The sequence below is a fragment of the Bradyrhizobium altum genome, assembly GCF_020889705.1.
In the GTDB taxonomy this organism is placed as follows: domain Bacteria; phylum Pseudomonadota; class Alphaproteobacteria; order Rhizobiales; family Xanthobacteraceae; genus Bradyrhizobium; species Bradyrhizobium altum.
This window is the reverse complement of the sequence record NZ_JACMYP010000015.1, coordinates 1-57410: the sequence shown is the minus strand read 5'-3', so window position 1 is coordinate 57410 and position 57410 is coordinate 1. Positions and strand designations below refer to the sequence as shown.

Below are 57410 nucleotides of genomic sequence, written 5' to 3'. Positions count from 1 at the left end.
AACCGCTTCGCACTTTTCCGGATCATGCCTCGGATCGATGAGAACGGCCCGCTTCAGCTAACGTTCCTGCCTCAGGTCTCCAGCTGCTTGCCGATCGGAAGCGCCCGAATGCGCTTTCCGGTGGCGGCAAAGATCGCGTTGCTCAGGGCCGGTGCGAACGGCGGCACGCCGGGCTCGCCGACGCCGCTGGGCGGAGTGTCTGCCCCGGGCGGCACGATGTAGACGTTGGTGATCGCAGGCGACTCGTCGATCCGGATCACCGGGAAGTCGTCGAAATTGCTCTGCTGCACCTTGCCGTCCTTGAAGCTGATCTCGCCATATTTGGCGAGGCTGAGCCCCATGATCGCGGCGCCTTCGATCTGCGAGGCGATCCGCTCCGGGTTGACGTAGGTGCCGCAATCGATCGCGGTGTCGACCCGCGGCACCGTGAGCTTGCCCTTGTCGTCAACAGCCACCTCGACGATGGTCGCGATGTAGCTGACGAAGGAACGATGCACGGCGATGCCGAGACCATGGCCTTTCGGCACGGTACGGCCCCACTCGCCCTTCTCGGCGACCAGTTCGACCACCTTGCGCAGCCGCGCGGTGTCGATCGGGTAGCTGTCATAGGGCTCGCCGTAGTTCCAGGGATCCTTCACCGAGGACAGGTTGACGATCCGCGGGCTTCCGATCAGTTCCAGCAGCATGTCCTTCTGGTCGCGGCCCGTCGCATGCGCGATTTCCCCGACCATGGATTGCACCGCGAAGGCACGCGGGATGTTGGAGACCGAGCGGAACCAGCCGATGCGCGTGAACGCGGCCGCTTCCGGATTCTCGCATTGCAGATTGGCGATCTCGAACGGATTGTCGATCAGGCCCATACCGAGCTCGAACGGCGCTTCGTGGTTGGCGCCGGCGGCGAAGGTCGAGGCGATGGTCGGCGCCACGCTGCGGTGCCGCCACGCAATCACCTTGCCGCTCTTGTCGAGACCGGCCTCGATCCGTTCCACGGAGACGGTATGCAGGAAGTCGTGATGGACGTCGTCCTCACGGGTCCACTGCACCTTGACCGGCGCGCCGAGTTCCTTCGACAGCAACGCCGCCTCGAGCGCGAAATCGCATTTCGACTTGCGGCCGAAGCCGCCGCCGAGCAGCGTCACGTTGACGGTGACATTGTCCTCGGGGATGCCGAGGGTCTTGGCGACATCCTCGCGGGTGCCACCGGGACTCTGCACGGGCGCCCAGATCTCGGCCTTGTCGCCCTTGACGTCGGCCACCGCGACCGGCGGCTCCATGCTGACATGGGCGAGATGCGGCAGATAGTATTCGCCGACGATCACCTTGTCGGCACTCTTCAGGGCCGCATCGACGTCGCCTTCCTTGCGCACGATGAGGCCCGGCTTGCGCGCGGCTTCCTCGAGCGACGCACGATAGGTCACCGAGTCGTATTTGGCGTTGGCGCCGTCATCCCAGACGATTTTCAGCGCGTCGCGGCCCTTGATCGCAGCGCCGGTGTTGCGCGCGATCACGGCCACGCCGCCGAGCGGCTGGAACTTGGACGGCCACGGCCAGCCTTTGACCTCCATGACCTTCTCGACGCCGGGCACCTTCATCGCCGCGCTGTCATCGAACGACTTGACCTTGCCGCCGGTGACCGGCGGGCGGGCGATGACCGCATATTTCAGGCCGGGCAGGCGGGTATCGGCGCCGTAATGCGCCTTGCCGGTGGTGATGTCGTGCAGGTCGACGATCGAGACCTGGCCCTTGCCGAGATAGCGGAAGTCCTTCGGATCCTTCAGCTTGAGACCTTCAACGCTCGGCACCGACTCCTTGGCGGCATCGGCGGCGAGATCGCCGAAGCCGATCTTGCGGCCACTTGAGGTGTGCACAACCTCATGGTTCTGCGCCTTCACCTCGGTCACCGGCACGCCCCATTTCTTGGCGGCGGCGGCTTCCAACATCGAACGCGCGGAGGCGCCGATCTGGCGCATCGGGATCAGATAGTGCCGCGTGCTGCGCGAGCCGTCGGTGTCCTGGTTGCCGAACTTGACCTCGTCGCCATGCGCCTGCTGGACATGGACGCGCGACCAGTCGGCCTCCATTTCCTCGGCGACGATCAAGGGCAGGCTGGTGCGCACGCCGGTGCCCATCTCGGCGCGGTGCGCCAGGATGGTGACGACGCCGTCGGGGGCGATCGCGACGAACACGCGCGGATCGACCACGACGCCGTGCGGCATCTTGCCCGCGCCGGTCTCATAGGCGAACGCCTGCCGTGTCATCACGGGCGCGGCGAGCACGAAAGAGCCGGCGATGCCGAGACCCTTGAGGATGCTGCGGCGCGAAAGATTCTCGACCTTCACGTGCTTCTCGAAGCCGCGAAGTCTGTTCGGATTGGTGCGGATGTTCATGTCACACCCCCGTCGATGCGAGATGGACGGCATTCTCGATCCGCTGGTAGCAACCGCAGCGGCAGATGTTGCCCGACATGGCTTCGCGGATCTGGTCGTGGTTGGGCTTCGGGTTCTGGTCCAGCAGCGCCGCGGCCTGCATGATCTGGCCGGCCTGGCAGTAGCCGCACTGCGGAACATTGACCTGGCGCCACGCCTTCTGCACCGGATGGTCGCCGGTCGGGTGCAGCCCCTCGATGGTGGTGACCTCGCGGCCGGCGACGTCGGAGACCGAGGTGATGCAGGCGCGCACCGCCTCCTTGTCGATGACCACGGTGCAGGCGCCGCACAGCGCCTGGCCGCAGCCGTACTTGGTGCCGGTGAGGCCGGCTTCGTCACGCAGATACCACAGCAGCGAAAGATCCGGGTCGCCGTCCCAATTCTGTTCCTGGCCGTTGATTTTTAGTTTGATCATGGTCTGTCCTCGCTCTGCTTAAGCTATTGACCGGTGCGGGCAGGGCGGAACGTCTTCCATGGCCTGCGGCCGCGTTGATGTTTGTTTTTGCCAAGATATTTCGTGAGCCAAATTGTCGTGCCTGCGGGCTTGCGCTTTGTTCCAAGCACTCCTCTCGCGTCTCGAGCGCCTTGCCCGGCGCGGCATGGTGAAGAGCGGCGATGTTAGCAGAGGCAGGCCGTCGGGTGACTTCACAGCCAGGTGTTTTGCATTTCCGTTTGGCGAAAGCAGGGCCGTGCACGATGCAGACATGACATCCGGAGGTGGCCATCATGCGCGCGGCGCGGCCGCATCGCTGGTCTGTGCGGGTGCGGCGCGCTGAGGCCCGCAGGGCGCAGGGGGCGTTCCAGGGCTGCTCCGGTGCCGAAATCGCCGGCACGGCGCGGTAAGCATGGGTGACAAAATCCCCGCCGCAACGCACAAGCCATCTTGCGGCAGGCCGATTTCAAGGCTATTGCCTTCCCCCTCAACGCTCCCTTCGTCTAGCGGTTAGGACGCGGCCCTCTCAAGGCTGAAACAGGGGTTCGATTCCCCTAGGGAGCGCCATTTTGCCACCATTCAGAATAAAACTGCGAACTCTGCTGGATTCTCGCCTTTAAAAGTTGCTTCCGGGCAGAGGTTTTGCAGCTTCTCGGGGCCTCCGATGAGCCTTTTTGACCGCGTGGCTGCGGAGGGCCAACAGTTTATTGCGTCAACGTGGCGTCGTTGAGGCTATGCAAGGTCGACGATCTTGTCCCGCAGCGCGGCCACTGACTCGGATTAGACAGAGACGACAAATCCCCGAGATCGCTCCCTTCAAGCAAAGCACGCAGCACCCGGCGCATTACCTTCATCTTGCGCGTGCGCGGGAGGTCATTGAGGAACAGGATTCGACGCGGGCGGTAGGAAGCGCCCATTCGCTCAACCGCCGCCTGAGTCAGCTCAATTTCCAGGACTGCATTGCCCTCAATTCCCGGTATTGGATCGCAACCGCACACGATCGCTGATCCCTTCACTGGATCGGCAACACCAACGGCTGCGGCCTCAGACACCTTCCCGGTGGGCGTGAGCAATCCTTCAATCTGTGCAGGCCCCATGCGCTTTCCGGATATTTTGATCGTGTCGTCGGAGTGGCCGAGAATGTAAAACAAGCCGTCCTCTCCGCGTTTGGGCGAAATCGCCGTGGACCCACAGGTCCGGGAGAGTGCTCCAATAACTTTGAATGTATCGTTCGTCTTCCAGAGGCTTTTGATCATCCGATTGAGGCTTGCCGCAACGCAAGCTCACCGACCGTTCCGGGGGCGACCGGTGCTCCACTTGGGTCGACGATGTCGGCACCCATGGGATGGTGCGAGCAGGACGTTTGTTTCAGGTTACTGCAAGGCCATGCTCGAGCGCAGCTTCTTTCTTGCCGGAGACGAATGAGCCGATTGGGGCGCGTGAAGCAGTCTTGGTATCAGATACCGGCGCAGATTGACGGCCGGTTGAGGCGCACGCAGGCGGCCGCGCTTGCCCATCAGGCCGGCGCAATATGACTTGTGTCCGCCTTAGCCGCCGATTGCCCGCTCGAGGCAGCCGACCAGCGTCGCTGCGTCAAACGGCTTGCGCAGGAAGCAGGTGGTCCCGCTCGACTTGGCTTCTTCCTCGAGATCAGGTTCGGCGCGGGCGGTGATCATGATGACGGGAATGCTTTCACGGCGCAGAGCGAGCTCCCGCTTGAGCTCAAACCCGTTCATGCCCGGCATCTGGATGTCGGTGATCGTGCATGAGAATCGCCCGAGTTCGGCGGACGCCAGAAAGGCTTCGGCCGACGCGAAGACACGAACATCGTATCCCAGCGACCGGATCAGCCCTGCTAGTGCGTCGCGCATCGAGGGATCATCGTCGATAATCGAAATCAGATGCCCCGCAGCCATGTTTCAGCCCTCGCGAGCCCGGCCGCGGGCGACCCCTGCTGGCGCCGGATGAGTTGGCGCGATCAGTGTGTCCAGGTTTCCGCTCATCGCGTCCTGTCCTCCAAGGTATCCGCCATGCGAACTAGGTCGGCCAGTGAGCGGGCTTCCATCTTCCGCATTGCCGCGCCGCGATGGATCTTGACTGTGACCTCGCTCAAGCCGAGCTCGGCAGCGATCTGTTTGTTCATCTTGCCTTTGGTCACCAGAGCCATGACCTCACGTTCCCGCTGCGACAGGGTCGCATAGCGATCCACGACGGCGCCGGTCTGGGTCTCACTTGCCCGCCGCAGCCGATCGCGATTGATGGCAACCGTAACCGCATCGATCATATCCTGCTCGCGAAATGGCTTCGGCAGAAAGTCGACCGCGCCCGCCTTCATGGCGCGCACCGTCATCGGGATGTCGCCGTGCCCCGTCATCAGGACGACCGGCAAGCGAATCCCCAACGCCACGAGCTCCTCTTGGAAGTCGAGCCCGCTGGTGCCAGGAAGACGAACATCGAGCACGATGCAACCGGGGCCATCCAGGCGGTCTTCCTTAAGGAATTCATGGGTCGAGGCATAGGTTCGCGCGCTGAGACCGACCGAGCGAAGCAGGCTGTCGAGCCCAAAACGAAGCAAATCGTCGTCGTCGACGATATGCACGATGGGGGTCTCGTCCGACGCCTGGGTCATGTCACAATTCATCCAGCAGCTGGATCAGTATCCATTTCATCGTCCATACCACAGCTCGGACTTCTGCATCACCACACGAAGGTATGGCCGGCGAGCCGAGCTGTCGCTGCGAAAATTATCGGCGGCGGCCGGCAGCAACAATTGGCCCACGCCGCAATGCTTGATACGCCCGCCTGATCGCTCCTTTTGTACGAAGCGTGCGTGTTTTTCACAGATCGATCATCCTTGCTGCGCTTCGCCCATACCAACGTGTGCTGTAGCCAGACCCAGGCACGATTGGCACGACGGAGGGCATTTATCATCCTCACCTGCACGACGAAGTACCTTTGTGTACATCAAGTGATCGGACGCTCCCGTGCTCCGGGAGCGACGGCAAGCGATCTAACAGGAATCGAATCATGCTCAAATCGATGGACGAACGACAAATCGAGCCTTTGATGCTGTTGTTGCGGCCTTCAATCGCGGAAGGATATCCCGAGCGTTCCGTGCCACAGTTGCTTACAGCTGGCATTGGCGATCGCGCCGCTGCCATGCCAGCTCAGGGCTTTGTCCGAGGCGGATTGTCTCCGAGAGTCTTGCGGCGCCTTCGCGAATATATTGACGCCAACATCGAGCAGCGGATCAGCGTCGAAGCGCTGGCCAGGCTCGCGAACCTTTCGGTGTGCTACTTCGTCCGCGCATTCAAGCAGTCTGTGGGCCTCACGCCGCATGATTACCTGATCCGACGCCGGGTCGAGCGAACAATGGAAATGCTGTCGAGCACGGACCTGTCCCTTTCGGAAATCGCCCTGGCGGCCGGCTTTGCCGATCAGAGCCATTGTGCGCGACGTTTCCGTCAGCACGTCGGAATGTCGCCGCGCGACTATCGCTGGTCGATACCGTAGGCGCCTGCCGGTGGTGAGGAAGTACGGCTCTCCCGGTCGCAGCCTGCCATTGGCAGAACGCCGGCGATCCGATCTGGCCTGCGGCTGGTCCTCAATCACGGACGACAATCCGCAGCGTCTTTCTCCCGGATCCGCACGACGTCACGTCTGGCGTCGGGAGATGCGAAGTTCATCGTTCTGAGGCGGCTAGCTAGCCTGTGCATGTCACGAGCCGAGCGTGTCGCGCGCAAGCGTGGCAGCTGCAAAGCTCAAAGACCCAGCAGATGCGTCTTTCACCATCTGGTGGCGCCAGTTCATGGCCGGGCATCTATCATGAAATCTTGAAACCGTGCTGCGTGTATTGAGCCAGCTGGCTGCCGCTCCCTGATTCAAAGGGGGTAGGGGCATAGCGAGCGGTTGGCACGAGGCCACCGCCGCCGCTTACGCGGCGGCACCACTAGTCGTTCAGGCGGCGAACGGATGTACCCCAATAAGCCTCGTAGCCGGTCCAGCGCTCGTCGGCACCATCAAGCTTGATCCGGCCGATGCGATTGTTCTGAAGGCCACCAAGATAGAGATAACCCTTATGCTCGCGCATCGAGGTCAGCGTTGAATGCGAAATTCCGGTGGCGTCCCACCAGGATTCCAGCGTCTCGCCTTTCTCGGTGAACTTCAGCACGCAGCCGTGGTTGAGGGATGGCGCGAGCCACTCGTCGCTCGGCACCTGCTTGACCATGCGCAGCCGGAAGCCGGGTTTTCGCGCGGCGAGGTCAAAGGTTGGCGTGCGAATGCCGACGAGCGCCATCCAGTAGTTGCCGTCGGAGGCGCGATTGATGTTGTCTGGGTTGCCCGGCAATTTGTCGATCAGGACCTCGGTCCTGCCTTGCTTTGGGCCGACAAGCCAATGACGAAAGATCTTGCAGAGCGTGGTGCTGGCGATCAGGAGTGAACGCCCGTCGTGCGAGACGCAGATGCCGTTCGGGAAATAGAAATGGTTGACGATCGTACGCGTCGATTTTGTCGCCGGATCGTGGCAGACGATGCGACCATTCGGGCGTGCCTCGAGCATGTCAAGGATATGGGTTGCCATTTCATAGCGGGTGGTGCAGTCGCTGAAGTAGATCTTGCCGTCGGGCGCGATGTCGAGATCGTCGGCCATGCGCAAGCCAGAATCGTCGTTGAGCTTGTACCAGGTACGGTTGGTCTCGTCGGTGACCTTGAACACCTCTCCGTCCTGCCTGACGCCATATACGCCCATGCCTGCGACGGCCACGATCAGGTTTTCGTCCCGATCGAACTGCATGCCAAGCGGCCGGCGCCGATATGGGCAAACACCTCGCGGTTTTCAAAGTTCGGACCCGAGAAGCGGATGATGTTGCCGTCGCCCGTCGAGCCGTAGACGCGGTCCTGACGGTCGAGGATGACGTCCTCCGGACCCACAACCTGGTCGAGGCCAATGGCTTGCGCGTTGAGCAGGCGGTCATTCTGCGCGTACGGCGTCCTCGAGCCGGCTTGGACCGAGGGCGCAGGCGAGAGCGCAATGAATGCCGGATTGACGTAGATCTTCTGAAGCGCGCTGCCGCGATTCTTCGACCATTGGACATCGATGCCGACGGCCAGGAGGAGAATGACCCCGGTTACAGCGGAGGTGGTGTAGCCGGGGATTCCCGTGCGCACGAGACCATTGATGATGAGGAAAATGATCAATGCGCCAATCATCGCGCGCCAGACCGTGCCCTTGCCGCCGGCGAGCGATACGCCACCGAGCACAGCTGCGGTGAGTGCCTGAAACTCCCATCCGACGCCGGTGGTGGAATCCGTGCTCGATTGGCGCGCAGCGTAGAAGATGCCGGCCGCCGCGCAAAGCGCGCCGGAAAGAACATAGGTGAAGAACAGGATCATCCGGATGCGGATGCCGGCGTGCCGCGCCGCCTTGCGGCTGGCCCCGATGGCGGTGAGATGACGGCCATAGCGCGAGCGCGACAGGAAGACGTGACAGATCAAGAGAATGACGAACAGGGTTGCCGCGTTGAGCGGAATACCCATTACGCTGCCGGCACCAAGGAAGTCCCAGACGTCATTGTCGACCGAGCTGGTGGCGAAGACCTGCGCGTAGCTGGTATTGAGGAGATTGACCGAGGCGCGCAGGATGGTCAGCGTCACCAGCGTTGTCAGAAACGGGCGGGTTTTCAGGACGCCGATCAGAAAGCCGTTGATGCTGCCGAGCGCGGCGCCGACGGCCAATGTGGCGGGGATCACGAGCCACAGCGGCAGTTCGAGCGCCACTAGAAAGTAGAGTGCCGAAAAATTGCAGAATGCGAAGATCGCGCCCACGCTCAGATCGATGCCGCCGCCAATGAGGCAAAATCCCATCGCGAGCGCCACCAGGCCGAATTCCGAAAACCGCCGCAGCAGCGAGAACGTGTTTTGCAGCGTGGCGTAGTCGGGAATCGTCAGCGCGAAATAGAGCCATAACCCGATCATCACCGTAAAGGGAATCACGGGCTCGAACCACTGCTTCGCGAGCAGGCCGGACAATAGCAGTCGCGGCGAGAAGTGCCTGACGGATACTGAAAGTTGACTCATCGATGTCGACATCGTGAACTATTCGAAGGACAGCAGTGGTTGGCGGCCCACTCGGTGGCGCCGAAAAAGGACGAGCGGCTACTTCTTGGAAATTGCGAAGCAGTTGGCGCCGTTGGCGTTGGTTTTGTCGAGCCAGACCGGGCGCGTGAAGTATGTGAGATGTCTGGTCCCGGGCTTTTCCCCCGATTGCAACAGCGTTTCGGCGGCGAGCATCAGGTCGTGGCCCTGCTCGGTCGCCTTGTAGCTCAGGAATTTGTAGAAATTGCCCTGATTGACCTGGTCGCAGTCAAGCTGCGAGCCTTCGCCTGAGGCATAGACGCTGACGTCGTTGATCTTGCCGGCATTGCGGATCGCCTGCGCGGCGCCGGCTTCCATAATGCCCCAGAAGCCGATGCTGGCACAAAGGTCGGGGTGCTGCTGGAGGACGGTGACGGTGGTGCTGAGCGCGGTGTTGGCGTCCCAGTTCGCTGCCTGATTGGAAACCACCTTGATGGCCGGATCCTTGTTGAACACCTCCATGATGCCGCCCATCTGATCGACGCTGGCGGCTGCCCCAAGTTCGCCCTGGACGATCTGTACCTTGCCGGATTTGCCCGAGCTGCTGCCGCATTGCGTGACGACATCGGTTGCGATTATCTTTCCGACCTCGCGCCAGTCAGCGCCGACAAAAGCGCTGGACTTGTAGTTTGAGGACATGTTGATCTGAATGACGTGGGTGCCCTGGCTCTCCGCCCGCTTCAAATCCTTTATCAGCAGCGTGACACTCGGGTTCTGCACGATCAGCACGTCTGGCTTCTGATCGATCAGCGCCGTCAGAGCCTGCTGCATCGCCGACGGGTTGTTATTGGGATCCCGCACCACGTATTTCATGCCGCGCCATTCCGCCTCCTCCCGCACCGTGCGGCCCCATTCGTCCTGGAGGGGTATGCCTAGCGCAATCGGCAGATAGGCGACGGTCTTGTCCCGTAGCGACTTGTCGTAGCCGACGCGCAGTTCGCGGGAGGTCTTGGTGCCCCCATCCTCCTGCGCCTTCACCAACAGCGGCAATGTGGCCAGCGCAAGGGCAGGTATGACGATCGTCCACTTGGGAAACATGAGCTTCATTTGAATAGCCTCCGGCCGTTATGTGACACAAATTCTTTCGACGAGTCCCCGATAGAGTTGCCTATAAATCCCCTTGGCGCGCGGTCTCCTCGTCGCGTGGGTGCAGCCAGTTATCGAGCACGATAGCCACCAGCAGCACGATTCCCTTGATGATGTTCTGGACCTCGTTGTTGATGTCCATGATGGTGAAGGCGTTCAGCAATGTGCCGATCAGGACGCAACCCACCACCACGCTGAACATCCCACCGCGGCCGCCGACAAGGCTGATACCGCCGATCACCACGACCAGCACCACATCGACGATCAGGGTGCCCTGCGTGATCACCATCTGCATGCTGCCGGTGGTGCCGATCCAGACCAGGCCCGCGATCCAGGCGAGCAGGCCCACCAGCATATGCTCGATCACGATCAGCGACCGGATGGCTATGCCCGACAGCCGCGTCGCTTCGGGATTGTCGCCTTGCGCATAGATGAAGCGTCCAATCGAGGTCCGCGAAAGGAAGAGGTGCATGACGATGGCACAGCCCGCGAACACGAAGATGGGCATGGGAACGCCAGCAACTCGGCCGGCCCCGAGAAACAGCAGTGTGGGCAGATCCTTCGGGGCATAGACGACGTAAGCTGGTGCGAACCCGAGGGTCAACCCATAGACCGAGAAGCCGGTGGCGAGCGTGACGAACAGAGCCGGGACGTCGGCACAGGCCACGATGATCCCGTTCACGACGCCGGTCGTCAATGCGAGTGCGAGCGCAATGCTGCAGGCCCAGCCAGCCGGCATGCCCCGCTGCATCTCGATCAGTGCAATCGACCAGGACGCCGCCATGATCGCGACCTCGCTGAGATCGATGCCGCGGCCGATCACGACCAGCCCCATGCCGATGCCGAGAATTCCGAGGATCGAAATGCTGCGCATCAGGTCGAGCAGGTTGTTCAGCGTCGCGAAGCCGTTCAGCATCAGACCGAAGGCGATCAGCAGCGCGATGGTGATCAGCAGGACAATCTGTTCATGGCTCGGCCTCGCCAGGGCGAGGGGACTCTGCAGGGCGCGCAAGCGGCCAATCATGTCTTGTTCACGACGCAGGCGGGCAGCGTGAATTGAAAAGCCGCGCCGCGCGGCAGGTTCTGGCTCGCCCACAATCGCCCACCATGGGCTTCGACGATCGAACGGCAAATCGAGAGCCCCATTCCCAAACCGCTCGCCTTGGTCGTGTGGAAGGCGTCAAAAACGTGCTCGAATGTTCCCGGCGCTAGTCCGGGACCAGAATCCCGCACCGCGACGAGCACGCCACCGGATTCGGCTTTCTCGGTGCTGATCAGCAATTGGCGCGGTTCGTCGTTGGCGGTGCTCATGGCCTGGACGGCGTTGATGATCAGGTTCAGGACCACCTGTTGCAGCTGCACCTGATCTCCAGTGATGGACGGCAACGCCTCGGCCAGTTGCATCTGCACCGACACGCTGTTCTTCATCACTTCGCCGCGGGTGAGTTCAATCACCTCGAGGATAGCTTCGTTGATCGCCAGGCTATCCTTCCGCGGAGGCGCCTTCTTGACCAGGTTACGAATCCGGTCAAGGACCTCGCCGGCCCGATTGCCGCTGGAGACGGCGCGCGCGAGCGCCTCGCGCACTTCTTTCATGTCGGGCGGTTGACGGTCCAGCCAGCGCAACGCCGCGCTTACATTGGTGACGCTGGCGGCGATCGGCTGTTTCACTTCATGGGCGATCGAGGCTGTGAGCTGTCCCATGGTGGCGACGCGGTTGGCGTGCGCCAGCTCGGTTTGGACTTCGCGATAGCGCCGTTCGCTGTCGCGGGCGTCGGCTTCCGCCCGCTTGCGCTCGGTCAAATCGAGCACAAAGCCGACCCCTTCATCCCGCTTCTCGTCGAACGCGGTGACGCCGATGAGGACGGGGACGCGGCTGCCGTCCTTGCGGTAGTATTCCTTCTCAAAGGGCTGCGCCGTGCCGGTCGTCTTCACCTCCGCCACCGTCTGTTCGTCGCGCTCGCGCCATTCCGGCGGCGTCAGGTCTGTCCTGTTCAGGGACCCGGAGGTGAAGTCCTCACGGTCATATCCCATCATGTGTAGGAACGCGTCATTGGCCTCGATCATCCGACCTTCGATGTCCGAGACGAAGATACCAATGATGTTGGCCTCGACGAGACGCCGGATTTTCGCTTCGCGCTCCGCGAGATCGCGGTACAGGCGGGTGTTTTCCAGCGAGATCGTGGCTTGCGACGCAAGCAGCTTCAATACAGAAATCCGGGCCGGGGAAAAGACGCGAGGGACCAGATTGTTCTCAAGGTATAGCACGCCAATCAGCTCGGCCCGATTGAGAAGCGGCAGGCAGAGGATTGAACGGGCCTGGCGCTGACGGATGTATGGATCTACCGCGAACAGGGGGTGGGCCACGGCATCGTCGAGAATGATGTTCTCCCGGGTGCGCATGGCGTAGCGGAGCACTGACTCCGAGAGTGTGGTCGCGGTCACGGCCTCGTCGCGCAGATGCACCGTCACCGAATCGCCACCTGTTGTGGCTTCCGCGGCGATCCGCGGCTCTGCCCCCAAAGCCAGAATCAGCGCAGCCCGCTCCGCACCGGCCTGCGCCATCGCGGTGCGCATGATCGTGTCGAGCAATTTCTCGAGGACAATCTCTCCCGATATTGCCTGCGACACCTTGATCACGGTCGCGAGATCGAGATTTTCGACCTTGGTTCCGATCGCACCGGTCGGAGCGGGCTCGGGATCTGCCTCCCGCACGTGCGGATACATCTCGTCGAGTTGCCGCACCTTGCCGTCCGCGCCCCAGCGGAGATAGCAATACCGTGCATCGCGCAGATAGGTATGCGCGATTTTCTCGAATCCACGCGCCGCGTAGAAGTGCGAGGCCAGCTCGTTGGCGAGCGCCTCGTTGTGGACGAGGCCGTTTGCGGCGGCCGAACGAATTGCCCGTTCGAAAAGCCGCATCGCGTCGACTTCGCGGCCTTCGATGCGAGCAATCTCGGCCCCGATCAGCGACTCCCGGTCATCGAAGTTCTCGTGGCAGTTCTCTGCCCAGACCGCCAGCCGATCGTGATGGACGCGCAACAGTGCCAGGTGTGGCTCTCGCTCGGCATCGGATACCTCGTCACAGCGTCCGGCACGAGCAAGAGCTGCGTAGAAGTGGAATTCGGCGACCTCCAAGTGCGCTGGCGATGTCCAAAGGAGCACCTGCGCCTTCTCGGCGGTTGCGAGCGCGGCAGCGAAATCGCGCGAAAGAACCTGCGCTTGCAACTTGCGGATCAGGTAAAAGCACAGGGCGATGGCCCGGCCACCGAGGTCATCTTCCATCCTGGTTCGCAATGACTGCTCGTCGAGCTCGGCGTCGCTGAACGAGGACAGGCCGGTCGTCATCCCTCGCAGGGCCCGAACGAGCTGCACATGGATGGTCACGACGTCGATCATGAGTACGAATTTCGACTTGCTCACGAATGCCAGCGCGCGCTCGGCCTCCCGCTGCACCGTGGCCAGCGGAACGCCGGCGGGGAGCTGGCCCGAGATTACGCTTTTCCAGGCGTAGACAGCGTAGGTCAGGTCACCAACTTCCTGGCCGATGGCGAACGCGCGCCGGTGCAAATCCACAACCTCGTGGAAAGGCCGCGACCAAGGGAGAATGAAATTCGCGAAGCCAAAATAGACCTGTGTCTTGAAGCTGGTCAGCTCACGCCTCTCGACGAGATCGAAACCAAGCTTTCCGAGCTGGAATCCCGATCGGTAGTCGTCAAAAACGAACCCCGCATACGCCCCCACCCAGACATAGGCGAATGGGGAAGCGTCGCTGTTTCCGTGCTCGAGGCTGAGGTTCGCGATGCGGCTCACCATCAACCGGTGAAGGTTCTGGTCCGTGAAGAATGCCGGCGACAGCGCCCAGATGAGAACGTCGCTCGTCGCGCGCCATTCCGGGTCCGCCATCCGTGGTAGGTCGATGAGTTCCTCGATGGAGCGCGTCCCGAGCCGTTGCCAGAAGGCGTCGTATTCGTCCTTCACTTCCTCGTCGGTCGGATGTGGCGACCAGTGGATGTTTCTGCGCGCGAGGAACTCGAGACAGACGGACACGCCGATGTCCAGGCGGCCCATGGTCGTGCAAAGCGTCATCTGTGCTGCCGCGACCGCGGCCAGATCCATGACCGTCTTGACGCGAGCGGAGAGGGCCGTGAGCCGCTGCTCGGCCGTTGGCAGGTCGCCGGTCAGATGCTCGCATTCCGCCCGGTTCAACTCCAGCTCGAACATCAACTCGCGCCGGTGCTCCCACGAGCATTCCGGCAGCAGCGCCGCGCCGGCGACCAGATAGGTCAGCGCTGAGGCGTATGCGGTAGAAGCCTTGGCGCGCTTGGCCGCAAGAAGATTGAATTCGGCCAGCTGGTCGCGCTCGTCTTGCGAGGTGATCAAGGCCGCGCCGCGGTTGAGCTGGTTGACGATATCGAAGATCGCCTCTTCCTGCTTCTCGGGAAGGATGTTCGCGACAAGCAATCTCCCAATGCGAAGGTGAACCTCGCCGCGTTGTTTCTCTGGGATCAGCGAATAGGCTGCTTCCTGAATGCGATCGTGGACGAAGCGGTAGGCGTCCGGCAGCCGCTCGACCAACTCCTGGCGGGCGGAGGGCCATAGGGCTGCATGGACCTGCTCTTCCGTGGTTCCGAAGATAATCGACGCGGTCGCGATCTCGGCGCTGTTTCCGAAACAGGCCAGCAGCTGCAAGGCCTTTTGCGTCTCGGTCGGCAAGCGGGCGAGCTTGCCGACCATTAGGTTCACAACGTTGTCGGTATATCCCTGCGCGTGAATGCGCTCGATATCCCAAGACCAGCGCGCAGCGTCGTAGTCGAAAGAGAGCATCCTCTCATCGGCGAGGGCCGAGATAAACTGAATGGCGAAGAACGGATTGCCGCCTGTCTTTTCGTGCGCCAGCCGGGCGAGCGGCGCTGCCGGCGTCAGTTCGCAGCGAAGGGCGTCTGCGATCAGCCGCGCGAGATGTTCGCGGGCGAGTGGCGCAAGCGTTATTTCTTCGACCTTTCCACCGGCGGTCCTGATGCCATCCAGTTTGAGCCGGAGTGGATGGCCGGCATCGACCTCGTTGTCCCGGTAGGCGCCGATCAGCATAAGGTGCGCCAAATCCGAGCCAGTCAACAGATCTTCAAGCAGTTCGATGGTCGCCGCATCGAGCCATTGCAGGTCGTCGAGAAAAAGCGCCAACGGATGCTCGGGCCGGGCGAAAACGCCGATAAACCGCCGAAACACCCGTTGGAAACGCCGTTGCGCGTCCTGCGGCGGAAGTTCAGGGACGGGTGGCTGGTCGCCGATGATGAGGCTCAATTCGGGGACGAGATCGACCATGAGCTGAGCGTGGAGGCCCAGGGCAGCCAGAAGCGCCTCGCGCCAGCGAACGAGTTCAGCATCACTCTTGCTAAGCAGCGGGCGCACCAGGCTCTGAAAAGCTTGCGCGAGCGTCGAATAAGGGATGTCGCGCTTCAACTGGTCGAACTTGCCGGCCGCGAACAGCCCGCGCGGCGGCACCAGCGCCTTGTGCAGCTCGTTAACCACCGAAGATTTTCCGATACCGGAGTATCCGGAGACCAGCACGAGCTCAGGCGCGCCGCTCTTGACGATGCGATCAAAGGCGGTGAGCAGGGTCTCGATCTCTCGCTCGCGCCCATAGAGTTTTTCAGGAATAACCAGTCGGTCTGGCACGTCGTGCGCTGCCAGCGGGAATTCTTCGATCCGGCGTTGAGCCGCCCATGCAGTGAGGCATCGTTGCAGGTCCCTCTCCAGGCCGGGTGCGGTCTGATAGCGATCCTCGGCCGTCTTCGCGAGCAGCTTCATAACGATCTTTGAGACGGCGCCGGGTACATCGTTCAGTCGCTCAGCAGGCGCGATCGCTCGCCGCGCGATGTGGCAGTGCACCCAGTCCATAGGATCGGACGCGGAGAACGGCAGTTGACCGGTGAGCATCTGGTAAAAGGTAGCGCCAAGCGCGTAGAGATCGCTGCGCGAGTCGATTGACCGGTTCATACGCCCGGTCTGTTCCGGCGCCATGTAGGCAAGCGTTCCAGCGATCGTCTCGGGCGGTTCGGGGGCTTGACGTTCGCGCGGAAGGCGCGACGCAATTCCGAAACCCGTCAGCTTGACTTCGCTGGTCTCGCGATTCATCAGGATGTTGTGGGGCTTGATATCCTTGTGTACGATGCCGCGCTGATGGACCTTGCCGAGAGCCGCTGTGATGCGGACAGCGTGCAGCAAGAAGCTGCCGACCTCCATGGGCTCGCCAAGCAAGTGACTGAGTGGTTCTCCGCCGGGATCCTCCAACATCAGGGTCGGTTGCCCGTCATCAGTGACAAGCTCGAGCGGCCGAAGCGCCCACGCACTGTCCAACTCGTCCCTTAGCCCATATTCGTGGGCGAAACGATCGAGGACCGCTGGGTGCGGTCGCTCCTCATTGAGTCTCACCGCCAGCACGGCTCTTCGGTTGCCGTCGGTGCTCTGGCGCCATCCTCGGGAGAAGACGAGATCATCGTTCTCCCACAGGACCCGAGACCCGCTATCCCCTTCAATGTCGAAGCGAGAAAAACCTGGCTTCAAGTGCAACACTCCGCCATCAAGCCGGGATAGCCAGTCGAACTGACAGCGGATTGCCTCCGTCTCGTGAACCGGAGCTCGGACGGTAACATCGCAACACGCGGGACCGTCTGACGATGCTCAGTGCGGGGAGGTCGCTGCCGCGGACGATCAGAAGACGATCGACGGTCTTGACGAGTGCTCCCCGTCCTACGCAAGCGCAATAGACCGCGGGGCGGAGACGCCATCCAACTCGGCGTGGAGCGCCAGTTCGTACTCCAGACGTTTGCGCAATTTGGCCGCTTCTGGGGCCGAGACACGAAGCAGGATGCGGGCCTATGACTCGCGCTGAAGCCGGCAGGGCGCGCGATCACCTCACCGCAACACATTTGGCTCGAGAAATTCACCCCAGCCGTTCGCTCGTCGTCCAGTTGCCCCACAACTTGCACTGACCATGGGCCCGCGTTGTTCGTTGATCAGAAGCGTACGTCGTCATGATATCGGCGATCGGCAGCAGCAGGCCTTGTACAAAAGCGTCAAAAATGGTCAGAAATGATCAAGAAAGCGACCCAGCGACCGTACCTTCGCGAGAGCATCCAAGGCGCCGCCGTCGTGGAGCCTGCGATTCAGGTCTAGTTTCCCAATGGGGCGGCAGCTTACCGCCGCTTGCGCCTAGGTTTCCTCGTCGATCCAGGATGTCCTCGATTGCCGCGCCGATAGGCGGCCGCTCGGTGCCTGGGTTGACCCGTCACCCAGGCCAATGCGCGGTCCGAGACTGTGATCCTGTCCTCGGCGGTCTAGCGGCGCCGTCGGCAGATTATGGGCGGTCTGGCGGCGGTCCGCCCCTTCAACGCAGCGCTTCATTCTCTCGCGAGGAGTTGACTGATCTCTCGCGTCGCCGTCGCCCTATCGGTGCTTCGCGAGCGGCACGCCCTCGGCCCGATGGGCCTGCCAGCCCACGCTCAAGCCAAGTTGTCCTGCCGTCATCACCGCAGCCCGAGCCAGGATGCCTCCGTAGGTCGGATAGGCCAGCGGGAGCTGCGCCAGATCGTCGACGCGCATACCGGCAGCGATAGCGATCGCCGCCACCTCCGCGATGTCTACTGCCCGCTCGCCGATGACGTGGCACCCGATCACCCTGCAGGTCTTGCGATCGGCGATCAACTTGCAGAAACCAAATGTACGCCCGTCGATGATTGTCCGCGTGGTCACATCGAAATGAACGATCGACGTGACGACATCATACGCCTCACGCGCCTTCGCTTCGGTAAGACCGGCCTGCGCATATTCGGGCTCCGTAAAGCTCCCCATCGGGCTCACCTGATCGACGAGCGGCATCGTCGGCCCTTGAACGGCATTGGTCGCCGCTGCCCAGCCGGCCTGAATAGCCTGGGGAACGAGCATGAAATGCCCTGTAATGTCGCCGGCCGCAAAAACATGGGGAGCCGAGGTGCGCAAATACTCATCGACCTTCAGAAACTTGCGTTCATTGAGTTCAATTCCTGCAGCCGCGACATCCAGGCTGCTCGTTTCGGCCACCCACCCGACTGCCACGACCACCAACGTGGCCTCGGCATCGAATCGGTGCCCGCCCTTTGTGAAGGTCATCCGCACGCCGGCGCTCGTCTTCTCGAACGAATCGATGGCACCGAAATTCTCGTGCACGGCAATTCCGGAATGCTGCAGGGCGAGCGCGGCTGCAGAGGAAATGTCGGCGTCCTCCGTCACCAGAATGCGCGGGCCCGCCTCGAATAACTGAACGCGTGAACCGAACGCGTTGAAGATCGAGGCAACCTGCACACCCGTCGCGCCTGCTCCAACGACGATCATCGAAGGCGGGATCGAAGTCAAAGCCCATGCATCGCTATGGGTACTTGTCAGCTCGAAGCCCGGGATGGGCAGTCGCCGGCTCGCGCCGCCGGTACAGATGATGATCCTGTCGGCCGAGAGTCGAAGTCCAGCGCTTGTCTCGATTGTGTTGGAGTCGACGAAGCGTGCTGTCCCGGCATTCTCGTGGACGGTCACACCAGAAGAATCAATCTGCTGGCGCAGGGAGGATTTCGTGCGCACTTCTGTAACGACCTCGCGAACACGCCCGAGCAGCGTCGAATAGTTCAAAACGGGTTCGTTGACGGTGATGCCGTATTGGCTGAGTTGCCGAGCGTCGCGCAACAGCCTTCCAGCATGGGCCAAGGTGCGGACTGGAACGGGGCCATCGTTGGCGGCCATGCCGCCAAATTCGCCGCTGGTGACCAACGTAGTCCGCACACCCAGGTCCGCGGCACGAAGCGTCGCAGCCACGCCGGCTGGTCCGGCGCCAACAACAAGCACGTCAGTCATCTGATCCGCTCCAGGACAGGAAAAGAGCGGCTACCTCTTACGTGCAGGTGCCCACACTTTGCTTGCATCGGCTTGCTGCCGCCGGAACGGTCTTGCGTCCTCGCGTGAACGGGAGCGGAAAACGGCGCGTTTTCACGCAGCGGTCCCCGCATCACGAAAGGCGGCTTTCGTGCAAACCTGCTCAAATCCGGGCAAGCTTGTTCGGGAGAACCAGCCGGACAGTGCGATAATAATCGTCGCAACACTTAACTTGAGATGCGGAGATCGCAGCAACTTCGCTGTTTTGATGCCGGTTGTTAATCGGCGCGGGGTCGCGACGCCGATCGGCACGATGAGTCTCTAATCCGCATGACATTGGAGGGGGCATGGCTTCGGCGCCGTTCTACAAACAGGCGGCGGCCGCCTGCGCATCCGCGCTCTCCCGCTTCGGTCGCATCGACGCCCTGGTCAATAATGCCGGCTACGGCCAAATTAGCGTCAATCCCGCTACGCATCTACTGCGAACGCGCTTATGCGCAGCTCAACATTAGCAGCCATAACGAACTTATGCGGCTTGCCATCGGCGGTATTTGCTGACGAGCTTTTCGTCGCTCTTCGGCCCCGTCTACTCTGTGTCCAAGACGGCTCTCGACGCGATGACGCTCGCCATGGCAATCGATGCACCTCGGGCGCGACTGGCGCCTCCGAGCGATCCAGGGCCTCCAGACATTCGGACATGTCGAGCAGCTCAGCACGGCGGCGGCCATAAAGCGGGTTGGTCGCGAATGTGGTCTATTTCGTCCAAGTCCGGTGTATTCGAGACAAGATCGACCTCTGTCGATATGCGACCGGAATATGGCCATGAAGCCGATCCCGGCGACTACTCGCGCCGAACGGTAGCAGCGGATCGCACAGGAAACGTTAGGCATGAGCCTAGAGCGCGTTCAAAGGCGGCTCGCAGCAGTTCTGTCAGCTGATGTGGTCGGGTACTCGCGCCTCATGGGGATCGACGAGGCCGGGACCCTGGCGCGCCTCAAGGCATTGCGGCGCGAAATTATCGATCCAAAGATCGCGACCCATGCGGGCCGGATGGTCAAGCTCATGGGCGACGGTGCGTTGGTGGAGTTCGCCAGCGCAGTGGACGCCGTGACCTGCGCGATCGAGATTCAAAAGGGGATTCGCGAGCACGACCCCGGCAGCCTGGAAGGCAATCGGATTGCGCTCCGGATCGGAATCAACGTCGGTGACATAATTGTTGACGGTGACGACATCTATGGTGACGGCGTCAACGTTGCAGCGCGAATCCAGACGCTCGCGGATCCCGGCGGCATTTACATCTCCCGGAGTGCGGCAGAGCAGGTGCGCGATAAGGTTCCAATCAAGATCGAGACGCGCGGCGAGCAGACGGTCAAGAACATTGCACGCCCGATTGAAGTGTTTTGCATCATCGTCGAGGAACGCGACGCGGTCACAGTCGCTTGCCCGAGCCATGCAATCCGTACGCCGCTAACGGTCATCACCGATCAGCCGTCCATCGCTGTTCTCCCGTTTCGCAACATGAGCGGGGACCACGACCAGGAATATTTCTCCGACGGGATTAGCGAGGACGTCATCACCAACCTGTCGCGCAATCGCGTCTTCTTCGTCATCTCTCGCAGCACATCATTCACCTACAAGGGTGCGGCCGTCGATGTCGTCCGGGTCGCGCGCGAATTGGGCGTCCGCTATGTCCTGGACGGTAGCGTCCGCCGGGCCGGCAATAGGGTGCGCATCACGGCTCAACTGGTCGATGCGGCGAGCGGTCATCACCTGTGGGCGGATCGCTACGACCGGGAATTGGCCGATGTGTTTGTCGTCCAGGACGAGATCGCGAGAAACATCACCGGTGCGACTGCGCCCGGCATCATCTCGGCGGAGATGCAGCACTCGCGGCGTAAGGATCAAAGCCAGCTCGATGCGTGGGACCGCATCATGCGTGCACACTGGCGCATCCGCCGCTTCACACGGGACGATATGGCGCATGCGCGCCAGCTCCTCGCCCAGGCTATCGCGCTCGATCCGGCCAACTCGACAGCACTCAGTGACCTCGCTTTCGCCTGCCACTTCGAGGCTGTCTTTGGATGGGGCGACGGACCCGGTCAGTCGCACGCACTCCTCGGGGAGGCGGCGCGCAAACCGGTCCATCAGGCGCCTTGCAGTCCGGCTGAGTGCGAGAGCGACGAATTCCACGCGGCTGCCGTGCTGGCTGGTTGTGCCGATACATTGTTGCACGAGCACGGCGGCTATCGCGCGGACTTCGTCGCCATGCCAAAGAACTTGCCGCTCATGAGGAGAGCGATCTCGGTGGCGGGCAGCGGCTTCTGACATTCGGATAACGGATTGAGCCAGAAATTGGAGTCGGGCAACATTTCGAACAGATTGCGCGCAGCGGCGCCAAGGCACACCTCAGGCTGCTTTATGTAGTCGTAGATGCGCTTCTTCGAGGTGAAGGTGGGGTGCCATCTCATGTTCTGGAAATCGACGGTTGCGACGTTGATCTCTTCCTGAAATTTTAGCGAGCGACGGCGTCCGGGTTTCATCGGCGCTTCCGGCGTCAGAATGTAAAGCTCCGTCTCGAGCAACGCGCGATAGAATGCGGGAACGATGTTGGCGTCCCTTGCGGCGGCCTGCATCAGGGCTTCGAGACTGTTTTCCGGTTCGAACATGGCGTCATTCCCGATTGAATCCGACGAGGGCTTGGACGTCGGCGTTTCCAGTTTTCAGCCGGGACGCGTCGTCGTCGCGGAGCCTTCGTCGCGATTGTGCTAGTCCTTGTTGCCGCGCAGGGCGCGATAGATCGTATTGCGTGACACGCCAAGGCGGCGCGCGGTCTTGCTGATGTTGTTGCCGGTTTCGGCGTACGCGGTCAGGACATGCGAACGCTGAATCTCATGTAGATTGGCCGTGAGCCCGCCACCCGCCACCTTGCCGGTCAGGCGCTCGCCGCCCGAATGTGCAAGGACGGACCCGACCGATGTCTCGTCGATCAGATCTCCAGGCTCGGCCAGCGACAATCGGGACAGCACGTTGCGCAGTTCGCGGATATTTCCATCCCAATCGAGTTCGGCCAAACGATCGATCGCCCCTTCGGTCAATTCCATCAACGGATCGATCTTGTGGATCAGATGGCGCGCGATCTCGGCGAAATCGCAACGCTCGCGCAAAGGCGGCAGCGTCACCTCCAGCGTGTTGAGGCGAAACAGCAGATCGGATCGGAATCGGCCCCTCGCAATCGAGTCGTCGAGATTGGCATTGGTGGCCGACACCAGGAGAACGTCCACCTGGCGTTTGGTGCCACCGACAGGCCGGACAGTCCAATCGTCGAGAAAGCGCAGCAGCACGGCCTGCAGCGTCACCGGCATGTCGCCGATCTCGTCCAGGAACAGCGTTCCGCCGTCCGCTTCCTTGAACAGTCCCGCAGCCCCGCCCTTCTTGGCTCCGGTGAAAGCGCCCTCGGCATAGCCGAACAGCTCCGCCTCGATCAGGCTGTCCGGGAGCGCTGCGCAATTCACCGGGACGAAAGCGCCGGCCCGTCCACTGGCGGTATGAGCATGGCGGGCGAGTTGCTCCTTGCCGGTGCCGGTTTCGCCGCGGATCAGGATCGGCATCTTGCGGACCGCCGCGACTCCCACCCGTTGGACGACGGAAGCGATCGCCGGATCGGCGGAGACGAACTGGGTGGAGACGTCCTTGGGCGTCGGCAGCCGAGGCCGCGAGATGGCTTGCATCATCGAGAACTGGCGCGCGTTCTCGATTGTTGCGACGAACTGGCTGCCGACCTCGTCCTCGAGGCGTTGGCGTTCCTTGCGCCGGCCCTCATCGACAAAGGCGCTGAATTTCGTACGAAACACGTCGGCGAAGCGACGACCCGGCGAGGCTGGCAGGCCATGCAGCAGGACGCTTGCGGCCCTGTTGGCTGCAAGTATCCTGGCCTCGTTATCGACGGCGAGCAGGCCCGCGCTCAACGTATGCAGATACTCGCCGCGGTTATGGAAAGCGATCAGGATGTTTCCGCGGTGGTGTTCGCGGAACAGACCATTCTCGATCTGGGTTGCGGCCATCGCGACGAGCGCCTGGGTATGCGCCTGCCGCGACATGCAATCCGATGACGCGTCCAGTATTCCAGCCAGCTCGCCATCGGGCGCGAAAATCGGCGCCGCGATGCAGGTAAGATTGTTGTAGCGCGCGAAAAAGTGCTCGCCGCCGTGAACGACGATGGCCCGCTTGAGATACGCGGCGGTACCGAGGCCGTTGGTGCCGCAAATCGCCTCGGTCCAGATGGTGCCGGGCCGAATGCTCGCTGCGTTCGAGGCATCGCTGAAGCTCGAGTCCGAGATGATGTCGAGCAGCAGGCCGTCGGCATTTGCAAAAGCAATCATGAAGTTCGAGCCGGCAATCTGCTGATGCAGCGTGTGCATCTCCGCGAGCGCGAGGCCGCGAATCAACGAACAGCGCTGTTGCTCCTGTCGCAGAACTGCGCTGCTCACGAACTCGGGCGATGGAGGGCGCAACGTATCGAGACCAAGCGAAATGCAGCGCATCCAGCTGTCGTAGATATCGGCTGACAGAAGTTCTGCCGGCGGCGCGCCCCGCTGATCGAGCGTCATCCAAGCATTGTCCATGCGTCGGCTGGCGGTCAGCATGATAACTCCTCCGGGAGTCGCTGCGTGGCGAATGCCTCTTGGTCGTCGCCCGGTTCGGGTCCTTCTCGCGCGTGGCGCGGCTCCCACGATCATAGATCAAACAATCAAGAATCCAAATTTCTGCTAACCCGCTGTTGCAGTCGCCGAACTGTTCCGTCTCGGAACAGTCGCGCGCAAAGTTTGCTCCGAGGCGGATCGGCGCGCGGACTCCTGGGATCGCAAGAACAATAGAAAGATCAGGTCGTTGTGCGCTTGGCACAGCCCTTGCTCAACTCTTCAGCGGGATGGCGATCGCGTCAGATCGACAGAATAAAAAAATTTGCCGGGGAGGCTGTTCAATGAAAGCGGCGGTGCTTCATGAGTTCGACGAGAAGCTGACGGCGAAGGAGTTCGTCAAATTCGAGGACGTGACTGACCCGAAGATCTCGCGACCGATGGACGTGATCGTGCGCATCGGTGGTGCCGGCGTCTGTCGCACCGACCTGCACATCGTCGAGGGTATCTGGCGCAGCAAGGTCGACGTCAAGCTTCCATACATCATGGGCCACGAGAACGCCGGTTGGGTCGAAGCGATCGGCCCGGGTGTCGAAGGGGTCAAGGTTGGCGACAGCGTCATTTGCCATCCGCTGGTGACCAGCGGGCATTGCCTCGCGTGCCGTCGCGGCGACGACATGCATGCGCTGGATAGCTCGTTTCCCGGCATCAATGCCAATGGCGGCTATGCGCAGTATCTGCTGACAGGGCAGCGCTCCCTGATCAGGCTGCCGAAGTCGCTCGCGCCGAAGGATGTTGCCCCCTACACCGATGCCGGGCTGACGGCCTATCGCGCCGCGAAGAAGGCATCCCGTCATCTGTTGCCCGGCGAATATGTCGCGGTGATCGGCGCCGGTGGTCTGGGTCATATCGGCATCCAGGTTCTCGCAGCGCTCTGCGCCGCAGAAATCATCGTGGTCGATCGCGCCGAGCAGTCTCGCGAGCTCGCGAAGAAGTGCGGTGCGCATCATGTCGTGAAGGCAGACGGCAACGAAGTCGAAGCCGTGCTGGCGCTGACCGGCGGGCGCGGCGCGGAAGCCGTGATCGATTTTGTCGGCGAGGGCGACGCCATTGCCAAGGGCCTCTCGATGACGGCGAACGGCGGCTACTACTACATCGTTGGCTATGGCGGGAAGATCGATATCCCGACCATCGACATGATCACGTCGGAAAAGACCATCGTCGGCAATCTGGTCGGCACATATGCCGAATTGGTCGAACTGATGGCGCTCGCGGATCGCGGTCTCGTCGAACTCCACACCAGGGAATACAGGCTGAGCCAGGCCAATGATGCGCTCCACGATCTGCATCATGGACGCATTCATGGCCGTGCGGTCCTGATCCCGTAGGGCATGTGCCGCGACATGCAAAGCTTCGGTCCGGATCATCGAACGAGAGTGGCACGAGTGACAGAGGACAGCCGACGTCGGCCACCGATCACCGCCGAGAAGGCCGCTGAATTGCAGCGCGCCCGCGATCGGATGATTGCCCGGGACGGGCTGATCGACGAGATGGTCGATAACAACGAGTTACTGATCAGGAATGAGCATGCGCGTGGCGGAGCCGAAATCGAACTCGCTTGCGCCGTGCGTGGCGCGGCGCGCGCCGAGGCGGGAGGCGATACGCAGGCCGAACTGGAGCGCGCAATCGCGCGGCTGGAGCTGCTCCAGGACGAGCATCGGCGCCTGGTGGCCGAGCGTGACTGGCTCAACACCTCCTTGCGCGAGATCGACAACGATCCGTCACCTGGCGACGCCCAACGTTCGGGGCACGCTGATGAGCACCGGCACCGCAACCATTATTGCACCGAAGGAACAGCCACAAATGCCGTCTCCGCAACCGGACATGAGCGAGGAAGCCAGGTCGAAAGACGCTTTCTTCATTCAGCTGGCCGAGCTCACGGAGGCCATGATAGCCGCGCACGGCAAGGATTTCGCCGTTGGCGCGCTGGTTCTGTCGGCGAAATTCGTCGCCGAAGGCAAACCTCTCATCAAACGAGCCAACGGAGGTGACGAGACCGTCAGCGTCGAGAAACCGGGCTGACGTCAACAGATCAATCAATCCATTTAACGGAATCAAAGTGAGTTGTGCAGCCGAGAATTTCGACAACGCGAGCCAGGGTTTTGACCTGGGATCAAGGCGAGAGTGCCGGAGAAAACGCAACGTTCAAAGGAGCTGAAGATGACTGCAAGTCTGACACTGAACAAGATAACTGCGCAGAAGGGGATCAGCATCGCTGAGGCGGCCAACCGTGTCGCGGACCTTGGCTGGACGCCAAGCTACGTGCAGGAGGCGATGACCTTTCCGACCGACTACAAGATCTCGAAGACGCCGCGCGACCCGATGAAGCAGGTCCTGCGGTCGTATTTCCCGATGCAGGAAGAGAAGGACAACCGCGTCTATGGCGCGCTGGACGCGGCGTTGCGCGGCGACATGTTCCGCAATGTCGAGCCGCGATGGGTCGAGTGGATGAAGCTGTTCCTGGCGATCATCCCGTTCCCGGAGATCTCGGCGGCGCGTTCGATGGCGATGGTCGGGCGGCTCGCCCCCGGCGAGGAGTTGCGCACCGGCTTCACCATGCAGATGGTCGACGAGTTCCGTCATTCGACGATCCAGATGAACCTCAAGAAGTGGTACATGGAGAACTACATCGACCCGGCAGGGTTCGATATCACCGAAGCTGCATTCGGCAAATGCTATGCGACCACGATCGGCCGCCAGTTCGCCGAGGGGTTCCTGACCGGTGACGCGATCACCGCCGCCAACGTCTACCTGACGGTCGTCGCGGAGACGGCCTTCACCAATACGCTGTTCGTGGCGATGCCGTCGGAAGCCGCCCGCAACGGCGACTATGCCCTGCCGACGGTGTTCCTGTCGGTTCAGTCGGACGAGTCCCGCCACATCGGCAACGGTCACTCGATGCTGATGGCGATGATCAATGATCCGTCGAACCACCAGTTGCTGGAACGCGACCTGAAATACGCGTTCTGGCAGAACCACGCGATCGTCGACGCTGCGATCGGGACGTTCATCGAGTACGGAACGACCAACCGCGACAAGAACAAGGAGTCCTACGCGGAGCTCTGGCACCGCTGGATCTACGAAGACTACTACCGGACCTACATGCTGCCGCTCGAGAAATACGGCATCAAGATCCATCACGATGACGTCGCCGCCGCCTGGGATCGGATCGTCAAGAAGAACTACGTCCACAAGACCGCGCAGTTCTTCACGGTCGGCTGGTCGGTGAACTTCTGGCGCATCGAGGCCCAGACCGAGCGGGACTTCGAGTGGTTCGAGCACAAATATCCGGGCTGGTACGCCGAATTCGGCGACTTCTGGAAGTGGCACGCAAAGCTCAGCGTGCCCGGCGAGACCAACATCCTGTTCAACAGTGAAGTCGGCTACTCGTACCCGCATCGGTGCTGGAGCTGCATGGTTCCGTGTCTGATCCGTGAAGACTTCGTATGCGACGAGGTCGACGGCAAGATCTACACCTATTGTTCGGAGGGGTGCCGCTGGACCCACAAGGTGGCGTTCGCCGCCGAGTACGAGGGGCGGGCGACGCCGGCAATGGGCCGCTTCAGCGGTCGCCGGGAATGGGAGGATTGCTATCACGGCTGGGATGTTGCCGACGCAATCAAGGATCTCGGCTTCGTCCGGCCTGACGGCAAGACCATGATCGCGCAACCGCATCTGCGGTTCGACGCCAAGGACATGTGGACGCTCGATCACGTGCGCGGACACACACTTGGCAGCCCGCTGCGCGGCTTCAGGGCACTCTCACCCATCGAACGCGAGGTCGCGACGGCCGAATATCGCAAGGGCTTCAAGATCAATCCCTGCCACTAGAAATGACGACGGGAGGGGCCGCTCACGGCGGCCCCTCTCGCCGGGTCGGCGAGCGCTTTGCCGATTGTTCTGTTCAACTGCGATGACAAGGCCCTGATGATGACGGACGCGCGGATTCACAAGGTTCGCTTCGAGCCAGTGGGTATCGAGATGGAAGTGGAGGAAGGCGAGACGGTCCTTGACGCCGCGTTTCGTCAGGGCATCTCGCTGATGCATGGTTGCAAGGAAGGCCAGTGCGGCAGCTGCAAATCGAAGCTCCTCGACGGCGACTTCGAACTGCTGAAGTACTCGACCTTCGCCTTGCCGGACTACGAGAGCGAGACCGGACATGTGCTGTTGTGCCGGACGTATGTCTACAGCGATATCAGTGTCGAGCTGCTCAACTATGACGAAGACCTGCTGAGCCGTTCGATCGCGGTGAAGGCATTTGCCGGGCGTGTCGCTGCGATCCGCGCGCTGACATCGGACATCAGGTTGCTCGAGATCGAAATCGAGCGGCCGATGAAGTTCTGGGCCGGCCAGTATGTCGATCTGACGCTTCAGGATGGCACCATCACCCGCGCCTTTTCGATGGCGAACCCGCCCAGCGAGAGCAATCGTCTCCGCTTCATTATCAAGAAATATCCGAACGGGGCGTTTTCGTCCCAGCTTGACGGGAAATTGGCCGTCGATGACGCCGTGACCGCAAAGGGGCCGTACGGCACCTGCTTCCGGCGTGAAGAGCGACCCGGTCCGATGCTGCTGATCGGCGGCGGCTCGGGGATGTCGCCACTGTGGTCGATCCTGGCCGATCACATCGAGAGCGGGGAGCAGAGGCCGGTGCGGCTGTTCTACGGAGCCCGCACGCGCGCCGATCTGTTCTACCTCGAAGAGCTGGCTGCCATTGCGGCGCGGCTCGACGACTTCAAATTCGTGCCGGCGCTGTCGCACGCGGAGGCGGATGACGGCTGGGACGGCGAGACCGGGCTGATCCACGAGGTGGTGCGGCGCCATCTGAGCGAGGAGAAATTCAGCGGCGCCATCGACGCGTATGCGTGTGGACCGACGCCGATGATCGATGCCGTACTGCCGGTCCTGCAAATGAACGGGGTCGAGCCCGACCGCATCTACTTCGACAAGTTTACGCTGGCGGTGCGATGACGGCGTTCAAAGGTTCGTCGCAGAACAGAATGGCAAAAGGGAGTGAGCAATGAGCGCGCAAACAAGTCGAGCAGCAGCGACCAAGCCGGCCGCAATCGTCAAATCCGGGGCGGCAGGGGCCGCGGTGTTCCCGGGCTCCGACAGCCGCAAGTACAACTATTTCGAACCCAAGGGCCGCAAGGCGACCCACTACGAGGACATGACGGTCGACGTTCAACCGGATCCGGAGCGCTATCTGCTGCAGGACTGGATCATCTCCTTCCCGGACGGAACGCCGACCTATTCCAAGGACTGGACGGCTGCAAGAAGTTCGAACTGGCACAAGTTCCGCGCCGTCGACCAGGAATGGGAGCGCACGCACTATCAGCGCCAGTCGACGATCTGCGGCATGGTGCAGAACACCATCGAGAATGGCCGGAAATCGGGAGCGCCGACCCGCTTCGATCCCGCCTGGGCGAAGATCCTGCAGAACCATCTCGGCGCCTACAAGCATGCCGAGTTCGGTCTCGGCACCTCCACGATGCAGGCGCAGCGTTACGGCTACACGCAGATGGTCAACAATGCGATCCTGACCAATTCGTCCTATAAGCTTCGTTTCGCGCAAGACGTCACACTCTATCTGAGCGAAATCGGCCTCGACCTTCCGGGCTTCGACATTGCCGCCGGCAAGAAGCACTGGCTGGAGGACCCGATCTGGCAAGGCGTGCGAAAGTCGGTTGAATCGGTGATGGGTTCAAACGACTATCTGGAGCAGTATTTTGCGACCAACGTGGTGTTCGAGCCGCTGATTGGCGAACTCTTCCGATCCGGCTTCCTGATGCAGGCGGCTTCTGCGCAGAACGATTTCATCACCCCGGCCGTCGTCTCCGCCGCGGAGGCCGACTATGAGCGCAATCTCGCCAATACCGTCGAGCTGTTCCACATCCTCGGCACCGACCCCACCTACGGGGCGCAGAACATTGCGTTGTTCAACAAATGGTTGGCGAAGCATGCCGATCTCGCGCTCGATGCCGCCAATCATCTGCAGCCGATCTGGTCGCAGCCGCGTGTCAAGGTCGTGGCTTTCGCCGACGCGCTAGCGCACGCGAAGAATCGCATCAAGGGCATCGCTGCCGAGCTTGGCCTGACGGTTCCGGCGAATCTCGCGTCGTAGCCAATACTGCTTCACATTTTCACTCAATCCTTCAGGAGATCGACATGCTGCACGAACCCGACAACATCTTCAAATCGATGAAAGACATCACGTTCGAGGACACGGTGTCACATCAATGCGGAGTCACCATGAACGATAGCGTCGAGGCGCGCGCCATCGCCGAGGTCATGAGCCGTCACGACCATATCAAGGTGACGTACATGCCGGCGATGATCCGCATCGACGGCGACGGCAAGATGGAATTCAAGATGGACGAGATTTCGGAAGAGCTCGGCCGGGTCATGACCCCGCATCTCTTCGAGATCTCGACCTCGACGCATTACGGCCGCATGGTGATGACGGATGACAACACCGTCATGCTGTTCGGCGACATGAACGAGATGATGAAATACATCGTCTGACGGCCGCTTGCGAACAGGCCCTGGCCGGCGACGCCGGCCGGGCTCATTCGACGACATCAATCGCGCGCCTCATAACAACGTGCAATCCAGCGGGATCGGGAGAAACGCCATGTACAGGACAGCCAAGGGTGAAGAGATTTTTGTCATCGATGGGCATACGCATTTCTGGGATGGGAGTCCGGCAAACCAGAAAAACATCCATGGCAAGCAGTTCATCGACTGCTTCTACGCCTACCACTCGAACCTGAGCCCGCCCTCAGAGAAATGGGAGAAGGAGAAGTTCGAGAAATACGATGCCAAGACGATGTTCGACGACCTGTTCGTCACCGGCTATGACGACATGGCGATCCTGCAACCCACCTATCTCACCGATTTCTACAAGAACGGTTTCAACACCACCGAACGAAATTCGGCGATGAAGAAGAGTCATCCGGATCGCTTCATTCTGAATGGTGCGTTCGATCCGCGTGACGGCACCAGGGGCCTGGAAGATCTTCATGCGCTGTCCGAGAAGCACAAGCTCAAGGGCGTCAAGCTCTACACCGCGGAATGGCGCGGCGATTCGAAGGGCTACAAGCTGACGGACAAGGCGTCCTACCAGTATCTCGAGGCCGCGCAAAAGCTTGGTATCAAGAACATCCACGTCCACAAGGGGCCGACGATCATCCCGCTCAACCGGGATGCGTTCGATGTGGCCGACATCGATGATGTCGCGACCTCGTTCCAGGACCTGAATTTCATCGTCGAGCATTGCGGCTTGCCGCGGCTCGACGATTTCTGCTGGATCGCGACCCAGGAGACCAACGTCTATGCGGGCCTCGCGGTGGCGCTGCCCTTCATCCATTCGCGGCCGGGGTATTTCGCCCATGTGATTTCCGAACTGTTGTTCTGGGTTGGACCGGACAAGATCCTTTACGGCAGCGATTACGGCATCTGGACGCCGAAATGGCTGATCGACAAGTTCATGGCTTTTGAAATTCCGGCCGACGTCACCAAGGAGACGGGTTCTGTGTTGTCGATGGAGGCCAAGACCAAGATTCTCGGCCTCAACGCCGCGCGCATCTACGGCATCGACGTCGAGGCGCAGAAGAAGAAGATCCGGGCCGGCGGCGGTTATGCCCACTTGCCCGAAGCCGTTCACGCGCCGAGGTGATAGCCATGAAGAGTAGCGATGAGAGGAGGGAGCGGCCGAGAGGCCGCTCGTCAGACGATAAGCGGGCCCAGATATGGGCCTGCTTGCAGGACGTGATGGACCCCGAACTCGACGAGTCCGTCACCGAGTTGAATTTCGTGACCAAGGCCGCTGTCGACTCGAGGGATCACGTCCACATCGAGTTTCGCTTGCCGACCTATTGGTGCGCCGCCAATTTCTCGTTCCTGATGGCAGACGACATGCGCCGGGCCGTCAGCGCGTTGGATTGGGTCAAGGGTGTCAGCGTGGTCTTGGGTGAACACATGTATGCCGACAAGATCAATGCAGGCCTCGCCCAGGGGCGTTCGTTCCAGGAAACGTTTGGCGCCGAGGCCGATGGCAGTCTCGATGATCTGCGTCAGACATTCCTCGTCAAGGCGTTCCAGCGCCGGCAGGTTGCGCTGCTCAGCCACCTGGCTGCGCTGGGGAAATCGCCAGCGCAGATCGTGAGTTGGACGTTGACGGAGCTGGGTAGCCTGCCGCTCGACGATGCCGGTGAGAAGCTGATTCAGCGCTATCTCGAGCGGCGTTCCGTCGTAGGCCCGGCAAGCGGCGACGGGCCCGCCTTTGTCGACGCGAACGGAGCGCGGCTAACAGCCGAGGGCCTTGCCGGATACGTATCGAGCCTGCGGCGCGTCGGCATCAATGCCGAATTCAACGGTGCGCTGTGCCGTGGCCTGCTTGCCGCGCGGTTCGACCTCGATACACCGTTCGTGCCGAAATCGAAAATGATGCCCGCGTCGTCGGGTACGTGACAGGAGCCGTGATGCCGGCGCGCAGCATCGATCGCCAGTCCAGACCAGACGACCTCAAGGCAAAGTCGGGGATATACAATGCCGAAGATCATGTTGCACGATGAAGCCGCACGGGCCGCGCTGGGCCGGGGCGTCGCCAAGCTCGCCAAGGCGGTACGCGGGACGCTGGGTCCGAAGGGCATGAACGCGATCATGGACCGACCGATCGGCACGCCGATCGTGTCGCGCGATGGCGTCAGCATTGCCAGCGAAATCGAACTTGAATGCCCGTTCGAGAATATGGGCGCGCAGGTGTTGCGCGAGGTTTCAGCGCAGACCAATGAGGTGGCGGGAGACGGTACCACCACGGCCACCGTGCTGGCCGATGTTCTGGTGCAGCAAGGCCTGAAATGCCTGGCGGACGGCGCCAATCCGGTTGAGCTGGTTGAGGGGCTGGAGTTGGCGGTGACCGAGACCATCGCGGCGTTACGAAAGTCGGCGAGACCGCTGCAGGGCTCCGCCGGCGTGCGGGCTGTTGCGAGCATTGCCGCCAACGACACGGCGCTTGGCGACATGGTGGGCGAGGCCTTCGAGCGCGCGGGCAATCACGGAATCGTCGCGGTGGAATTCGGTAACACGGTCGAGACGACGCTGGAAATCGTTGAAGGCATGGCCTTCGATCGCGGCTACCTTTCACATCACATGGTCACCGATGTCGAGAAAATGCAGGTGGTTCTCGACAATCCCTTCATCATGATGACCGATCTCAAGATCCAGACCGGGGAGCAACTGGCTGGCGTGATCTCGCTCATCGAGAAGAGTGGGCAGCCTTTGCTGATCATCGCCGAGGAAGTGGCGCCGTCGGTCATCATGCAATTGCTGGCGCGTCGGGAGAAATCCAATTTCAAGGTCGCCGCGATTCATCCGCCGGAGTTCGGCCATTGGCGCAAGGCGATGCTCGAGGATATCGCGATCACGACCGGAGGACGGGTCATTTCGGCCGATCTGGGCGGAAGGCTCGAGAAGGCGGAGCTGCACGACCTCGGGTCTGCGCGCCAGGTGCGCATTTCCGCCTCGAAGACCTTGATCACGGCGGGCGGTGGCGATCAGAAGGCCATCGCGGCGCGACGCGAGCAGGTGTTGCGCCAATACGATGCCGCTCCCGAAAATATCGAGCGGGACAAGTTCCAGGAGCGCATCGCAAAGCTGTCGGGCGGCACCGCGATGATTCTTGCCGGCGGCGCGACGCCGGTCGAGCAAAAGCGCCGGACCCAGTTGATCGAGGATGCGATCAACGCGAGCCGCGCCGCGATCGAAGAGGGAATTGTGCCGGGCGGCGGAGTGGCCTTGCTCAGGATCGCTGCAAGGCTCGACGAATTGATCAATCGCCTCGATGGAAGCGCCAGGCAGGGCGCCGAGCTGCTGCAACGCGCGCTCAGCCGGCCGCTGTTCTACATTGCTGCCAATGCCGGCCTGAACGGAGAGGCGGAAGTTGCGAAAATTGCCAAGGCCAGCAATGGCCACGGGCTCGATGTACGCAATGGCTCGGCGGTCGATCTTGTCGAAGCTGGCATCATCGACCCGGTCAAGGTTTGCTACAGCGCGGTTCGCAACGCGGCATCGGTGGCCGGACTGATCCTGACGACGCAGACGTTGATCGCCAAGAAGCCGGATGACTACGATCCGACCGCCGGCCCGGCTCGAGGTGGTGGTGCCGAGTTGCTTTGAACGGAGCGGATCGTCGGTTCGAAGCGATCGGTGCTCCCCTTAACCGGGCATGCTGCGATCCTCGCAGCAACGGCGCTTCGAGGTGCGATGGCGTCACTCGGGCTTCTTCTGCCCCAGTGCGCGATAGATGGTGTTTCGCGAGACCCCGAGGCGCCGCGCGGTTTCGCTGACGTTTCCGGCGGTCTCGGCATACACGACAAGGATCCTTGCGCGATGGATGTCGTGGAGTGATCCGGACTCCGTCCCGGGGTGGTGAACGGTGTTCTCCGCGCTTGCTTCGTTGATAGGCCCGTCCACCCTGGCAAGGGTGAATCGCGCCAGAACGTTGCGGAGCTCGCGGACGTTGCCAGGCCAGGGACGTGCGGCGAGATGGGCAATGTCCGTCGGCGTGATTTCGCAGTTCGGGTCGATCGTATTGAGCAGATGGCGAACGATGGCATCAAAGTCGCTGCGATCCCGGAGCCGCGGCAGAGTGACCTCGAGCGTATTGAGACGGTAGAGCAGGTCGGATCGGAACCGGGCTTCGGCGATGGCCTTGTCCAACCTGGCGTTGGTAGCGGAGATGAGAAAGACATCGACCTTCGATCTGACGCCACCGACGGGGCGCACGGTCCAGTCGTCGAGCAGGCGCAGAAGCACCGCCTGCAGCGCGACGGGCATGTCGCCGATCTCGTCAAGGAACAGCGTGCCGCCGTCGGCCTCCTTGACCAGTCCAATCGCGCCGCCGCGCCGCGCCCCGGTGAATGCTCCCTCGGCATAGCCAAACAGCTCGCTCTCGATCAGGCTTTCCGGCAGGGCGGCGCAATTCACGGGGACGAACGCGCCGGTTCGCCCACTCGCCGTATGGGCGTGGCGGGCAAGCTGTTCCTTGCCGGTTCCGGTCTCGCCGCGGATGAGGATGGGCATCTTGCGTGCTGCCGCGGTCTCGACTTGACGGACGATGGCTCGGACCGCGGGGTCGCGCGCAACGAAGCCGGCGGCCGGGCTCTGAACAGACCGCGGTTCCGGCTTCGAATCCTTTCGGGCTGATGATGAGCTCGCGGTCTCGCGGCCTTCAGATTCGGATCTCGATTTCTGGACGTCGCGATGCGTGATCACCTGGCGGCGTCGTGCATGCAGCACCACGATAGCGCCGATGCCGGAGCGTTCGTTCTCGACGAAGTTGAAGCTCGCGTTCGGAAGCAGCTCCTTCAACCTGCTCGGCCACTCATCGAAGGGAACCGTCTTCAAAAAGCGGGTTGGCGCGTCGTTGTGAATGCCGTGGCGATCATGCTGGAGCGCGTTCAGGGCCCGCTCGGTGGCGTGAAGGATCATGCCACGACGATCGAGCACGATGCATTCATCGTTCGCCCATTGCGATCTCTTGGCGAGAAAGCGGCAAAGCAACTCCTCATGTTCCTATCGGACTGATTGGGCCAGGACGCTTTCCACGTGATGGCCGACCGCGACGGCCAAAGCCAGGCTTTGCGGATTGAAGGTGCTTGCAGGACCCGAGATGTCGACCACGCCAAGTAGTTCGCCATCGGTCGGATCATGAACCGGGACGGCAGCGCAGGTCCACCGCTGCACTTCCGAGCAGAAATGCTCTGTACCGCGAATTTGGACAGGTTTCGATTCCGCTATCGCGGCGCCAATCGCGTTGGTGCCGATGTCGGCCTCGCTCCAGCGACCTCCGTGTTCGAGATGGACTGCGCGGCCGGCGTCAATGACCCTGTCGTCGCCCTGCGTATCGATGATCAGTCCACTCGGATCGGTGAGGATCATGATTGAGTTTGCATCGCGCAGGAATGTTTTTGAATTCTCGAGCGCGCAGCGCGCGGCATGACGGAGCGACGCGTATTTGGAGCGATGACGAAACAACTCGGCCTCCGCGACGAGCGGTGCTCGCGCACGGTCGACGGTGACGTGATGGTTCATGGATCGCTGCCACGACGCTGCGACCGAAGATCTCAGATCGGATGACAACGCTCCGCGCTCGACGAACTTCTCCCACGCCGCCAGCACTTCTCGTTGGTCCATCCCGGCTCCTCCGACGTGAAAGGTGCCGGACCCGCTCCTGACAGGCCCTGCGATCATTCACTTGAATGCGGGGGACTGCCTGCGAACTGCCGGTTCGCTCACGCAAAGTCCGATGGCAAGATCCTTCCAGGCCATGGTGACAGCCGCCTGAATCGGATTCCATACCCACCGCACCCGCAGCAAAGCCGACCGCGCCGTCCGATCAACAACCCTTCAGCGTCCCACGTCCCCAACGTCCCAGGCCTTTCTCTCAAGCCCGTTGACCCGATCAGCCTATACTTTTTGAATGGTTCTAGCAAAGGTAGCAATCGGAGTTCCGTCGGGCCGCGGCTCGATCTGTTCGAAAGTCCGGGCTAGCGCCCGCTATAGTGCGGCGCAGCATCCGGGAATGGGGTGCGCCAGCATCTTCGGCCACGTACGAACGGCGGCTTTTGACGAACTACTACGGGTCCCCGCTCGCGCGAGTTAGGCTGCCCTCCGGTAGGAAAACAGAACGTCGGAAATAGTGGGTCTAGCCAAGTAGCGGTCTCCCGCTACCAAGGGTCCCGATTGCGCACCCTAAACTGCGATTTTTTGCGATTTCTCACCCCTGATGGCGTCGGTCGAAGTTCGTTGGCTCGGACCGCACCATCGTCTGCTTTTAGTACGCAACGAATATCGAGTTCTGCGGTCGCGTCCGGTCGGATAGACTGCCAGTCTTCCCGGATAAGCCTCGCAATCGCTCGCAGGTTCAAATCACCCCGCAAGCATCCGATGGCGACGTGCCGAGCATCTCCCTCGGCGCGGCCGTTGCATCAGAAAATGCGATCCGTTGCGGCAGCAGCAAGATGCACCATCGATCACCGACAGCGTTCGGGTTGTTCCGGTGTGTGCCGGTGCGGCAAGTGACCCCCCAGCTAGGCGTGCCCGCGCAGTTGCTGAACTGAGTTTGATTCAGATCAACCGGCGCGATGCGCTTCCATGCTCTGTTTATTGTGCGAGATCCCGGGTCAAATGGGGAGCGCCATGGAAGCCAGGAAGCAAGCTTTGATTCGCCCGGTGCGAGTTGCTGCATACGTCTTGAGCATCGCGGTCGTCTTGATGGCGACGAACTGTCTCGCGATGGAGTTTTCCCGTGTACCGGGGTGTTTCGGAGATGTCTTGAAGCTCAGTGGAGATATTCGGGATGGGGACTTTGTCCGCTTTCGCGGTTATCTGGCTACCGAGCGCCGGATCGTCGGCCTGAATCTCGATTCCGGAGGCGGCTCTCTCTACGAAGGCTTCCGGATCGCCATGCTCGCACACCAGAAGCAGATCGCCACTTACGTTTCCGGAGAATGCGATTCGGCATGTGCTTTTATTTTCCTGGCGAGCAGGAAACGTTATGTGGCACCAAATGCCAAGATCGGCGTCCATTCGATTTCCAATCTACATGGAAACGAGGACAATGGAACAATTCGCGACACGATCAGGCTTGCGAGGTTATCGGCCAAGCTCCGTATTCCTCCGTCGGCCATTGGCAAGATGGTCATGACTCCGCCTGGAAAAATCTCCTATTTGAACAAGGAGGAGCTAGCTTCGCTGAAAGTTATCGAGCGGAATCCGTTCGATCGCGTCGCTCGCACGGTCGCCGCGGAATCAAAGGGCAACTCCGTGTGCGGCGCGGCGCCCTCGAAGAGCGCGTCAGAGGAGGAACGTCCGATGCGGAACGCCACGGGCTCGAAGGGAGGCTAAAGCAAGGCGCCGGTTGAGCGGATCGCGCGCCGAGCGCTCTCATGGCCCAATTGGGCTAGCCAGCGTGTCGCATGTGAACCTGAATAGTTGGCACAAGCTGCACTGGTCTCCCGGATTCACCGTGATCTACAATGACGATCATGGGCCACGGCAGCGACAAATTTTGGCGAGCGCGTCGACCAAGCCGGCCGGCTGGCGCCCGCAATTGGCTGCGTCATTGGCTTGAAGCGGTCGATGGCGACCTTGCCTTCAGGCTATTGGTTATGACAGGCGGGATACTGTCGACTGTCGCGATCGCCTTTGGACTGCTGTCGTCTTGAGCGCGCCTCTCAGCTGAATTTGGGCGAGCTGATGTCGGCGACGAGCCCTGCGGTACGGATCACTCCCGGCGGCAACGAATGCACTTCAGACTAGCTGCAAATTCGATCGGACGTCGAGACCGTCCTGTGGCAAGTCTGGGTGTCGGGGCCTGGGCCACGATCCTCCTGATTTGCCATGCGCAACAGGCGGTCGCGCTGCCGCTTACGCCCTTCCGGTATGAGACCCAGGCTCAGCGGCATTGTCCTGGCGATACCGTGGTTTGGCTCGATTTCCGTCGCGGACGCTTTTATCTCAAGGGCGAGAGCCGCTATGCCAGGGGATTCCACGGCAGCTTCGTGTGCAGCAGCGAAGCCCGCGAGAGCGGCTATCGGCGTTCGCTGCTCGGCCTGCGGTGAGATCGGCGAAGGCCGAGCATGGCACCCGAGGTGTGGCCTACCAACCGTAATAGCGCGGTCGGGCGTAGTAGGCCGGCGCATAGCCGTAGCCTCCGCTCGGCGCACAATAGCCGCCACCATAGCCATAGCCGCCGCCATAACCGTATCCGGCGCCATAGCCATAGTAAGGATAGCCACCGTAGGCCGAACTGGCGATGGCTCCGCCAACGATAGCGCCGGCGGCAGCTGCGCCCCAGCCTCGATAACCCCATCCCCCTCGATAGCCTCCCCAGCCGCCGCGATAGCCCCAGCCGCCGCCGCGCCAGCCGCCCCAACGCACCTGGACGGCGGCATTGTCGACTGCGCCTTTCATGGCGGCGATGTTGGTCGGCAGCGGGGCCGCCTGGCCCGAGCCAAGGCCGGTCGCAATCGCAAGCAGGGTCAAGGCCAGCACGGTTTTGGTGTCCATCATGACGTCCTCCACATCAGGGTGACACGGGTGGTCGTGATCGAATGGCCGTCATCAGACCGGCTTCTCGATCATGCGCAGCCGAGCTTCTCAGCCGCGCGCTGCCCGACGCTTGATCTGAATCAAGCCGTGTGCGGCTAGGCGATGGCACCGCTTCCCATGTGCCTGCTGATGTTCAATCGAAAGCACGCTCTTGAAAACCCTGCGCCAGCTCGTGACCGGAGACGAGTTCATCCAGCTCGCATTTCGCCTCGGGTTGCTGGCGTTGCTGATCTATTGGTCGTTCGTGCTGGTTCGCCCGTTCGTGCCGATCCTGGCCTGGAGCGTGGTGCTCGCGGTCGCGCTCTATCCCGTCTTCACCTGGCTTGCGGGAATGCTCGGCGGTCGCGCGGGCATCGCGGCGCTGGTGCTGACCTTGATCTCCCTGGGAGTCGTCATCGGACCGGCGACCTGGCTCGGGATCGGCGCGGTAGAGGGGCTGAGGGAGCTCGCCGAGCAACTGAGTGCCGGCAACGTTGTCGTGCCGTCGCCTCCGCCGGAGGTCAAGGATTGGCCACTGATCGGCGGCCCACTCCATGAGTTCTGGGATCGGGCGTCGACCAATCTGCGCGCCGTGCTGCGCGAGGTCGTGCCGCATCTGAAGCCGCTGGCTGGGATCTTGTTTGCGTTTGCGAGCAATGCCGGCGTCGGGATGCTAAAGTTCCTGCTGGCGGTCGGCCTGGCGGGGTTTCTGTTTCCCTATAGCTTGCAGCTTGCCGCGGCGTGCCGGAGTTTCCTGTCCCGCATCGTGCCGGAGCAGAGCGAGCACTTTCTCGACCTTGCAGGCGCGACCATTCGGGCGGTCTCCCGCGGCGTCATTGGCATCGCCGTTCTGCAGTCACTGTTGGCCGGCATTGGCTTCAAGCTGGCCGGAATTCCGAGTGCGGGGCTGCTGGCGTTCGTCGTGATGCTGCTGACGATCGTGCAGCTCGGGGCGGCGATCGTGCTCGTTCCGGTCATCATCTGGCTCTGGTCGGCGAAAGACTTCACGACGGCGCTTGCTTTGACGTTGTTCTTCCTGGTTGTCGGCGTCCTCGACAATGTGCTGAAGCCGCTGCTGATGGGGCGCGGCCTGGCCACGCCGGCACCCGTCATCCTCGTCGGCGTGATCGGCGGCACGCTTGCCCACGGCATCGTGGGCTTGTTTATCGGTCCAATCATTCTCGCGGTCGCCTGGGAGTTGATCACGGCGTGGATCCGGGACGACCGCACCCGGCTGGCGGGAGAACGATGATGCTGTTTCAGCTCCTCGTGGGATCGGCGGTGAGCGCGATCAACATCGCGATCCATTCGCTGTGGACGGTCGCCGCCATCGGGTTGCTTCGCAACATTGCCTTGAGCGCGGCCGGCCGGGCGGGGCTACAGCTCAGCGGCGTGATGGTCGCAACCGCGCTTGCGCTGATGCTGGCCCATACTTTGGAGATCGTGGTGTGGTCACTGGCCTATTGGGCGCTCGGCGCCGCGCCCGCCGGCAGCAATCTGCTCTATTTCGCCTTTGTGAACTACACCACGCTTGGCTATGGCGACGTCATCCCGGTTAAGGAATGGCTGCTGGTCGGACCGATGGCTGCCATGAACGGCATTTTGATGTTCGGCTGGTCGACGGCGGTCCTGTTCGAAGTGCTGCAAAAGACCGTCGAGCGCCAGGCGGCGCTCGCGAAATCCTCGTAATGTCGCGGTCAGTTATCCAGCCTGGACAGCTGGTCGCGGTCGACCAGCATGATTTCGCGCTGGTTCGAGCCGAGGAAGTCGAGTGCTCCATAGCCGTGCAGCTTGGACAACGCGCGCGATACTGTCTCCAGGGTCAACCCGAGATAATCGGCGATATCCCGCCGGCACATCGGCAAGGCGACGACGCCGACCCCGGTCAGCCGGCGATCCATTTCGAGCAGAAACGCAGCAACCCGCTCCAGCGCGGTCTTGCGGCCGAGCAGCAGCATGTGATCTTCGGCGTGCTGCAGGTTGCTGGTGGTCATGATCAGCAGGTTGCGAGCCAGGGTAAAATCAGAATCGGCCACCCGTTCGAGGCTCATCCGCCTGATCAGGCGCACGTCAGTGTCGACGACGGCTTCGGCGGTGAAGCGATGGGTTTCGGCATTCTCAAGGCCGAAAATGTCCCCGACGAGGTGAAAGGCGCCAATCTGGCGGCGTCCGTCGGAGAGGAGCTTATAGCTGCGGACTGCCCCTGAAACGACCTGGTAGACGTACTCCGCCGGCTCCTTCTCCCCGTAGATCTCGGAGCCTTTCCTGTAGTGGAATTCGCTGGTGATGCAGTTGGCGTGCCGGGCGGTCAGCCCACCGAGGATGCCCGGTACATTGGCCGGTCTGACATTGACGTGAGCGAACATGGACCAACTCACCTCGTAATGAACTTGCGGCATCTGCAACGGCTCGAAAATTCTTGTCCGCGCGGAATGCTCTACGACAGGGCCCGGCCAGCCTCTATTGGTCTTGAGGTCATTGTCCCAAAGGACAGGGTGCGCGAAATGCGGTAGTTTCTTCGCAATTGGTGCGCACAATCTTAGATTACTTTTCAATTTTCACGACGATAACGGGGTGCTAGTTTTCTTGAACCCGTTGGTCTCCGGCTCCGAGCGCTATGGGCAACGCAATTCGGCTCTCTGGACTGATTATCCTGCTGGCTACGTTGCTGTCGCCGGCGGGTCTCCGGGCGCAAGAGGCGCGTCCACATTCCATGCTGGTGCTGGACCAGTCCGATCGGCGCGGCCCGTTCTACTATCAAGTCTTCGTTGGGCTGAGGGATGCCGTGAGCGCGCACAGTCACGCGCCGACGACCATCTACACGGAAAGCCTCGATCTCAATCGCTTCGGCGGTGAGGCCTATCAGGAGAGTTTCCGGCGGTTTCTCGAGACGAAATATCGCGATCGACCGATCGGCGTCGTGGTTGCCGTCGGAGCGGCTGCGCTCGAGGTTGCGCTCCGCTGGCGCCCGCAGCTTTGGCCCGACACGCCGATCGTCTTCGCGCTGGTCGAGGAGGCCGATTTCGAGCGATTGCGACCGCCTGCCTTTGTCACCGGCGGCATCGTGACCTTGAAGTTCGAGAATGCCGTCTCGGTCGCTCGCGCCGTGGTGCCAGACCTCAAGACCGTCGTGATCGTCGGCGCGGAATGGGAGCGGCAGGTTATCTTTCGTAACTGGAAAGACCAGGTAGCGGCCGGCATTCCGGGCGTCGATATCATCGAGATGGTCGGGCGCCCGATGCCGGACATCATCGGGCAGGTGGCCGCGCTTCCCGACCGCAGCGCGATCATCTATACCGGCCTCTATAGCGACGGCAAAGGCAACTATTATCCACCCTCAGATGCCCTCGCTTTTGTCGCTGCGAAGGCAAATCGCCCTATCGTCGTCTCGGCGGAGACTTTCCTCAGGCCGGGCGGCATAGGCGGATTCGTCATTGTCCCGTCCTTGATCGGTGCCGAGGCGGCAAAAAGGGCACTGCGGCTTCTGGATGGAGAAGCCCCGGAGAACCTGCCGCCGTCGGCCATCGATGCCGTGAGGCCGATCTTCAATTGGCAGCAGATGCAACGCTGGAGTGTCAGCGAAGCCAGTCTGCCGCAAGGCAGCGAAATTCGTTTCCGTGACCCGAGTTTCCTGGAAAAATATCGCTGGCGGGCGATTGCGCTCGCTACGGCGTTGTTGGTCCAGACCTTGCTGATCGCGTTCCTGCTGCACGAGCGGCATATGCGGCGGAAGGCCGAGGTCGAGGCCCGCAATCAACAGTCCCAGCTAGCCCACATCAATCGGCAGGCGACCGCCGGAGAACTGTCGTCCTCGATCGCCCATGAGCTGAACCAGCCGCTGGGCTCGATCCTGACCAATGCCGAGAGCGCGGAGTTGATCCTCGGTTCGCCGACGCCCGACCTCCAGGAGGTGCGCGAAATCATTTCCGACATCAAGCGCGATGATCTGCGCGCGAGCGAGGTGATCCGCCGGATGCGCAGCCTGCTGAAGCGTGCGCCATTTGAGAAGAAGGACATCGACCTCAACCAGTCCATGCGGGAGGCGTTCGATTTTCTCAAGCCGCAGGCCTCGGCGCGCAACGTCGCGATATACCTGCAGACGTCGCCGCAGACGCTGCGCGTGAAAGGTGACCCGGTCCAGCTGCAGCAGGTCATTCTCAACCTCGTGGTCAACAGCATGGACGCAATGGCCAGGATGCCCTACGGACGCACGATCATCGGGCGTACTGAAGTCAATGGAGCGGAGTCGGCCGTGATTTCGATCTCCGATTCCGGCCCGGGAATCCCCCAGGATCGGCTGAACGAGATTTTCGATCCGTTCTTCACCACGAAGGAGCAGGGAATGGGCATCGGCCTGTCGATCGCACGGACGATCGTTCTGGCGCATAGCGGCCAGCTCTGGGCCGAGAACCAGTCCGGGGGAGGAGCGGTATTCCACCTTTCACTGCCGTTGGCGGCATAGCGCGTTTGGGCTCTTACTTTGGCAGCAGGCAGTGCTAATAGGTACGCGGTATTTCGCCGTAGGTTGAGCAAGAGAGAGGAAATGCACGCTTACGTGCATATCGTCGACGACGACGCCTCGTTTCGTACAGCACTCGAGCGCAGGCTCAAGCTCGCGGGCTATCGCGTTGCAACGTACGCCTCGGCCCGGCAACTGCTCGATCGCTTGCCTGGCGACGAGGAGGCCGGCTGCATCGTGCTGGACGTACGCATTCCCGGAATGAGTGGTCCGGAGCTGCAGATCCGTCTTAACGAGCTGGAGTCGACGCTTCCGATCGTGTTCCTCACCGGACATGCCGACACGGCGACGACCGTCCAGGCGATCAAGGCTGGCGCCGAAGACTTCCTGACCAAGCCGATCGCATCAGAACAGTTGATCGAGGCAATCAATCGCGCCGTCGCGCGGCACGAGTTGACCCGGAGCCAGCGAACCAGGCTCGACTCCCTCCGCGCGCTGCTGGCAAGGTTGACCCCACGCGAGCGGCAGGTGTTCGATCTGATTGTGTGCGGTCGGATCAACAAGCAGATTGCGTACGAGCTTGGCACCACGGAGCGCACGATCAAGGCGCATCGCCACCAGGTCATGGAGAAGATGCAGGTGCAGTCACTTGCCGAGCTGGTCTCGATCGCGGAGCGGCTCAACGCGGGCGCGCCCGGCGGCCAAGTCAAGGGTTGATCCGAGCCGCGGCTACACCACTCCTGTCCCATGGTACAATATGAAAGCTTTGTGACGGGGCGTATCTGCAATGTTGGCCGCGACTATGTTGCGCGCCGAGAGGGCTTGATGTGTCCTGCATCCAGATGTGGACGAAGGGCAGCAAGTCGAGATTCTGATCGAGCGATAAGGTAGAGGTTTCGAAATTTGCCAACCGCGAAACTCGTTTTCGTCGTGGATGATAATCCCTCCATGCTCCGCGGGATCGGACGGCTTCTGCGGGAGTATGGATTTGCATCCGTCTTATTCGAGACTGGAAGTGCCTTACTGAGGCATAGCAGCTTCGATAGTGCGGTTTGTCTAATCCTGGACATCAATCTCAGCGATGGTTCCGGGATCGAACTGCGGCACCGCTTGGCGGATCAAGGCATCGACGTCCCCGTCATCTACATCACCGGGAACGACAACCCGGCGACGCGCATGGCGGCGATGGCATCGGGATGCGTGGCCTATCTGACCAAGCCATTCACCGCCAATTCGCTGATCCAACCGATCGAGCGGTTGTTGGCTGGCGTGATCTAGCGGTTACAGTTCGTAATCATTCATCAATGGCTTGATCGAGCGTCAGCGCGGGCGTTCCCTTGCGCACGGTCGCAAAGCGGTCGAGTGGCACCGATGTCGACACCGTCAGAATGCTGCTGTCGACAACGTCGATCGAGAGCGCCTTCCCGCCGTCCATGTCCTCGAGAAGCTTGGGATCGGCAACATCGGCTGCGATGCACATGTTGGTTACGCACCAGGTATAGGGCAGGCGATAGATCTGCTTCTGGTCGACCGATAGTTTGACCCCGGCCTGCAGATACATCCCGACCGGCAGGAATAGCTGGACGCGGGTGGTGCCGTCTTCGCGCTCGACCAGGTCGATGCGAACGGCGGTCTGGCCGGTCGCGAAGCTGCCGGTGATCGTCGTTCGGCATAATGTCTTTGCGCCAGCTGCGTTGAAGCAGAGCTTTTGCCACTCGCCATATTTGATGTCCCGGGCTGTGCGCACCCCACGCGGGGCTACTTCGGCACCATCCTTGACTGCGGCCGGCGGCGACGGGGCCTGTTGACTGTGCGCCGCACTGATGCTGGCCGCGAACAGCACCAACTTCGCCAAGGCACCGTATCGGACCATGGATGCTCCTCCAGCAAGATTGGCCGATCAGCGAACCCTGTCCAGAAATCGTTCGACCAGTGGCGACCAGATGGGAATGGAAGCGGGAGAGCCGATCAGGAAATGCCCTTCGTCGCCGAACGGCGGCAACAGATGGTATTCGGCTCGACCGCCGGCGCGCGTGAATGCCTCGTGCATTCGCTTTGACAGGGCCGGACCGAAGAACGTGTCGTTCTCGATGTAGAGCCACAGCATCGGCACCCGCGATGTGTGACCAAACGCGCCAGTCGCTTCGACCAGTCTGTCGGGACCGCAATTGTTGTTGGGCTTGCCATCGACACGACCGCCGCGCCCCGCTGCAAAGGTGATGATAGCCTTGACTTGCGGCGGATTGAGGCTCGACAGCGCGATCGCCGCCCAGCCGCCGGCCGACTGTCCGACGACGATGACGTCTTTCGGCACGATGCGCTTTTCGGCAGCCATGTAGTCGATGATCCAGAGATCGACCTGCGCGACGGCAAGGCCTGGATCGAGGAAGTTCGGATTGGTGCATTTCCCGATCTTGGAGAAGAACGGGCCGTACAGACCGCGTTCCGGAATATCGATGGCTGCCGCGCCATAGCCGGTCCCGACCGGCGCCACCACGAGATAGCCGCGCTGAGCAAACCACATTGCGGCATCGCGGAATTCGACCAGCGGGAAGAAGCTGCGATCCCTGGCGTTCAACGACACGCCATGGTTCATGATGACCAGCGGGAAAGGGCCGTCGCCGAGCGGACGAACCAGATAGGCGAACATTGGGAGCGGTAGCGGCAACACCCAGATCTCTTCCTGGATGCGCTGGGATGGCCCTTGCTCGTCGGCGCGTGCTGGAGCGATCAGGCCAAGCAACAGAAGCGCTCCGATTGCGAGGAACCGTAAGCGGTGCTGACGCATGCCATGCCTCCAGCGGTCATTTTGCAAATGTGCAGGTCACGACGATCGAACCGAGCAACGTGAGAAGCACATTGCCGACCGCGAGGCTTGATCTGAATCAACGAGCAGCTGACCCGCGGGCGCGACGACAGGCGACCATTGTGGCGTCATACGGCGGGCTTGATGTCAATCCAGGGAAAGACGAGTTGGATGCGCTGGTTTCCGCCGGCGAGCTGGCTCGCCGACTACCGCGCATCCTGGCTCGGGGCGGACGCAATCGCCGGGGTCACGCTGGCGGCTTACGCGATCCCGGTGTCGTTGGCCTATGCAGGACTCGCCGGCCTGCCGCCGCAGATCGGCGTCTACGGCTACCTGCTCGGCGGCGTGGGATACGCTTTGCTGGGCTCGTCCCGGCAACTCGCGGTGGGACCGACCTCGGCGATCTCGCTGATGATCGCCGGCGCCGTCGGCATATTAGCCGGCGGCGATGCGACACGTTACGGGCAGATCGTCAGCCTGGTTGCCTTCAGCGTCGCACTGCTCTGCCTGATTGCCTGGCTGTTCAAGCTCAGCCTGCTGGTGCGGTTGATCAGCGATAGTATTCTGGTGGGCTTCAAGGCCGGAGCGGGGCTCACCATCATCATGAGCCAGTTGCCGAGCCTGTTCGGCGTGGCCGGAGGCGGTCACAACTTCTTCGATCGCGCGATCAAGCTTGCCGGCCAACTCGGCGATACCAGGCCGCTGGTGCTCGGCTTTGGCGTGGCCGCGACCATGCTGCTCTTGCTCGGCGAGCGCAGGCTGCCTGGAAAGCCCATTGGGCTGGCGGTGGTCGCGCTATCGATCCTTACTGCCAGCGCACTGGGGCTCGCGCAGCTGGGATTGCCGGTGACCGGCGCGATCCCGACCGGGTTGCCGACCATTTCGGTACCGACATTTGGTTTGCTCGAGTTCGACGATCTTTTTCCGATCGCGGCCGGATGCCTCGTGCTCGCCTACGTCGAAGGCGTGTCCGCCGCGCGAAGCTTCGCGGCAAAGCACGGTTACGCACTGGATGTTCGGCAAGAGTTTCTGGGACTCGGCGCGGCCAATCTCGCCGCAGCTTTTGGGCATGGTTATCCCGTCGCCGGCGGGCTGTCGCAGTCGGCCGTCAATGACGCCGCCGGCGCGCGGACGCCGCTGGCGCTGGTGTTTTGTTCGGCAACCCTCGCACTCTGCCTGCTGTTTTTCACGGGGCTGCTGACCAATCTGCCGAAGTCCGTGCTCGCCGCGATCGTTTTTTCGGCCGTCTACAAACTGGTCGATATCCCGGCGCTCGCCAGAATGTGGCGGATCAGTAGGATTGACTTCTATGCAGCTGTCATCGCGCTGGTATCCGTGCTGTTCCTCGGGATATTGCAGGGCGTCCTGCTGGCGGCCGTCGCCTCCATCTTCCTGCTGGTGCTGCGCGCATCGCAGCCCAACATCGCGTTTCTTGGCCGTCAACCCGGCAGCGGCCGCTATTCCGACCGGGCACGACATGATGATGTCGAGCCGTTGATCGGGATCATGGCGTTCCGCCCGGAAACCTCGCTACTTTATGTCAATGCCGAGACGATCTTCGAAACCGTACTGGCGGCGCTTCAGGTGTCTCCCGACGTCAGGCTGGTGGCCTGTGACCTGTCGGCCTCGCCGTTCATCGACCTGGCGGGGTCACGCATGCTGCACGACCTTCACCAGGAACTCGCATCGCGCCACATCACGTTCTGTATCGTCGGCGCGCACGCGCAATTGCGGGATCTGCTTCAGGCGGATGGTCTCGCCGACAAGACCGACAGCGCCGACTGGATGCGCACGCTCGACAGCGTATTGAGCGACAGAAAGCCGTAGGCAAACACTTGGCGTGCGCAGCCCTCGCGGACCGCTCCTCGACAACGCAGCCTTGTTGCATCGCAAGACGTTGCGCTCGCCCGGCGGCTGCGAGCTTTGTCTCATTCCGACTGCGGCTTGACCTGGATCAAAGGGAGCGATGGGGCCGGTTCTTACGATTGCACAGAACCAGCGCCAAAATCGGGAGACATTGATGGCCAACGACGCGAAGCCGGCCCAGCAGCGCATCGACCAGTTCTTCTCCGGACCTGGCGGACGAGCCGACAATTGGCGCGATCTGGTCGAGGCGGCAAAGGTGTGGAGCAGGGGCGGTGGCCGTGCGGCGTACGACGCGGCGCTGTCGGCGCTTGCGATCACCGAGGAGTTTCACGGCTACCCGGGACTTCGCTTGATGGCGGCGCTGAAGGAAGCCGCGGCGGCGGGCGACGCCGCCACCTCGCATATGCTTGCGACGCGGATCGCGCAGGCACTTCAGACAAAATCCTTCCGCCAGCATTCTGGAGACTGGAGCACGCAAGATGAGAGCAATGGCGACGTTCCCGATTTGCTGCCGCCAACTCTCGGACAATCGGCGGCGCGCCGTCCTTACTTCGAGACCCTGATCGTGACCGGCGTGCCGGCCAGCAACTGGCCAGGACTTTTGGTGGAATGGCGCAAGCTGCGACGTCCGGTCGATGCTTTCATCTACGAGCCCGTCGTGGTGGGCAGCCTCGAGGATGCCTTCTGTGCGGCAATGCTCAATCCCAATATCGCGGCGGTGGTGATCAATGAAGGCTTCGGGCTGCGCTCGCGCCACGATGCGCCTGTGCTTCGCGCCATGACGGGCGCCATGGGGCTCAGCGACGAGTCCGATGCGTCCGCGCTGCGGCTGGCCCATATCCTGAAGCGGGTCCGTCCCGAGCTTGATCTCTATCTCATGTCCAATCGCGACGTCGAGGAGTTGGCCGGCAATCCCGAGGCCGACGTGGCGCGCCGGGTGTTCTACTCGGTCGAGGATATCCTCGAATTGCACCTTTCAATTCTGGAGGGCGTGCAGGATCGCTTCGATACGCCGTTCTTCGACAATCTGAAGAAATACGCGCAGCGGCCGATCGGCACCTTCCACGCGCTGCCGATCGCGCGGGGCAAGTCCGTGTTCAAGTCGGACTGGATCCGCGACATGGGCGAGTTCTACGGGCTGAACCTGTTCCTTGCCGAGAGCAGCGCCACCACCGGCGGCCTCGATAGCATGCTGGAGCCGACCGGCAACATCAAGAAAGCGCAGGAGAAGGCCGCGCGCGCACTCGGCGCGGACCGGGTCTACTTCGTGACCAACGGCACCTCGACATCCAACAAGATGGCGGTGCAGGCGCTGCTGGGTCCCGGCGACATCGCGATCGTCGATCGCAATTGCCACAAGTCGCACCACTACGGCATGGTGCTCGCCGGCGCGCAGCCGCTCTACGTCGAGGCATTCCCGATGACGGAATACTCGATGTACGGCGCGGTGCCGCTGAAGACGATCAAGCAGGCGCTTCTGAACGCGAAGGCCGATGGCCGGCTCGACCGGGTCAAGATGATCGACCTGACCAATTGCACCTTCGACGGTCACATCTACAACACGCGGCGGGTGATGGAGGAATGCCTCGCGATCAAGCCCGATCTGATCTTCCTCTGGGACGAGGCCTGGTTCGGCTTCGCGCGGTTTTCGCCATTCCTGAGGCGGCGAACCGCGATGGGCGCGGCGAACGAGATCGAAGCCTGGATGCGCGATCCCAAATCGGTTGCCGCTTACGAGAAGCAGCAGGCCGAGCTCGGCAAGAGCCCCTCGGACGACGTGCTGCTGAAGACCAGGCTGATCCCCGATCCGCGCCAGATCCGGTTGCGCGTCTACCAGACCAACTCGACCCACAAGTCGATGTCGGCGATCCGGCAGGGCTCAATGCTCTCAGTCAAGGACATCGAATTCCACACCGTCGAAGCACAGTTCAAGGAGGCCGTATTCACGCACGCGTCGACCAGCCCCAACCAGCAGCTGATCGCAAGCCTCGACGTCTCGCGCCGGCAGATGGAGCTCGAGGGATATGGCCTGGTGGCCAATGCCATGGAGATCGCGTTCGCGATCCGCAACGCGGTCAACACCAATCCGCTAATCTCCGGGTATTTCCGCGTGCTCGGCGCGGATGCGATGGTGCCGAAGGAATATCGCCAGAGCGGCTTCACCGACTATCTGGCTGATGGCACCAATTGGGCGAGCGCGCTGAAGAGCCTGAACGACGACGAGTTCTGCCTCGATCCGACCCGCATGACGCTGGTCTGCGGCACGGCCGGGTACGACGGAACGCAGTTCAAGGGCCTGCTCGCCAGTCGCTATAACATCCAGGTCAACAAGACCTCGCGCAACTCGGTTCTGATCCAGTCCAACATCAATAATACGCGGAGCGACGTCGCGCATCTTGTCCGGGTGCTGGCCGAAATCTCCGGTGAGATCGATCGCGGGCTGGCCAAGGGCGGAGCGAACGCCAGGGTCAGCTTCGACATGCGGGTCAACAGCCTGATGAAGGACGTGCCTGACCTGCCGAACTTCTCGCATTTCCACGATGCCTATCGCGGCGACGCCGGCACCAAGACGAACGAGGGTGACATCCGCGGCGGATTCTATTCAGCCTACGACGCTGCCGGATGCGAATATATTCGCCTGAACGATCCCGAGATCGACAGACGCCTGAAGAATGGACCCGATCTCGTCTCCGCGAACTTCGTGATCCCGTACCCGCCGGGCTTCCCGATCATGGTGCCTGGCCAGGTCATCACGCAGGAGACCATCGATTTCATGCGCAAGCTGGATGTGAAGGAAATCCATGGCTACGACGCGACCGAGGGTTTGAAGCTCGTCACGGCCGAGGCGCTGGCCAGGAAAGGTAAGCCGAAGACGGCGGCGCCGAAGCTGAAGGCTGCATCATAAGAGGAGGAGTTATCGCAAGGCGTCGCCGCATCCTTGCGGCGATGATCCTTGCGCCACAGGTCGTAACGCAACCGGTTCCTGGAGGGACATTATGAGGAAAGTGGGTTTGATCGGAGCTCTTGCTGCGCTGGCGATTGGATTGGCTGGCTTCAGCACGCCGTCGGCGGCGGAAACCGGCTCGGTCGCCGTCATCTTCACCAAGGGCGGATTCATCGTCGGCGTCGGAGGCGGTGAGGGCGTCTTGACGCTGCGCGGCAAGCACTATCCGTTCACGGTCTCGGGCATGAGCGTCGGCTTCACGATCGGCGCATCCACCACCAAATTTGTCGGCCGCGCTATCAACCTCAGGGGGCCTGCCTCCATCGAGGGCTCCTACAGCGCCGCAGGCGCCGGTGGAGCAATCGCCGCGGGCGCCGGAGGCGTGCAACTGCAGAATGCCAATGGCGTGATCCTGCAGCTCAGCGGCCCGAAGGTCGGTGCCGAAGTCTCGGCCGCTGTGGGCGGCGTCTCGATCCGCTTGAAATAGGTCCGAGGGATCCAGGCCGCGCGCCCGGCACGGCCTGTCCTTTCAGTAGCGTTCCTCGACGAACGTCATCCCGCGCAGGCCGGCCTGATCGTTGTAACGGCCCTTGTTGGAGCGTCGGGGCAGCTTGACCTTGTCGCGCTTGACCCGTCCGTGAGGAATTGTCTTCAGCAGGAATGAGATGCAGTTCAGCCGCGCCCGCCGCTTGTCGTCGGAGCGGATCACGTTCCAGGGCGCGTGCTTCGAGCTCGTCGCCTTGAACATCAGGTCGCGCGCGCGGGAGTAATCGTACCAGCGCCGGTAGGATTCCGTGTCCATCGGGCTCAGTTTCCACTGCCGCATCGGATCGTCGATCCGCGCCCTGAAGCGGCGTTCCTGCTCATCCATCCCGACCTCGAGCCACAGCTTGATCAGGATGATGCCGCCCTCGATAATGTATTGCTCCATCTGCGGGCAAAGCGAGAGAAACCGCTTGTGCTCCGCCGACGTGCAGAACCCCATCACATATTCGACGCCGGCGCGATTGTACCAGCTGCGATCGAAGATCACGATTTCCCCGCCGGCCGGAAAATGCTGCATGTAACGCTGGATGAAGAGCTGGGACTTCTCGCGATCGGATGGCGCGGGCAGCGCGACCACGCGAAACACGCGCGGGCTGACCTTCTCGGTCAGGGCCTTGATCGTGCCGCCCTTGCCGGCTGCATCGCGTCCCTCGAACAGGATGATGACCCTGAGCTTGTTCGCTTGTACCCAATCCTGGAGATGGCAGAGCTGGACCTGGAGCTTCTGCAGTTCTTCTTCATAAGCCTTGCGCTTCATCTTCCCAGCGGACTTGTCTTTCGCCATCGATGTCCATCCATCGTTTGAGCTAGTCGCCCCAGGCAATGACGATGCCGATGTCGCCGGGCATGCCGCCGGGGTAATCGACGACCTGGTAGGCGATGCGATAGCCACGCGGCTGCAGGTAATCCGCCCAGAGCTGGTAGATCTCCTTGGGAATGCCCGTCAGGGTCTTCTCCCAGCCCGTTTCCATCTGATTGATGGCTCGCCCTCTGTCGGTGCACAGCGTGTTGGGGAAGCGATAGACCTGCACTTCGCTCAGGCCGTTGCGCACCGCGCGCTGAATCACCGTCGATGCCAGCTTGATCTTCTCGTCCTCGCTGAGACCGGAAGGCTTGCTCAGCCGCTCGATCAAGGCGCGCTTTTCAGCTTCGATGACGGCGGCGCGCTTGGCGTTCTCCTCGGCCTTCTCGGCTTCCTGGAGCGCGGCCTGCTTCTGGATCTCGTGCGCGTTCGGGATCAGCTCGTCGATCTTGTCTCGCATGGCTGGGGACTCCTAAGCCCGATCATCCACCTTGCCCCCGAAACGGTAGGGATGAGCCGACGGGCCTCCTTGATCCAGATCAATCAAGCGCGATAGGATCATCAGCAGTGTCGATCAAGATTGCCTGCGGTTTTTGCTACCGGGAGACTTGGCTTGAACGAACAGATCCATCCGGCAGCCCCCCATCATCTGCCGTTCTTCATTCCCGGCGCCGACGGGTCGGACACCCTGATGGTGGTGATGGGTATTTTCCTCGTAGCTACGGTCTTGTGGGTTGGCACTCTCTACTGGAAGCTGCACAGCCTGCCGGAGCGCATGGCGCACAAGTCCCAGAAGCTTCAGTTTGAGATCGTCGCCGTCCTCGGCCTGATATCGCTTTTCACCCACATGCATATCTTCTGGATCGCCGGCCTGCTGCTGGCACTCGTCGATCTGCCGGATTTCGGCACGCCGATGCGCAGCATTGCCGATTCCGTCGAGCGCATCGCCGACGCCACGCCAGGCGCGCCCGCTGCCGAACCGGAAGCCGAAGCCGTACCTGGCAGCAGCCCCGACACCCGGGCGCCCGCGAAGCAAGAGGTGCACAACCATGCTTGAGCTCATGATCTGCTCGCTGGTGACGATCCTGCCGGATTACCTTTACCGCCGCTATCGGCAAGGCAAGCGGTTCGGCAAGGAGATCACGTTCTTCTCCGTCTGGTACGAACTGAGATGGGGGATCACCGGCTGCTGATGCTCACGATCTCGCTGATCACGATGATCTTCTACTTCCATCCCGCGACAACCTCAGCGGCGATCTACTTCAGGACCGTGCCGATCCTGCCCGAGGGTTCCGGCCGCGTCGTCGAGGTCAATGTCGACTTCACGGCGCCGGTGAAGAAAGGCGACGTTCTGTTCCGGCTCGATAGTTCGAAGCAAGAGGCTGCGCTGGAGACCGCCAGGCGAAAGATCGCCGAGGTCGATGCGTCGCTGATCTCGGCGCAGGCCGATGTCGTCAAGGCAGACGCTCAGATCGGGGAGGCGAAAGCCTCATTGCAGCAGGCAAAGGACGAGCTGGATGTGAAGAGCGAATTGCAACGCCGCAATCCCGGCATTGTACCGCAACGCGACATCGAGAAGCTGCAGGTCCTGGTTGATCAGCGGCAGTCCGGCGTCGATGCGGCCAACGCCGTCAAGGAATCGGCGACCTTGCGCGTCTCCACGCTCCTGCCGGCCGAGAAGGCGAGCGCCGAGGCCACGCAGGCGCAGGCGCAAGTGGATCTCGACAAGACCTTCGTCCGTGCCGGCGTCGATGGCCGCGTCGAACAATTCCTGGTTCGTCCGGGGGACCTCGTCGCTCAGATCATGCGGCCAGCCGGAGTCATGATACCGGACGAAGCGGGCCGCAACAGGTTGCAGGCAGGATTCGGGCAGATCGAGGCCCAGGTGATGAAGCCCGGCATGATCGCGGAAGCCACGTGCATCTCGAAGCCCTGGGTGATCATTCCGCTTGTCGTCACCAGCGTGCAGGATTTCATCGCCGCGGGTCAGTTTCGGGCCAGCGAGCTGTTGATCGACCCGCAGAACCTGCAAAAGCCGGGTTCGATCCTCGTGTTTCTTGAGCCGCTCTACAAGGACGGCCTTGATGGCGTGACGCCGGGCAGCAGTTGCATCGTCAATGCCTACACCAGCAACCATGACGTGATTGCCGATCCGAAAACCGGCACGTTGAAGGGCTTCGCCCTGCACGTCGTCGACGCGACCGCACTCGTTCATGCCCTGCTGCTGCGGATCCAGGCTCTGCTGCTGCCGATCCAGACACTGGTGCTCAGCGGTCACTGACGATCGCGAACAGGGAGACCGCAGATGAAACCGGACCGCAAGCTTCGCGCAATCGTGGTGACGGGCATGATCTTCGCATTGCCGGATTGCGCGCGCGCCTTCGATCTCACCGGAGCGTGGGCCACGAGCGCCGAGCAGTGCCGAAAAGTGTTCGCCCACAAGGGCCGGGCGAACCAGCTCACCTTCACGAATTTCTCGGGCGTCTATGGCGGTGGGTTCATCGCCGAGCCCGATCGCCTCCGGGGCAAGTTCGAGAACTGCAAGATCAAATCGCGCAAGGACGACGGCCAGGATATCAACATCATCGTCAGTTGCGCGTCGGGAATCATGGTATCGAACGTGCAGTTCTTCCTTAAGGCCGTCGACGACGATACCATTACGCGCCAGTTCCCGGGCATCGAGGGGATGGAGGTCAACTATCATCGTTGCAAGCTCTAGAGGCGTCCGCTCGCCGCGCTGGCGCGGCGCCGCCAAACTGTTCTCGGCTGACGCCGGACCGATTGGGTAGCGCGCCGTGGATCCGAGCAGGTTGCCGAGGTCATTGCGCATCGCCCTGGTGGTGGGAATCGTTCTTCTGGCGGCGGGGGCCGGCTTGCTGGCCTATCGCTGGTATGAGCGGCCGACGACCTTGACGATCGCAGTGGGCTCCCTGGATGGCGAAGCCGGCAGGTTGGTCTCGGCGATTGCCGCAAAGCTCGCACAGTCGAAAGCGCCGGTCCGCCTCAGTCTGGTGCAGACCCCGGGGCCACTTGAATCCGCCACTGCATTCGCGTCCGGAAAGGTCGACCTCGGCGTCGTCCGTGGCGATGTCGGCGACCTCTCGCAAGCTCAGGCCGTCATCGTATTGGCCCACGCTACCGTGCTGATGATCGCGCCGCCCGGCACGTCGATATCCGATGTGACGGAGCTGAAGCGTGCCACGATCGGTGTGATTGGCGCGGAAGCCAATCAGAAGCTGATCAAGGTGCTGACCGACGAGTACGACCTGACGCGGGCCGGTGTGACGTTCAAGCCGCTTGCCCCCGCGGACGCACGCCGGGCCCTCGACACCAAGGAGGTACGGGCGATCCTGGTCGTCGTGCCCCTGACCGAAAGGTATCTTGCGCTGCTGCGCAATGTTTTCCCGCACACCGCGCGCGCTGGCCCGGTGATGATCGCCATCGAATCCGCCGGAGCGATCGCCGAGAAGGAGCGCGCCTATGCGAGTTTTGACGTGCCGAAGGGAACCTTGCGTGGCTCGCCGCCGATTCCTGCCGATGACCTGACGACGCTGCAGACGTCGTTCTATCTGGTGGCGCAGAAGAAGCTCGGGAATGACCTGATCGGCGACCTGACGCAATCGATCATGAATGCGCGTCGGGACCTGCTGGCCGAACTGCCGGCGCTCTCCCAGATCGCGACGCCTGATACCGATGCCGGCGCCTACATCCCGGTGCATCCCGGGGCGGCGGCGGTCTATGATGGGACCAGGGAGAGTTTTCTCGACCAATGGGGCAATGCGATCTTCCTGGCGCCGATGGTCGCGGGCGGGCTTGCGTCCGTGCTTGCGGCGGCGTGGAAATTCCTCCGGTCGGCTGAGGCACCGAGCCGCAAAGAGGCGCTCGATACGCTTTATTCGCTCGGGCCTCGGATCCGGGCGGCTGGGCATGAATCGGAGCTGGAAGAGATCGAGCGCGAAATCGACCGGGTGCTGCGTACGCAGCGTGAACAGCCGGTCGCGGACGACAAGGCCGAGCGCGCAGTCACGGCGGTCAACGTCGCCGCGCATCGGCTCGAGAACCTGATCCATGATCGCCGCATCCATCTTGCGTCGCAGCAGCCGGGCCAAATCGGAAGTTGAGCGGACGGACATTTTCCTTGATCTCGATCAAGGAGGGGGCATGGCCGTGGACGATGCTGTCGACCGTTGGTGTCGATGGAGGTCGCGATGTTCCGTTGGGGCAAGACTCTGCTCGCGGTTGCGCTGGTGTCGTTGGCATCAGTTGCCGCATTCGCGCAGACCGCTGACAAACCGCCAGCCCAAACCAGTCAGCCCGTTCAGGCCAACCAGCCGGCGGCGGCGACACAACCGGCCGATCAGCTGCTGAAGCCTGAACAGCTGGAAGCTCTGGTGGCACCAATCGCGCTCTATCCGGACTCGCTGCTGGCCAACGTGCTGGCGGCCTCGACCTATCCGCTCGAAGTCGTGCAAGCCGATCGCTGGCTGAAGGAGCGCAAGAGCCTGAAAGGGGACGCGCTGAAAGCCGAGGTCGACAAGCAGGCCTGGGATGACAGCGTGAAGGCGCTCGCGAGCACCGCGGACGTGCTCGCGATGATGAGCGACAAGATCGATTGGACCAAGAATCTGGGCGACGCCGTGCTGGCCCAACAGGCCGACGTTATGGATGCGATCCAGCGGCTCCGCAGCAAGGCGCAGGCCAACAACAAGCTGGTGACGACCAAGCAACAGAAGGTCAGCGTCCAGACCCAGGAGAACAAGCAGGTCATCGTCATCGAGCAGACCGATCCGAACACGCTCTACGTACCCTATTATGATCCGGCCACGGTCTATGGCTCGTGGCCTTATGCAGACTATCCGCCATATTACTTCGGCTATCCGTCCTATATCGGCGCCGGTGTGATCGCGGCAGGCCTTGCCTTCGGCGCCGGATGGGCGATCGGTCGCTGGGGCAATTACTGGGGCGGCGGCTGCAACTGGGGCAATCGCAACGTCTACGTCAATCACCGGACCACCAACATCGGAAATGGCTGGCAGCACAATTCAGCGCATCGCCAGGGCGTTCGCTATAACAACAGCAGCGTGCAGCAGCGCTTCGGCGGCAGCAGCAACCGTGCGGGTGCCAGCGATCGGATGAATTATCGCGGCCGCGACGGTCAGCAGGTCCTCAATCCCGGCGGCGATCGCCCGGGCGCGGATCGCGCAGGCGACCGG

General features: G+C 61.9%; 49 protein-coding genes, 1 tRNA gene and 2 pseudogenes. 29 read left to right on the top strand and 23 right to left on the bottom strand.

The features are described 5' to 3' along the window. Positions 1–71: 71 nt before the first annotated feature. Positions 72–2387 (bottom strand): xanthine dehydrogenase family protein molybdopterin-binding subunit, encoded by a 2316-nt coding sequence (locus H8B02_RS07020; RefSeq protein ID WP_229165570.1) that lies wholly within the window; start codon positions 2385–2387, stop codon positions 72–74. A gap of 1 nt (position 2388) precedes the next feature. Beyond that, entirely contained in the window at positions 2389–2841 is a 453-nt protein-coding gene (locus H8B02_RS07015) for a (2Fe-2S)-binding protein (protein ID WP_229165569.1), read from the bottom strand. Positions 2842–3351: 510 nt separating this feature from the next. Between H8B02_RS07015 and H8B02_RS07010 the strand changes: the two genes are divergently transcribed. Beyond that, positions 3352–3426: transfer RNA gene (locus tag H8B02_RS07010), tRNA-Glu, on the top strand. A gap of 137 nt (positions 3427–3563) precedes the next feature. Here H8B02_RS07010 and H8B02_RS07005 read toward each other — a convergent pair. The 3 genes from H8B02_RS07005 to H8B02_RS06995 all read right to left on the bottom strand — a co-directional run bounded on the left by H8B02_RS07005 (position 3564) and on the right by H8B02_RS06995 (position 5488). Then, positions 3564–4010: an AMP-binding enzyme gene (locus tag H8B02_RS07005; RefSeq protein WP_229165568.1), complete on the bottom strand. Its 447-nt coding sequence runs from the start codon at positions 4008–4010 to the stop codon at positions 3564–3566. Between the two features lie 396 nt (positions 4011–4406). Beyond that, positions 4407–4775 carry a response regulator gene (locus H8B02_RS07000; RefSeq protein ID WP_229165567.1) on the bottom strand — a complete coding sequence of 123 codons (369 nt, stop codon included), beginning with the start codon at positions 4773–4775 and terminating at the stop codon, positions 4407–4409. An 83-nt stretch (positions 4776–4858) separates the two neighbouring features. Continuing rightward, the gene (locus H8B02_RS06995; RefSeq protein WP_229165566.1) at positions 4859–5488 is read right to left on the bottom strand and encodes a response regulator transcription factor; all 630 of its coding nucleotides are present in this window, start codon (positions 5486–5488) and stop codon (positions 4859–4861) included. Positions 5489–5886: 398 nt separating this feature from the next. Here H8B02_RS06995 and H8B02_RS06990 point away from each other — a divergent pair, with 398 nt between their 5' ends. Next, complete coding sequence (locus H8B02_RS06990) at positions 5887–6372, top strand: helix-turn-helix domain-containing protein (RefSeq protein WP_229165565.1); 486 nt, start codon at positions 5887–5889, stop codon at positions 6370–6372. 436 nt (positions 6373–6808) lie between these two features. Here H8B02_RS06990 and H8B02_RS06985 read toward each other — a convergent pair whose 3' ends face one another. The 7 genes from H8B02_RS06985 to H8B02_RS06955 all read right to left on the bottom strand — a co-directional run bounded on the left by H8B02_RS06985 (position 6809) and on the right by H8B02_RS06955 (position 19293). Next, positions 6809–7654, bottom strand: a complete 846-nt coding sequence (locus H8B02_RS06985; protein ID WP_229165564.1) for an SMP-30/gluconolactonase/LRE family protein — start codon at positions 7652–7654, stop codon at positions 6809–6811. Continuing rightward, positions 7627–8937 carry an ABC transporter permease gene (locus H8B02_RS06980; protein WP_229165563.1) on the bottom strand — a complete coding sequence of 437 codons (1311 nt, stop codon included), beginning with the start codon at positions 8935–8937 and terminating at the stop codon, positions 7627–7629. The genes H8B02_RS06985 and H8B02_RS06980 overlap by 28 nt, the downstream gene beginning before the upstream one ends. A 78-nt stretch (positions 8938–9015) precedes the next feature. Beyond that, the gene (locus H8B02_RS06975; RefSeq protein WP_229165562.1) at positions 9016–10041 is read right to left on the bottom strand and encodes a sugar ABC transporter substrate-binding protein; all 1026 of its coding nucleotides are present in this window, start codon (positions 10039–10041) and stop codon (positions 9016–9018) included. 61 nt (positions 10042–10102) lie between these two features. Then, positions 10103–11212 (bottom strand): ABC transporter permease, encoded by a 1110-nt coding sequence (locus H8B02_RS06970; protein WP_229165561.1) that lies wholly within the window; start codon positions 11210–11212, stop codon positions 10103–10105. Beyond that, positions 11101–16647 (bottom strand): trifunctional serine/threonine-protein kinase/ATP-binding protein/sensor histidine kinase, encoded by a 5547-nt coding sequence (locus tag H8B02_RS06965; RefSeq protein ID WP_229165560.1) that lies wholly within the window; start codon positions 16645–16647, stop codon positions 11101–11103. The genes H8B02_RS06970 and H8B02_RS06965 overlap by 112 nt, the downstream gene beginning before the upstream one ends. 882 nt (positions 16648–17529) lie before the next feature. Next, complete coding sequence (locus tag H8B02_RS06960) at positions 17530–18963, bottom strand: dihydrolipoyl dehydrogenase family protein (protein ID WP_229165559.1); 1434 nt, start codon at positions 18961–18963, stop codon at positions 17530–17532. A gap of 132 nt (positions 18964–19095) precedes the next feature. Further along, positions 19096–19293 (bottom strand): hypothetical protein, encoded by a 198-nt coding sequence (locus tag H8B02_RS06955; protein ID WP_229165558.1) that lies wholly within the window; start codon positions 19291–19293, stop codon positions 19096–19098. Between the two features lie 35 nt (positions 19294–19328). Here H8B02_RS06955 and H8B02_RS06950 point away from each other — a divergent pair, with 35 nt between their 5' ends. Together H8B02_RS06950 and H8B02_RS06945 are read left to right on the top strand one after the other, a co-directional pair. Then, positions 19329–19493 (top strand): hypothetical protein, encoded by a 165-nt coding sequence (locus H8B02_RS06950; RefSeq protein ID WP_229165557.1) that lies wholly within the window; start codon positions 19329–19331, stop codon positions 19491–19493. Between the two features lie 376 nt (positions 19494–19869). Further along, complete coding sequence (locus tag H8B02_RS06945; RefSeq protein ID WP_229165556.1) at positions 19870–21306, top strand: adenylate/guanylate cyclase domain-containing protein; 1437 nt, start codon at positions 19870–19872, stop codon at positions 21304–21306. Here the strand turns inward: H8B02_RS06945 and H8B02_RS06940 are convergent. Together H8B02_RS06940 and H8B02_RS06935 are read right to left on the bottom strand one after the other, a co-directional pair. After that, the gene (locus H8B02_RS06940; protein WP_229165555.1) at positions 21225–21614 is read right to left on the bottom strand and encodes an SseB family protein; all 390 of its coding nucleotides are present in this window, start codon (positions 21612–21614) and stop codon (positions 21225–21227) included. The two genes, H8B02_RS06945 and H8B02_RS06940, sit on opposite strands and share 82 nt — an antisense overlap. 132 nt (positions 21615–21746) lie before the next feature. Next, positions 21747–23624 carry a sigma-54-dependent Fis family transcriptional regulator gene (locus H8B02_RS06935; protein ID WP_229165554.1) on the bottom strand — a complete coding sequence of 626 codons (1878 nt, stop codon included), beginning with the start codon at positions 23622–23624 and terminating at the stop codon, positions 21747–21749. 338 nt (positions 23625–23962) lie between these two features. On the opposite strand from H8B02_RS06935, the gene H8B02_RS06930 reads away from it, so the two are divergent. Then, on the top strand, positions 23963–25006 hold the full coding sequence (locus H8B02_RS06930) for an NAD(P)-dependent alcohol dehydrogenase (protein ID WP_229165553.1): 1044 nt from the start codon (positions 23963–23965) through the stop codon (positions 25004–25006). A gap of 180 nt (positions 25007–25186) precedes the next feature. Here the strand turns inward: H8B02_RS06930 and H8B02_RS06925 are convergent, their stop codons facing one another. Then, on the bottom strand, positions 25187–25336 hold the full coding sequence (locus tag H8B02_RS06925; protein ID WP_229165552.1) for a hypothetical protein: 150 nt from the start codon (positions 25334–25336) through the stop codon (positions 25187–25189). A 97-nt stretch (positions 25337–25433) separates the two neighbouring features. On the opposite strand from H8B02_RS06925, the gene H8B02_RS06920 reads away from it, so the two are divergent. The 8 genes from H8B02_RS06920 to H8B02_RS06885 all read left to right on the top strand — a co-directional run bounded on the left by H8B02_RS06920 (position 25434) and on the right by H8B02_RS06885 (position 33857). After that, on the top strand, positions 25434–25700 hold the full coding sequence (locus H8B02_RS06920; RefSeq protein WP_229165551.1) for a hypothetical protein: 267 nt from the start codon (positions 25434–25436) through the stop codon (positions 25698–25700). Between the two features lie 138 nt (positions 25701–25838). Further along, on the top strand, positions 25839–27509 hold the full coding sequence (locus tag H8B02_RS06915; protein WP_146992877.1) for an aromatic/alkene/methane monooxygenase hydroxylase/oxygenase subunit alpha: 1671 nt from the start codon (positions 25839–25841) through the stop codon (positions 27507–27509). 96 nt (positions 27510–27605) lie between these two features. Further along, positions 27606–28649 carry an NADH:ubiquinone reductase (Na(+)-transporting) subunit F gene (locus tag H8B02_RS06910; RefSeq protein WP_376711609.1) on the top strand — a complete coding sequence of 348 codons (1044 nt, stop codon included), beginning with the start codon at positions 27606–27608 and terminating at the stop codon, positions 28647–28649. A 49-nt stretch (positions 28650–28698) separates the two neighbouring features. Next, on the top strand, positions 28699–29802 hold the full coding sequence (locus H8B02_RS06905; RefSeq protein ID WP_229165550.1) for an aromatic/alkene monooxygenase hydroxylase subunit beta: 1104 nt from the start codon (positions 28699–28701) through the stop codon (positions 29800–29802). A gap of 44 nt (positions 29803–29846) precedes the next feature. Further along, entirely contained in the window at positions 29847–30203 is a 357-nt protein-coding gene (locus H8B02_RS06900) for an MmoB/DmpM family protein (protein WP_229165549.1), read from the top strand. A 109-nt stretch (positions 30204–30312) separates the two neighbouring features. Then, complete coding sequence (locus H8B02_RS06895) at positions 30313–31356, top strand: amidohydrolase family protein (RefSeq protein WP_229165548.1); 1044 nt, start codon at positions 30313–30315, stop codon at positions 31354–31356. Between the two features lie 5 nt (positions 31357–31361). Continuing rightward, positions 31362–32150, top strand: a complete 789-nt coding sequence (locus tag H8B02_RS06890; RefSeq protein ID WP_283842153.1) for a metal-sulfur cluster assembly factor — start codon at positions 31362–31364, stop codon at positions 32148–32150. Positions 32151–32228: 78 nt separating this feature from the next. Continuing rightward, positions 32229–33857, top strand: coding sequence for a molecular chaperone GroEL (locus tag H8B02_RS06885; protein WP_229165546.1), 1629 nt, complete (start codon positions 32229–32231; stop codon positions 33855–33857). Positions 33858–33950: 93 nt separating this feature from the next. Here the strand turns inward: H8B02_RS06885 and H8B02_RS06880 are convergent. Continuing rightward, positions 33951–34853, bottom strand: a pseudogene (locus tag H8B02_RS06880) (sigma 54-interacting transcriptional regulator); the annotation flags it as partial. Between the two features lie 90 nt (positions 34854–34943). On the opposite strand from H8B02_RS06880, the gene H8B02_RS06875 reads away from it, so the two are divergent. After that, entirely contained in the window at positions 34944–35267 is a 324-nt protein-coding gene (locus H8B02_RS06875; RefSeq protein WP_229165544.1) for a hypothetical protein, read from the top strand. On the opposite strand, the gene H8B02_RS06870 is transcribed toward H8B02_RS06875, so the two are convergent. Next, positions 35256–35876: a GAF domain-containing protein gene (locus H8B02_RS06870; RefSeq protein ID WP_512699903.1), complete on the bottom strand. Its 621-nt coding sequence runs from the start codon at positions 35874–35876 to the stop codon at positions 35256–35258. The genes H8B02_RS06875 and H8B02_RS06870 overlap by 12 nt on opposite strands. A gap of 1005 nt (positions 35877–36881) precedes the next feature. Here H8B02_RS06870 and H8B02_RS06865 point away from each other — a divergent pair. Beyond that, complete coding sequence (locus H8B02_RS06865; RefSeq protein ID WP_229165542.1) at positions 36882–37589, top strand: ATP-dependent Clp protease proteolytic subunit; 708 nt, start codon at positions 36882–36884, stop codon at positions 37587–37589. Between the two features lie 398 nt (positions 37590–37987). After that, entirely contained in the window at positions 37988–38305 is a 318-nt protein-coding gene (locus H8B02_RS06860; RefSeq protein WP_376711608.1) for a hypothetical protein, read from the top strand. Positions 38306–38342: 37 nt separating this feature from the next. Here the strand turns inward: H8B02_RS06860 and H8B02_RS06855 are convergent, their stop codons facing one another. Further along, a complete protein-coding gene (locus H8B02_RS06855; protein ID WP_229165540.1) occupies positions 38343–38756 on the bottom strand; it encodes a hypothetical protein in 414 nt (137 codons plus the stop codon). A 190-nt stretch (positions 38757–38946) separates the two neighbouring features. On the opposite strand from H8B02_RS06855, the gene H8B02_RS06850 reads away from it, so the two are divergent. Then, complete coding sequence (locus H8B02_RS06850) at positions 38947–40026, top strand: AI-2E family transporter (protein WP_229165539.1); 1080 nt, start codon at positions 38947–38949, stop codon at positions 40024–40026. Next, positions 40026–40463, top strand: a complete 438-nt coding sequence (locus H8B02_RS06845) for a potassium channel family protein (protein ID WP_229165538.1) — start codon at positions 40026–40028, stop codon at positions 40461–40463. The genes H8B02_RS06850 and H8B02_RS06845 overlap by 1 nt, the downstream gene beginning before the upstream one ends. Positions 40464–40471: 8 nt before the next feature. On the opposite strand, the gene H8B02_RS06840 is transcribed toward H8B02_RS06845, so the two are convergent. Beyond that, positions 40472–41140 carry a helix-turn-helix domain-containing protein gene (locus H8B02_RS06840; RefSeq protein ID WP_229165537.1) on the bottom strand — a complete coding sequence of 223 codons (669 nt, stop codon included), beginning with the start codon at positions 41138–41140 and terminating at the stop codon, positions 40472–40474. A 251-nt stretch (positions 41141–41391) separates the two neighbouring features. On the opposite strand from H8B02_RS06840, the gene H8B02_RS06835 reads away from it, so the two are divergent. The 3 genes from H8B02_RS06835 (at position 41392) to H8B02_RS06825 (ending at position 44511) form a co-directional block, all read left to right on the top strand. Continuing rightward, positions 41392–43236: a sensor histidine kinase gene (locus H8B02_RS06835; protein WP_312000669.1), complete on the top strand. Its 1845-nt coding sequence runs from the start codon at positions 41392–41394 to the stop codon at positions 43234–43236. A gap of 81 nt (positions 43237–43317) precedes the next feature. After that, positions 43318–43950, top strand: coding sequence for a response regulator transcription factor (locus H8B02_RS06830; RefSeq protein WP_229165578.1), 633 nt, complete (start codon positions 43318–43320; stop codon positions 43948–43950). 186 nt (positions 43951–44136) lie between these two features. Next, on the top strand, positions 44137–44511 hold the full coding sequence (locus tag H8B02_RS06825) for a response regulator transcription factor (protein WP_229165534.1): 375 nt from the start codon (positions 44137–44139) through the stop codon (positions 44509–44511). Between the two features lie 16 nt (positions 44512–44527). Here the strand turns inward: H8B02_RS06825 and H8B02_RS06820 are convergent, their stop codons facing one another. Further along, a complete protein-coding gene (locus H8B02_RS06820) occupies positions 44528–45076 on the bottom strand; it encodes an invasion associated locus B family protein (RefSeq protein ID WP_229165532.1) in 549 nt (182 codons plus the stop codon). 57 nt (positions 45077–45133) lie between these two features. Beyond that, the gene (locus H8B02_RS06815; RefSeq protein ID WP_229165530.1) at positions 45134–46021 is read right to left on the bottom strand and encodes an alpha/beta hydrolase family protein; all 888 of its coding nucleotides are present in this window, start codon (positions 46019–46021) and stop codon (positions 45134–45136) included. A gap of 162 nt (positions 46022–46183) precedes the next feature. Between H8B02_RS06815 and H8B02_RS06810 the strand changes: the two genes are divergently transcribed. The 3 genes from H8B02_RS06810 to H8B02_RS06800 all read left to right on the top strand — a co-directional run bounded on the left by H8B02_RS06810 (position 46184) and on the right by H8B02_RS06800 (position 51336). Further along, on the top strand, positions 46184–47866 hold the full coding sequence (locus H8B02_RS06810; RefSeq protein ID WP_229165528.1) for a SulP family inorganic anion transporter: 1683 nt from the start codon (positions 46184–46186) through the stop codon (positions 47864–47866). A gap of 193 nt (positions 47867–48059) precedes the next feature. Next, the gene (locus H8B02_RS06805) at positions 48060–50810 is read left to right on the top strand and encodes a decarboxylase (protein ID WP_229165527.1); all 2751 of its coding nucleotides are present in this window, start codon (positions 48060–48062) and stop codon (positions 50808–50810) included. A 91-nt stretch (positions 50811–50901) separates the two neighbouring features. Continuing rightward, positions 50902–51336 (top strand): hypothetical protein, encoded by a 435-nt coding sequence (locus tag H8B02_RS06800; protein WP_229165526.1) that lies wholly within the window; start codon positions 50902–50904, stop codon positions 51334–51336. Positions 51337–51378: 42 nt separating this feature from the next. On the opposite strand, the gene ppk2 is transcribed toward H8B02_RS06800, so the two are convergent. Then, the gene (gene ppk2, locus H8B02_RS06795) at positions 51379–52179 is read right to left on the bottom strand and encodes a polyphosphate kinase 2 (protein WP_229165524.1); all 801 of its coding nucleotides are present in this window, start codon (positions 52177–52179) and stop codon (positions 51379–51381) included. A 22-nt stretch (positions 52180–52201) separates the two neighbouring features. Continuing rightward, positions 52202–52657 carry a hypothetical protein gene (locus H8B02_RS06790; RefSeq protein ID WP_229165522.1) on the bottom strand — a complete coding sequence of 152 codons (456 nt, stop codon included), beginning with the start codon at positions 52655–52657 and terminating at the stop codon, positions 52202–52204. A 153-nt stretch (positions 52658–52810) separates the two neighbouring features. Here H8B02_RS06790 and H8B02_RS06785 point away from each other — a divergent pair, with 153 nt between their 5' ends. The 5 genes and pseudogenes from H8B02_RS06785 to H8B02_RS06765 form a co-directional block, all read left to right on the top strand. After that, a complete protein-coding gene (locus tag H8B02_RS06785) occupies positions 52811–53254 on the top strand; it encodes a hypothetical protein (RefSeq protein ID WP_229165521.1) in 444 nt (147 codons plus the stop codon). Beyond that, positions 53247–54478 (top strand): annotated as a pseudogene (locus tag H8B02_RS06780) (HlyD family secretion protein). The gene H8B02_RS06785 and the pseudogene H8B02_RS06780 overlap by 8 nt, the downstream one beginning before the upstream one ends. A 24-nt stretch (positions 54479–54502) precedes the next feature. After that, complete coding sequence (locus H8B02_RS06775) at positions 54503–54916, top strand: hypothetical protein (RefSeq protein ID WP_229165519.1); 414 nt, start codon at positions 54503–54505, stop codon at positions 54914–54916. A gap of 91 nt (positions 54917–55007) precedes the next feature. Further along, positions 55008–56318 carry a TAXI family TRAP transporter solute-binding subunit gene (locus H8B02_RS06770; RefSeq protein ID WP_229165518.1) on the top strand — a complete coding sequence of 437 codons (1311 nt, stop codon included), beginning with the start codon at positions 55008–55010 and terminating at the stop codon, positions 56316–56318. An 87-nt stretch (positions 56319–56405) separates the two neighbouring features. Beyond that, positions 56406–57410: DUF3300 domain-containing protein (locus tag H8B02_RS06765; protein ID WP_229165517.1), on the top strand; the 1005-nt coding region annotated here is incomplete at its 3' end.

What these genes read in the sequence shown, in the direction of transcription:
- H8B02_RS06920 (WP_229165551.1), top strand. Translation starts at nt 25,434, where the DNA reads ATGAGCACCGGCACCGCAACCATTATTGCACCGAAGGAACAGCCACAA.
- H8B02_RS06835 (WP_312000669.1), top strand. Translation starts at nt 41,392, where the DNA reads ATGGGCAACGCAATTCGGCTCTCTGGACTGATTATCCTGCTGGCTACG.
- H8B02_RS06930 (WP_229165553.1), top strand. Translation starts at nt 23,963, where the DNA reads ATGAAAGCGGCGGTGCTTCATGAGTTCGACGAGAAGCTGACGGCGAAG.
- H8B02_RS06815 (WP_229165530.1), bottom strand. Translation starts at nt 46,021, where the DNA reads ATGCGTCAGCACCGCTTACGGTTCCTCGCAATCGGAGCGCTTCTGTTG.
- H8B02_RS06960 (WP_229165559.1), bottom strand. Translation starts at nt 18,963, where the DNA reads ATGACTGACGTGCTTGTTGTTGGCGCCGGACCAGCCGGCGTGGCTGCG.
- H8B02_RS06885 (WP_229165546.1), top strand. Translation starts at nt 32,229, where the DNA reads ATGCCGAAGATCATGTTGCACGATGAAGCCGCACGGGCCGCGCTGGGC.
- H8B02_RS06990 (WP_229165565.1), top strand. Translation starts at nt 5,887, where the DNA reads ATGCTCAAATCGATGGACGAACGACAAATCGAGCCTTTGATGCTGTTG.
- H8B02_RS06775 (WP_229165519.1), top strand. Translation starts at nt 54,503, where the DNA reads ATGAAACCGGACCGCAAGCTTCGCGCAATCGTGGTGACGGGCATGATC.
- H8B02_RS06915 (WP_146992877.1), top strand. Translation starts at nt 25,839, where the DNA reads ATGACTGCAAGTCTGACACTGAACAAGATAACTGCGCAGAAGGGGATC.
- ppk2 (WP_229165524.1), bottom strand. Translation starts at nt 52,179, where the DNA reads ATGGCGAAAGACAAGTCCGCTGGGAAGATGAAGCGCAAGGCTTATGAA.
- H8B02_RS06805 (WP_229165527.1), top strand. Translation starts at nt 48,060, where the DNA reads ATGGCCAACGACGCGAAGCCGGCCCAGCAGCGCATCGACCAGTTCTTC.
- H8B02_RS07015 (WP_229165569.1), bottom strand. Translation starts at nt 2,841, where the DNA reads ATGATCAAACTAAAAATCAACGGCCAGGAACAGAATTGGGACGGCGAC.
- H8B02_RS06905 (WP_229165550.1), top strand. Translation starts at nt 28,699, where the DNA reads ATGAGCGCGCAAACAAGTCGAGCAGCAGCGACCAAGCCGGCCGCAATC.
- H8B02_RS06950 (WP_229165557.1), top strand. Translation starts at nt 19,329, where the DNA reads ATGGCTTCGGCGCCGTTCTACAAACAGGCGGCGGCCGCCTGCGCATCC.
- H8B02_RS06800 (WP_229165526.1), top strand. Translation starts at nt 50,902, where the DNA reads ATGAGGAAAGTGGGTTTGATCGGAGCTCTTGCTGCGCTGGCGATTGGA.
- H8B02_RS06995 (WP_229165566.1), bottom strand. Translation starts at nt 5,488, where the DNA reads ATGACCCAGGCGTCGGACGAGACCCCCATCGTGCATATCGTCGACGAC.
- H8B02_RS06790 (WP_229165522.1), bottom strand. Translation starts at nt 52,657, where the DNA reads ATGCGAGACAAGATCGACGAGCTGATCCCGAACGCGCACGAGATCCAG.
- H8B02_RS07000 (WP_229165567.1), bottom strand. Translation starts at nt 4,775, where the DNA reads ATGGCTGCGGGGCATCTGATTTCGATTATCGACGATGATCCCTCGATG.
- H8B02_RS06895 (WP_229165548.1), top strand. Translation starts at nt 30,313, where the DNA reads ATGTACAGGACAGCCAAGGGTGAAGAGATTTTTGTCATCGATGGGCAT.
- H8B02_RS06935 (WP_229165554.1), bottom strand. Translation starts at nt 23,624, where the DNA reads ATGCTGACCGCCAGCCGACGCATGGACAATGCTTGGATGACGCTCGAT.
- H8B02_RS06810 (WP_229165528.1), top strand. Translation starts at nt 46,184, where the DNA reads ATGTCAATCCAGGGAAAGACGAGTTGGATGCGCTGGTTTCCGCCGGCG.
- H8B02_RS06860 (WP_376711608.1), top strand. Translation starts at nt 37,988, where the DNA reads ATGCACTTCAGACTAGCTGCAAATTCGATCGGACGTCGAGACCGTCCT.
- H8B02_RS06910 (WP_376711609.1), top strand. Translation starts at nt 27,606, where the DNA reads ATGATGACGGACGCGCGGATTCACAAGGTTCGCTTCGAGCCAGTGGGT.
- H8B02_RS06980 (WP_229165563.1), bottom strand. Translation starts at nt 8,937, where the DNA reads ATGAGTCAACTTTCAGTATCCGTCAGGCACTTCTCGCCGCGACTGCTA.
- H8B02_RS06900 (WP_229165549.1), top strand. Translation starts at nt 29,847, where the DNA reads ATGCTGCACGAACCCGACAACATCTTCAAATCGATGAAAGACATCACG.
- H8B02_RS07020 (WP_229165570.1), bottom strand. Translation starts at nt 2,387, where the DNA reads ATGAACATCCGCACCAATCCGAACAGACTTCGCGGCTTCGAGAAGCAC.
- H8B02_RS06830 (WP_229165578.1), top strand. Translation starts at nt 43,318, where the DNA reads ATGCACGCTTACGTGCATATCGTCGACGACGACGCCTCGTTTCGTACA.
- H8B02_RS06840 (WP_229165537.1), bottom strand. Translation starts at nt 41,140, where the DNA reads ATGTTCGCTCACGTCAATGTCAGACCGGCCAATGTACCGGGCATCCTC.
- H8B02_RS06890 (WP_283842153.1), top strand. Translation starts at nt 31,362, where the DNA reads ATGAAGAGTAGCGATGAGAGGAGGGAGCGGCCGAGAGGCCGCTCGTCA.
- H8B02_RS06845 (WP_229165538.1), top strand. Translation starts at nt 40,026, where the DNA reads ATGCTGTTTCAGCTCCTCGTGGGATCGGCGGTGAGCGCGATCAACATC.
- H8B02_RS06855 (WP_229165540.1), bottom strand. Translation starts at nt 38,756, where the DNA reads ATGATGGACACCAAAACCGTGCTGGCCTTGACCCTGCTTGCGATTGCG.
- H8B02_RS06985 (WP_229165564.1), bottom strand. Translation starts at nt 7,654, where the DNA reads ATGCAGTTCGATCGGGACGAAAACCTGATCGTGGCCGTCGCAGGCATG.
- H8B02_RS06975 (WP_229165562.1), bottom strand. Translation starts at nt 10,041, where the DNA reads ATGAAGCTCATGTTTCCCAAGTGGACGATCGTCATACCTGCCCTTGCG.
- H8B02_RS06940 (WP_229165555.1), bottom strand. Translation starts at nt 21,614, where the DNA reads ATGCAGGCCGCCGCAAGGGACGCCAACATCGTTCCCGCATTCTATCGC.
- H8B02_RS06875 (WP_229165544.1), top strand. Translation starts at nt 34,944, where the DNA reads ATGCGTGATCACCTGGCGGCGTCGTGCATGCAGCACCACGATAGCGCC.
- H8B02_RS06870 (WP_512699903.1), bottom strand. Translation starts at nt 35,876, where the DNA reads ATGGACCAACGAGAAGTGCTGGCGGCGTGGGAGAAGTTCGTCGAGCGC.
- H8B02_RS06925 (WP_229165552.1), bottom strand. Translation starts at nt 25,336, where the DNA reads ATGCTCGTCCTGGAGCAGCTCCAGCCGCGCGATTGCGCGCTCCAGTTC.
- H8B02_RS06945 (WP_229165556.1), top strand. Translation starts at nt 19,870, where the DNA reads ATGAGCCTAGAGCGCGTTCAAAGGCGGCTCGCAGCAGTTCTGTCAGCT.
- H8B02_RS06865 (WP_229165542.1), top strand. Translation starts at nt 36,882, where the DNA reads ATGGAAGCCAGGAAGCAAGCTTTGATTCGCCCGGTGCGAGTTGCTGCA.